Here is a 50028-nt window from a genome sequence, read left to right as displayed (position 1 = left end):
ATTTAATTTTATGGAGAAAGGGCAATCCCTTTTTACACAAACTTCTTGACACTCCCAATGTCTCATATGGAATCATAACCATTGCAGTTAAAGCTTCAATTAAAATGTAAGTAACTAGATAATACCAAAAATTAGCCTTCGGGATCCAAAGAAGAATATATAATAGCATCAATGGAATTCCTGCTAAAAGGAAAAAACGACGTCGACCAAATTTCTTTCCTAACCTTGTATTCCCAAAATGATCAGTAAAATATCCCATAATTGGACTAATAAATGCGTCACATACCCTAGCAATAGCTAAGATAGATCCACCTTCAATTGCTGTTAATCCACCAAAACTAGTGTAAAAGAACAACATCCATGTTGATACAACTGCAAGTGCGCCATTTCCAAAAACATCAGTGGCTCCATACCCAATAATATTACGTAATTTAACTTTTCTTTCTTGCATTATCTATTCCACCTCGTTATTACAATAAGTAACTAATTAATAGTTCGAATACAAAATAAGTAGTAATTTTATTTACTAAAATTAATAAAAAGCCTCCTTATAATTAAAAATCAATAATTTTATTTTTCCCTCCTTTTGAACATAAATACCATTATTTTCTTTTTGTAGCCGCTTTCAATTGTTATTATATCCTATATCAGCAAAAAAACAACACTTTTTTACTAAAAATAAAGAATATCGTCACACTTTTTTATCTCATATTTTAGTAAAATTTAAAACGATTTTTAAATGATTTATTTGTGATCAATTTAGGATTTATTCTGTTCAATAAGTATTTTTAAAATTAAATTATATGATCTTTTGAAGTGTTTATAGGAAAGGATTATATTTTTGTGAAAGGAAATTTTGTTCTGTTAAATAAAATAAGTGAATGTTTGTTATTTGCCTAAGAATTATATCTCTATGGATATTTCCAAAATAAATATCATTAAGCAAAAACAACATTTTATCATGAACTATTAGATTAATGTCGGTAAACTAGCTACTATTAAAAAGGAAAAACTAATTAAATCCAAATACAGCACATTGGCGTATACAAAAAATAGGCCCTGAGAAAGCTCAAACTTAAAGTACCTAAACTTTAAAGAAAGGACTTTTCTCATGACCTGAGAATCAAGATTATATAATTACCAAATATTATCAACTACAATTACTTATTAGACTGCTCAAAGCAAATTAAATTTCGAAAAATATAAAATTACTTTTTGGCTAGACTGCTTTCTCTAACAACCAATCTCGTTCCAATTGTGATCTTTCGTGGACTTCTTTTGAGCTTATTTTTACCAGCTGCGAATTCTTCTAACAGCATTAAACCAGTACGTCCCATCTCTTCGGTATCAACACAAATGCTGCTTAATGAAGGAGAAACGTACTTAGCAATCGAAGTATCATTGAAAGAAATTATGCTTACTTTTTTGGGAACTGCTATATTTGCTTCATTCAACGCCCTTAATGCTCCGACGGCAATTGAATCATTGGCAGCAAAGAACGCTTGCGGTAGATCATCTTTCAATTCAACTAATGCTTGCTTCATCATCTGATAACCAGATTCTACTGTAAATTTACCAACATAGACGTACTTAGAATGATACAAATTATAATTTGTAAGATAACTTTTGAACGCTACTAAGCGAGGATCAATTAAATTTTCAGCAAAATCCATTGTATGCTCTTCACCGGCCAGCATCCCAATTTTCTTTTGATTATTTTCAATAAAGTTGTTCAACAAATTAACGACCGAATTATAAAAATCAGTCACAACACAATTGTAACCAGAAGCTAGTGTATCGCAATCAACAAACACAATATTTGGGCTATAATTGTACATCCTGTCTTGCTGTTCTTTACTGAATTTTCCAATCGCTAAAATACCAGCAGTGTCCTTTAAATTATCGCTGACTTCGCTTTGGAAATAACGAACAATTTGATAGCCGGAATTTCTAGCTGCCTTCTCAATTCCTAATCTGATTGAATAATAATATAAATCATCTAATTCTTCTTTTTGTGAATACCATTCAATTAAAGCTAATTTTTTTTGCTTTTCTTTAGTTTTTCGATTATTTTTTTTATAGTTTACGTTCTTTGCAATTTTAAAAATTCTTTCTTTTGTTTCTTCACTGACTGATAAGGATTTATCATAATTAAGTACCCTTGAAACAGTTGCGGATGAAACTTTCGCCAATTCAGCAATTTCTTTAATTGTTGCCATTTCCGCTCCCCTTTCTTTAATATGCATTTTAATTTTACCACTAAACGAAAGAAAATTTGGTAAATATAACCACTTTATTTACTAAACAGCTTAAACGCTTGTTGTTTCTTGAGCATTGTGGTTAACTAGTACTTAGATTAGCTTAAAATTAAGGGGTATTTTTATGGCGCAACTGGTATATAAACGTATTATCACTGATTTAAAAAAAAGAATTTTCGCGGGTGAATTCCCTGCTCTCCGCTTGCCGGATGAGCGGAGTTTAAGCGAAACTTATCATGTCAGCCGTAGTTCAATCAAACGTGCATTAAGTCGAATGGCTAATGATGGGATTATTTTTAAAAAACGCGGCTCGGGCACTTTCATCAATCCACTCTATTTAAAAAACGAATCTGTTTTTAATTATGAGGAAAGTTCCAACTTGGGGGTTACTGATAATTTTAAGATGAATGGCAAACGCCCTCAAATTAAAGTATTAGAGTTTCAAGTTGTAAAACCTACCCCTGAATTACAACGCGACTTATTCTTGAAAAAAGATGACTTCGTCTACCGAATTGTGCGGCTGCGTTCTTTTGGACAACAACCCTTTATGATTGAAACCGGCTATATTCCAATTAAAATCGTTCCGGAACTATCACGAAAAATTATTTCTGGTTCAATTTTCAATTATCTGCAAACTGAACATAATTTAGCCGTTACCAAATCTTTTTTGTCAGTGTTTGCTGAACCTTCAACAACTGAAGATCAGCAATTGCTACAACTCAAAGCTACCGAACCGACAGGCATTATGGAAGGAATTTTCTTTTTAGATAATGGTACTCCTTTCGAATTTTCAACAATGCGTTTCCACTATAAATATTTGAAATTCAATTCTTTTGTCACAGTTAATTAAATTTCCTCTTAAATCAACTTTTTCTTGCAGATAGAAAAAGCTTTTTTATTTTTCTTTAAATTGGTACGTCCCAAAATAAAAATAAGTTGACTTTTTATGCCGATAAGTTATGATGGAAATGAAGAAAATTAATCCCTAGAACATTGCTAAGGAGGCAATTAATTATGACCCAAGATTATTCATCCCCAGAGTACTTAAAGAAGGTTGATGCTTTTTGGCGCGCTGCCAACTATATTTCTGTTGGTCAGCTTTATTTAAAAAACAATCCACTATTAAAACGTCCCTTGGTAGCTGATGATGTTAAAGTTAAACCTATTGGCCATTGGGGCACGATTGCTGGTCAAAACTTTATTTATGCACATTTAAATCGGGCCATCAATAAATATAATCTGAATATGTTTTACATTGAAGGTCCTGGTCATGGCGGTCAGGTGATGGTTTCTAATTCATACTTGGATGGCAGTTATACTGAGATTTATCCGCAAATTACCCAAGATGAACAAGGTATGCAAAAACTATTTAAGCAGTTCTCATTTCCGGGCGGGGTAGCCTCACATGCTGCTCCAGAGACCCCTGGTTCAATTCATGAAGGCGGTGAACTTGGTTATTCAATTTCACATGCAACTGGTGCTATTTTCGACAACCCTGATTTAATTGCAGCAACGGTGGTTGGTGATGGTGAAGCTGAAACAGGACCACTAGCAACTTCTTGGCAATCCAATAAATTCATTAATCCGATTAACGATGGGGCTGTTTTACCGATTTTAAACCTGAATGGTTTTAAAATTTCGAATCCAACAATTCTATCACGTGAAACAGACGAACAACTGCAAAAATATTTTGAAGGTTTGGGTTGGGAACCATTATTTGTTGAAGGTGACGATCCAGCTAAAATGCATCCCGTAATGGCTCAAGCAGTTGATCAAGCTATTGAAAAAATTAAGAGCATTCAAAAGAATGCTCGGGAAAATCAGGACAGCAGCTTGCCAATTTGGCCAATGATTATTCTGCGCGCTCCTAAGGGTTGGACTGGTCCAAAAGAATGGGACGGCAAACCGATCGAAAAATCCTTCCGTGCTCATCAGATTCCAATTCCAGTTGATGCCAATGATATGCAACATGCTGATGCTCTAACTGCTTGGCTGCAAAGCTATCATCCTGAAGAACTCTTTGATGAAAATGGAACTTTAAAACCAGAAATTGCGGCAGTCGCTCCACAAGGAGATCAACGAATGGCAGCTAATCCGCACACCAATCCTGGTAAATTAATTAAAGACTTGATTTTGCCGGATTATCGTAAATATGCAGTTGATACTGCGGTTCCCGGTAAAAATGAAGCTCAAGATATGACCGTTTTGGGAACTTATCTACGAGATACGTTTAAATTAAATGCAACTAACAAGAATTTCCGCCTCTTTGGCCCTGATGAAACTATGTCTAACCGTTTGGCTCCAATCTTTGAGTCTACAGAACGCCAATGGATGGAACAAATCAAAGAACCAAATGATGAGTTTTTAGCACCAGCGGGTCGAGTTATTGATTCACAATTATCTGAACATCAAGCTGAGGGTTGGTTAGAGGGATACGTTTTAACCGGACGTCATGGAATTTTTGCCAGTTATGAAGCATTCTTGCGAGTAGTTGATTCAATGCTGACTCAGCATTTCAAATGGTTACGCAAAGCTAAAGAACAGTCTTGGCGTTCAGACATTCCATCACTGAATATTATCTCGGCTTCAACTGTATTCCAGCAAGATCATAATGGTTATACCCATCAGGATCCCGGTATCTTGGGACACTTAGCCGATAAGAAACCAGAATATATTCGTGAATATCTACCAGCCGATGCCAATAGTTTGCTGGCAGTTATGGCTAAAACTTTAAATGACCGCGAAAAAATTAATTTAATCGTTGCTTCAAAACACCCGCGGCCACAGTTTTATTCAGCGGCTGAAGCACAAGAATTGGTTGACAATGGGCTTAAAATTATCGACTGGGCTTCAACCGACGATCATGCTGAACCGGATTTGGTTATTGCTGCTGCTGGAACTGAGCCTAATCTTGAGAGTTTAGCTGCTATTTCTATTTTGCATCAGGCAGCTCCTGAATTAAAAATTCGCTTTATTAATGTTGTTGATCTTCTGAAATTACGTAGTCAGCGACTTGATCCCCGCGGGTTAAGCGATGATGAATTTGACAGTTATTTTACAGTTGATAAACCAATTATCTTTGCTTTTCATGGTTATGAAGGTTTGATCCGCGACTTATTCTTTGATCGTCATAATCATAATTTATCAATTCATGGCTATCGTGAAAATGGTGATATCACTACTCCGTTTGACATGCGCGTCTTGAATCAATTAGATCGTTTCGATTTAGTCAAAGCAGCAATCAAGCTGTTACCAAATGCTGTTAAATACGGGCAACTAGTTGCTAAAATGGATGCTAAAATTGCGAAACATCGGCAATACATCCGCGACGAAGGAACCGATCTGCCTGAAGTAGAAAATTGGCATTGGGAAGCTCTAAAATAATCCTAAGTTACACGACAAATTTTTAAATTTACCTAATTACTCAAAGCGCTGATAATCTTCTAAATATTATCAGCGCTTTTTTATAAAAAATGATTGGCAAATTTTAGTAACTTTGTTTATTAAACATTTATCATCCTTTTACAAATTAAATTATGATTTTTTTATAATCCTACTTGTTTTTTAATGGTTGTTTGATTACAATTGAAGAATAAGCTTTAGAGAAAGACATGTGTTGAGAGATCATTTTTCAAGCGAGATCAGAGTTGGTGCAAGCTGATTAAAAATCCTTTCAAGATACTACTTTCGAGATGCATTTGGATTAGGGATTACTGAAATAAATGCCGGCTGCAGCCGTTATCGGAATTAAGTGTGATCAGTAACAAGTTTATAGCTGATCAAAAATGGGTGGTACCACGCTTATCAGCGCCCCTGGAATATTTTTCCAGGGGCTTTTTTTATTATTAAAATTAATCAAGGAGCTGCTTTATGAAGGAAAAAGAAAATCAAAATCTTAATCGTGATCTTTCATCACGCCAAATGCAGATGATCGCTCTGGGAGGAACAATCGGTGTTGGTCTATTTATGGGGTCAGCTTCAACGATCAAATGGACTGGGCCTTCAGTTTTACTGGATTATGCTTTAGCTGGTTTAATCCTCTATATTGTTATGCGCGCATTAGGTGAAATGCTGTACCTAGATCCTTCTACTGGATCTTTTGCTAAGTTCGGCAGTGAATATTTGCATCCCATTGTTGGTTATCTAACGGCTTGGAGCAATGTTTTTCAATACCTGGTTGTCGGTATCAGTGAAGTAATTGCGGTAGGACAATATTTAAATTATTGGTGGCCTAATCTGCCTGACTGGATCTCAGGAGCAGTGATTGTTATTACTCTTTGTATTGCTAACCTGGTTTCAGTTAAAGCCTATGGTGAATTAGAGTTCTGGTTTGCTTTAATCAAGGTCTTAACCATCATTTTTATGTTAATCTTAGGTGTCATGGTTATTTTACTGGGTCTTGGTAATCATTGGCAGCCGATTGGGTTCTCTAATCTTTGGTCACATGGTGGCTTCTTTACTGGTGGTTTTAAGGGGTTCATCTTCGCCTTATCGATTGTAATTGCCTCTTATCAAGGAATCGAAGTTATCGGTATTACCGCTGGTGAAGCCAAAAATCCACAGCCAACAATTATTAAATCCATTAAATCAATTGTCGGTCGAATTTTATTGTTTTATATCGGATCAATTTTTGTAATCGTAACAATCTATCCTTGGGATAAACTTGATCAAGTTGGATCTCCATTTGTTGAAACTTTCGCTCGCGTTGGAATTACAGCAGCTGCTGGAATTATTAATTTTGTCTTAGTTACGGCTGCCATGTCTGGTTGCAATTCAGGAATTTTCAGTTCTAGTCGCATGTTGTACAGTCTAGGGTTAAAACATGAGATCAGTGAAAAATTCACTAAACTTTCCAATCGTGGTGTCCCGGTACTGGCTGTTTTAACAATATCTATTGGTATTTTTATTGGAATGATTTTAAATGCAATTTTACCGCATTTAGTCAAGGGCAGTGCAAATATCTTTGTACTAGTCTATAGTTCCAGTGTACTGCCAGGAATGGTGCCTTGGTTTGTAATTCTTTTAAGTCATTTGAAATTCCGGCAGTTAAAACATGACCAGTTGCAAAATCATCCTTTTAAATTAGCTCTATCACCATTCAGCAATTATTTTGCATTATTGGGTTTATTTTTAACTTTGATTTTTATGTTCTTTAACCCGGAAACGCGAATCTCAGTTATCATTGGATTCATTTTCCTAGGCATTATGTCATTAATCTTTATAGTTAAACGACCGGATAAAAAACAATATTAAGATTCTTCATAAAACAATAGGACTGGATAAAACGTTAATTTTGTCCAGTCCTATTTATGTTTTAACTATATTTTTCAAAAAGGCTCGTCCTCAACTATTGCAGACTCTCCATACTTTTTGTGCTTATATACTGTAAACTTTTATCTATCAACTTTAAGTAGCATTTTCAAAAGACAGGCTATTTTAGTTGATTCCCAAGGATATTCATACCCAGCTTTAAAATGTCCATAAATTGCCGTTGAACTGTAAATAGGTTGCCTTAAATGAAGTGTTGAAATTATTTCACTAGGTGAAAAATCAAATATCCGGTTAATAAATTCATTTAATAACCCATATGAAATCTTTTCAGTTCCAAAAGTATCTAAATTAACATTCACAGGTTTTTCAATTCCAATAACATATGTTAAAGATATCAAACATCTTGCTGCTAATCCCGCAGCCACAATATTTTTAGCAACAAATCGTGCCATATATGCGGCTGAACGATCGACCTTGGTTGGATCTTTACCTGAAAAAGCACCACCTCCGTGAGGAAAACCACACCCATATGTGTCAACAAAAATTTTTCTGCCTGTCAGCCCAGTATCAGCCTCTGGCCCCCCTACAACAAATCTACCAGTCGGATTAATTAATATTTTAGTATTTCTTAAAAATTTTTCTGCTATATTTTCTCGAATTACTTTTTCAAACAAATCATTACGCAAACGTTCCTCTGAAATTAACGGATCATGCTGAACAGACAATGTAATACTGTCTAAACCAATCGGAATGTTGTTTTTATCATATATTACAACTACTTGGGTCTTCCCATCCGGTCTCAAGTATGAAAGCCTTTGGGTATGGCGGTATTGATCGATAATCTTGGCTAGTTTATTTGCCAAGTATATTGGCATTGGAATAAGATCCGGCGTTTCCGAAGTTGCATAGCCGTAGACAGTTCCTTGATCACCTGCTCCAATATGGCCACTTTCCTTTTTTACCCCCAAACTAATATCAGGTGACTGAGCATGAACATTTATTTCAATAGCACACTTTTTAGCATCAAAGCCCTTTTTAACATCATCATAACCGATGCTAAGCAACTTATTTCTTATCACTCTTTCATAATTAATCGTTTCTTTACTGCTAACCTCCCCAGAAACTAATAATAGATTTTTAGAAATCATGCATTCTAGCGCAACTTTAGCATTAGCATCTTTCTGCAAATAAGCATCCAATAAGCAATCTGATAATTGATCGCAAACCTTATCAGGATGCCCTTCCGTAACCGATTCAGCCGCAACTTTCTTCATCTTTATTACCCGCTTTCTCTTTTTCCAAAATAATATTCTTTTTATATTGAATGGGGGTCTCACCTTGTATTTTTTTAAAAACTTTTGAAAAATAACTTGGCTCACTAAAAGAAAGTTTAAAAGAAACATCAATTACTTTTTCATCATTAAAATAAAACTCCTTTTTGGCCTCCTCAACTTTCTTTATTTGTATATATTTATTGAAACTAAAACCAAATTCCTTAGAAATTGCTCTACTTAAATAACTAGCACTTATATTTGCTTGCTCCGCTACATTAGATAAAAATAAATCTGAATGGATTTGCGTATTTACGCATTCAAAAACATTCAAAAAAAATGGTTTTTTTCGAATTAATTGTTCTTGATAAAATAAATCTACTAAGTCAAAAATGAAAAACTCAACAACATAGGCAGTAAGTTCATAATCAGAAAAATTTAAAGTAAAATTTGATTCAAAGTCATTTTTAAGTTTTTCCGAATAACTGTCATTACTAAGTACTACTTTTCTAAGCATGCTTAATTGAGCTGACAAATTAGCTCTGGAAATTTGTTCAATATAATTGGTACAAATTATAAATAACTCAGAATACACTTCACTGTATGTTGAATTTAAGATTAGTTTTCTAAGCTTCAACGTAATTGGTTCAACAGTTAAATTTTGTGTGTGCTTAAGTTCAAAAATCACTTTATTTATAATTCGAAAAGAAAGTGGTAATAGCATAATTTTTTCAATTTTTCGTTTTTCTAACAATGAAACTAACCCCGTAGTAATTTCATTAGAAAAAACATAAATTTTTGTTTTGGGGCTCAATTGATTAATAATATTTATTTTTCGAAAAAAGGCATCATTTATTGTTGAACACTCTAAAAAAACACCTCTAAAGTATTCATTCTTCAACAAATCAGCAATTGACTTATTTTCAAATTTTTGAATAGTACATATTTCAAAATTGTGCTCAGAAACATTCCCCGCTACTTGAAAAAGAGCTTTTTCAAGTAAAGGATCTAATTTAAAAAAAATTATTTTATTACCCATTGACTCTAATCCCTTCTATAGCTAATGGAACTTTTATTACTACTTGAAATCCTTTCTGATAATTTGACTGAAGTTCGATATCATACTCTTTACCAAATAAGGAAATAAATCGTTTTCTAACAGAGTGAATGCTTAATTCATATTCATCCTTATCAGCTATCTCTGAATTGTTTTTAAAAAAGCGATCAAAATTTTGCGATGACATTCCAGAACCGTTGTCCTTAATTTGGATAAAATAATTTTTCTCATCTTCATAAATTAATATTTTTAATTGCCCTTTATAATTAATTTTACTAAATCCATGTAAAATAGAATTCTCAACAAAAACATAAATCGAAAAGTAGGGAATAAACTTATTTTTAAGGGAACAATTATACTTTATTTGGTAATCAAAACCATCTGAAGAAGATATTTGTTGAATTCTGAGATAATTTTTTATATTTTCAAGTTCTTTTTCGAGCTCAATAAAGCCACCATGAGTTTCAAAATTATAGCGCAACATTTTTGAAAATAAACAAGTCAATTCATTTGTTCTAGGTGCCCTCTCGATAATTGACAAGTTTCCTAAAGAGTTCATAACATTTGTAAGAAATTTATTTCTCAAAAAATCTGAACCATGGCTACTACTTACTGTTGTCTTTGTAACTTTTTCCTTAATTGATAAGTTTTTTATTTTCATTTCTAAATTATCATTTTCCTGTTCAGTTCGTTTTCGAAGAAGCTCCTCTACTTTTTTTTCGATCATCTCATCAATTATTAAACGAAACATATTAGCAACTAGCTTTAATCTTTCTAATTTAACAACTTTTACTTTTTTATACTCGGCATAAAGTTCTTCAGCTTTTTCAGAACTAATATTTTCAAAAGTAAACTTCATGACATTTTCCAGATCTTTTGCGCCAGTTGTCTCACACTTTACCTGTCCAATAAGAATCGCACCTAAATAGATACCATAAATATTAATTGGAACTGCACAATCCACCAGACCTGCTGGACACCGGTAAACATATGGCATATTTTTCATTGCCGCTTTTAATCCACCATAAGCATCCGAAAAAAAACAATTCGATCGGCAATCGTCCATCGTTCTTCTCAATTTACAAAAAGAAGTAAAACTCGTTTCTTGGGTTATTGGTGTCCCTTTAGCATCAACAGCTACAATAGAAATTCCCGAAATTTCTGCAATATTGTCCTGCATTTTTTGTAATGCATCAACATCAATGACATTTTGCATTCCAGTTTCACTCAAAACTTTTATTAACTTGGCCTTTTCTCGATGTTGTTCATTTAAATCATTAGTTGCCATAAATTATCCCTCCTAAGAAAATGTAAGCGCTTTCCTAAAAGGAATTATACCATCAGCTGATTTATTTGTTCAAACATTCACTAAATTATGGACAAGCTTATAAGTGTCTTTAGCAATAACCAGCTCTTCATCCGTTGGGATTACCAGTACTTTGACTTTAGAATTTTTTGAACTAATTAACTTATCATTGTCATCATTTTTTTGCTTATTTAATTTTACATTCAAGCATGTTAATTGTTCACAAATTTGCTGACGAACATAAGCTGAATGTTCACCGATTCCGGCTGTAAATACGATTCCGTCAATCCTTTTTAATTCTGACGTGTATGACAATATATACTCACTAATTTTCCTAACAAACATTTTTATCGCTATTTTAGAAAGTTCATTCCCATTTCTAGCACTATTTTGAACATCTCTAAAATCGTTTGAAATTCCTGATATGCCCAACAGTCCAGATTCTTTATTGATAATATGTTCAATTTTATTAACATCTAACAACAAATTTTTTTCTAAAAATGGGAAGATCATTGGATCGATTCCACCACTGCGAGTCCCCATCATAACCCCATCAGTTGGTGTAAATCCCATAGAAGTATCGAAGGACTTACCCTCCTTGATACAACAAATACTGGCTCCATTTCCAAGATGACAAGTAATAAAATTGGCCTCTTGAAAATCCAATTTTAAAAATTCTGCAGCTCTTTTAGCAACGTATTGATGGCTGGTTCCGTGAAAACCATATTTTCTAATTTTATACTTTTGATACAAACTATATGGTAAAGGATATAGATAGTTATAACTCGGAATCGTTTGGTGAAACGCTGTATCGAAAACTGCTACTTGAATACTTTGCGGAAGCACCTCCGAAAAAACTTTAATTCCCATTGCATTGACCGGATTATGAAGCGGAGCCAACTCTCCAAGTTGTTCAATTCTTGCAAATTCTTTCTTGTTTACAATAGTTGATCTATCAAAAAACTCCCCACCATGTGCTACTCTATGTCCTACCCCAACAATTTCATTCAATTCGTCTATAAAATTCTGCTTTAACAACTCAGTCAAAAGGCATCTAATAGCCTCTTCATGATTTTTTATTGCTAAGGTCTTAGTTTTATTATTAATTGAAAACTGAGCTTCTGGACTGCCAATACGTTCAATTATTCCACTTACGCAAACTTTCTCAGCCGGCATTTCATATAATTTGAATTTTAGTGATGAACTTCCAGAATTTATTGCCATTATTTTAAGATTATTCAATAAGTGTCACCCTCTTATTAAAACATTATTTTAAACAATTTTTACAAGAAAAACTGCTAGTAATCCACCTATAATCGGGCCTAAAATCGGTACCCAGCTATAATCCCAATTAGCAGATCCCTTGTTAGGAATTGGTAAGACTGCATACGCCAATCTTGGTCCAAAATCCCTTGCTGGATTAATAGCATATCCAGTCGTTGATCCTAAAGAAAAACCAATTGCAACGATCAGCAAACCTACAACTAACGGTTTTAGTCCTTCCGCAAAATTACCTAACGTAAGTAAACAAAGAATAAACGCAAAAGTAGCAACAACTTCACTGATAAAGTTAAACAACTTGTTATCGATTGCCGGTACAGTTGCAAAAATTGCAACTGTATTTCCTTGATCAGATTTTGTCTTCTTAAAATGTGGGTAAAAGTGAAGTGCTACTACACTGGCGCCCAAAAATGCCCCTACAATTTGAGCCAAGATATATCCAGGAACTATCTTCCAAGAAATTATTCCTCCGGCAGCAAAAGCAATTGTAACCGCCGGATTCAAATGACCTGGAGCTCCAAAGTAAGCTGCGGTATAAACACCTAACATGACAGCCAGTCCCCATCCTAAAGCAATCATGATCCAACCGGCTTTAGCAGAGGCCTTAGCATAAGCACCCTCAAGATTAACCGATGCTCCAACTCCAGCTCCAAATATCATCAGTACAAAAGTTCCTATAAATTCTCCTAAATATCCCATAAGTCATCCTCCTCGATTTCATCTTCTCCCTACTTGAAAATAAACAATTATAAAATTGATAATACGATCTTAACTAAATCGCCTTTAGTAGGAACTACCGGATTACCAGGATACGTAAAATCTTTTTCAGCATTTAGCACTATTCTATTTAAATCATTTGCAACTTTTTTACCACTAACATCACATTCTTTTAAAGAACGTGGACAATTTAATTTCTGTGCTAAATCCTCTACTTGTGAAATTAAAAATTTGACGCTGTCTTCAGCATTCATTCTTAGGGTTTCTTCAGGGAAGACCAATTTAGCAACAGCTGCATATTTACTTTCAACTTTTTGACTTTTAGAATTAAATTGCATTACCTTTGGCAGTAAAATCGCATTAGCCAGACCATGTGGAATATGAAATAAACTTCCTATTTGATGTGAAAGAGCGTGGCTGATCCCTAATCCTGCATTTTCAAATGCACAACCTCCAATACAAGAAGCTGCTTGCATATTAGCAAAATATACATCTTCTTTTTTTACGTAACAATTTTCCAAGTTATCAAAAACAAGCTTAATCGTTTTTTCAGCAAGAGCATCCGAAAAAAGTGATGCATTATTTGCTACTAAAGATTCCAATCCATGGGTTAAAACATCCATCCCACTATAAGCTATTACTTTAGGTGGACAACTCTTTACTAAATCTAAACAAAGAATTGCAGTATCTGGAAGCAGCAACTGATCTTCAACCGGATACTTTAACTGCTTCTCGGGATCAGAAATCACTGATATGCTGGTGACTTCAGATCCAGTTCCGCTCGTAGTTGGAAGTGCCCAAAAATAACTTTTTCCTAAATCAGGATATTTTTTTTGTGAAAAGAATCTGACAGCTTTAACAGTATCAATTGCCGAACCACCACCAATAGCAATTACTTGAGTAGGCGAAAAATTAACGTATGATTTAATACCAGCTATTATATTGCTGATCGGCGGTTCTGGTTTTATATCATCAAAAATACAAATATTATTATTTGCCTGCTTTAAACTATTAAATAAATTATCAACGACTGCATTTTTCAATAAAAATGGATCGCAGCCAATCCAGATTTTTTCATTTGACAATTTGTCTAAATTACTAAGGGCATTATTTCCACTTAAGATATGTGTTTTAATCTTAAAAGACTCCATGCTGACATCCTCCTATCTAATCGAAAAGCCACTAGTCAAGACGCATCTCCTTACCCGGGCAAAATTTTTAGCACTGGTTGTACCTTCTCCTGTAGGGGTAGCTATTGTATAAGTTGTCGGACCTTCTCCACCAAATCCAATTCCGGCATACGATGGACCATTTTTTACAAAAATAGAAGTCTGCATCTCTTTAGCAGCCTTGTTAAGCCGCGAAACATTTTGAGAATGCATAATTGCTGTATGGTGTAATCCATGTTCCAGTGTCAAACAGGTATCTAACGCCGCTGCAAAATCCTTTACTCGAATAAACGGAACTACAGGCATTAACATCTCTATTTTGGCAAATGGACTATTCTGATCAGCTTCAATCAAAATTAATCTAGGATTCCCAGTATAAGCAACACCAGCATCGTTTAAAATTTTTTCTGCAGACTTACCAACATATTTTTTATTAGGAGTTTGTTTTTCTGTAACGGTTAATTCAGTTAACTTCTTGACATCAGCTAAATCAGATACAACAAAAGCCGCATCTTTTTTCAGATTTTCTAATAATTTATCTGCAACTTCATTTACAACCACAATATTTTTTTCAGCAATACATGGTAAATTATTATCAAAAGCCGCACCATTAACGATATCTTGAGCTGCTTTTTCAATATCGGCTGTTTCGTCTACTAAAACTGGCGGATTCCCTGCTCCAGCACCTAAAACTTTTTTACCACTTCTCATTGCTTGACCCACAACACCTGGCCCTCCAGTAACAACCAGTAAATTGATATCTGGGTGAGTCATCATTTCTTGGGCTGCTTGAATAGATGGTGATTCAATCATTACCACCAAATTTTCTATTCCACTTGCCTTGCTAACTATTTTATTCAGCTTTTTTATTAACCAAATTGAACTTTCTTTTGCACCTGGATGCGGACTAAAGTAAATTGCGTTACCTGCCGCAAGCATTCCGATCGTATTATTAATGATTGTTTCTGTAGGATTTGTACTTGGAGTAATTGCACCGATGACCCCATACGGGCATAATTCATATAACGTCATCCCATTATCTCCGGTTATAACCTGACTGCTTACTTTCAGATCTTCTAATCCGGGTGTATTGGTGATAGCTAATCTGTTCTTTTCGATTTTATCGTTTAAATTTCCCATGTTTGTTTCTTCGTATCCGCGACGGGCAATTTCTTCTACCTCTGGCAGTAATTCGTCACGAATAGCTTTAACAATTTTTTTCCTCATTTTTAATGAAGTATGAAAATATTTATTCTGAGCAATCTTGGCTGCCTTAACTGCATCATCTACAGTTTTAAAAACACCATTTTCTCCCGCAGCAGCATAACTCGATTCTTCCGAACTTTTAATCCCATCGTCCAACTTATCATTTTTAATAATCTTAGCAATTATATCCTCAACATCTAATTCCATCTTTGATCATCCTTTCATCAAAATTATCAATTATCCCAACAATCGCTGCGTCAACTGGTATTTCTTTATTTAAAAAAGTTTGCCGAGCTGAACTTCCACACGAAACTAAAACATAGTCATCTACCCCTGAACCGACTAAATCAACTGCAACGATCAGATTGTCTAAAGAACTTGCATGAATCATTTTTAAAATCATTAATTTGGATCCAACTAAACTATCTTCTTTTTTGGTTGAAACAATATTCCCAACCACTTTCGCAATATACATTTTTTCACGTCCCAACTTGCCGCCTTAGCTGAATGACTTTTCATTTCCAATTGCAATCCCCAATGGCGTTACAAAACGAGGACTATGCGGTTGATAAACTTGACGATTGAGCATTTTGCTTAAAGTATCTGGAAATTTTTCAAAACAAGTTGCTCCTCCGACTAAAAATACAGGCACATTTTGCGGAATTTGGAATTTAGTCAAATATTGATCAATAATTGTTCCAATTTTTTCAACAACTGGTTGAATGATACTAAAAATTTCATTTTCCTTTACTTTTGATCTTTTTAATTTTTCAGCTGCTGTAATTGTTACATTATAGAAACCTGCGATCACCAAAGTCATTTGTGTGCCACCAGTAGCTTGATCTGCAGAAAAAACAACTTTTTTGTTCTTGATAATTGTTATTCCGGTTGTTCCTCCACCGACATCAACTACTATTCCATCAGAAATATCCAATAAACAAGCTGCTGCGACTGGTTCATCCAAAATTGCACTAACCTCTAGATTGGCAGCCTCGATAACATTACCAACAATTTTTTTATTATTTCCGACTGTTCCAGGTGGAATTGCCCCAGCCGCCGTGTTTAAATTAGTCTGTAAACATGCTTCCGCTCTTTCCTTCAATTTATTAGTTATCGAAATTGCACCCATAAAATCAACTACTAATCCATCCCGGACAACACTGGCTTCTTCATAGGCCGAAAATACTGGCACATTTTGTTCATTAACAACTACTAAAACGATCGAGGATGTTCCTAAATCAATTCCGGCTTTTAATTTTTTAAACTTAACATCTGCCGCTAGCTTTTCCTTATTTACAATTTCACTAATAACATCCAATTTTGAATTAGCTGCTGCAAGTTTTTGTTCTTCGATTTCATACATAGACTCACCCAATTATCAGCTGATTATTTTTCCGAATGATTTTCCAGAAATATTTCCAGCATTAGCCTCATCGGTATCGAGATGCATCTCCAATTTAAAATTCTTTCCCGGTCTTATTTCAACATTCTGAAAAACAATTGGTCTTTCAGCATTATCCACCGAGACACTTACTGTATCTCCTTTTTTTACCCCCAATAATGCTGCTTCTTTCTCAGACATATGGATATGTCTCTTGGCAACAATTACTCCATCGTTTAAATGTAATGATCCATATTCAGATTCCAAATCGATTCCAGGAGTGTTATCTAAATTACCAGATAATCTAATTGGAACTTTAATTCCCAGTTTTCGAGCATCTGTTAATGAAACCTCAACTTGTGAATGACTACGAAATGGTCCCAAGATGCGAACTCTTGCAATTTTTCCTCTTGGTCCTTTGATAGTAACCATCTGCTCTGATGCAAATTCCCCTGGTTGATTTAGTTCTTTTTTTACTTTTATTGCTTCATGCGGAAACAATTTTTTATAGTCGGTTTCCGTTAAATGAATATGATGATTTGAAATCCCGACAGGAATTTTTACAATTGTTTTTAAATTAGTTAAGACTTCGCGAACTGTTGCTTGAAAATCTTTATCATCCATTTTTTCCCCTTCTTACTTATTTATCTTTATCAGTTAAAATCTTTTCAATATCAGTATGTGGCCGCGGAATTACATGAACAGATTTTACTTCTCCTACATTTTTGGCGGCAGCTGCTCCAGCATCAGTTGCGGCTTTGACAGCGCCTACATCTCCTCTGACCAAAACTGTTACTAACCCAGCTCCAATTTGTTTATATCCAATTAAACGTACATTGGCAGCTTTTACCATTGCATCGGCTCCCTCTACAGCTGGCACAAAACCTTTAGTTTCTATCATTCCTAATGCATCATTCATTATAAATTCCTCCTTAAATTTCAATTATTTTTCTTTGGTTGATTATCAACTTTATTAACCGCAGTAGTTTCCTTCGTGCTACTATTTCTTTTTTGCAAACCTGTCCCATTATTTTTAGCTGGTAAAGATTTATTCGTTGTAATTGATTTCCTTTTACTTAAATTTGCATTCTTTCTGCTGGATCGAATATTGTTGCCAGCTTTATTTGCTGGTTGTTTGTTTTCAATTTTTGGTTGTTTTTCTTCTTCCGATTTATTCTGCTTTTTAGTTACATCTGTTGATTCTAAAAAGATACTAAGATCTTCATGAGGTCGAGGAATCACTTTTGCAGAAACAAATTGATTGCTTTCAACAGCACTCGTTTGTGCTGTACGAATGGAAGCTTGCACTGCGGCAACATTTCCTTCTACAAAAATTGTCATCCATCCCATTCCCCGGGTCATTTTGATTTTGACAATCTTAACATCGGCTGCTTTTACCATCACATCAGCAAATTCAATTGCGGCAACATATCCTTTTACTTCCAACATTCCCAGTGCATCATGCATATCTACACCTCCCATCTCATTTATAAATTATTTTTAAATTCTTTTCTGCTATTTTTTCTCTAGCCAATTCTGTCAAAATTGTAGCTGAATTCAAACTCACTGTTTTATTTGATGGGAGCTTTTCAATATCTGCCAAAGTTAAAACGGTCGTTTTTATTTCATACTGTAAATTTCTATTCAAATCTTTCCAATATATCTCCTGTAAACCAAACTCGTTTAGTGTTTTCATGTACGACGAGAAAAGTTCACTATATTTTTTATTTTTATTTGAAATTGGTCGTTTTCCATCTTTTAAAAGTAAAACCTTTCTTCCTAAGAAAAAGGTTTTACTGATCCAAAATGTAACTGTATCGTCAATGATCCCTAAAGCAGCCTTAGCAACATCATAAAATGGAAACGACGTTAACAATACTTTGTCTTCTTCATTTAAGTTCTTAGGAAAAGTTGCTTGATAGTTCTCACTTGTAAAGTTAATAATTTTTAAATCATACTGATCCCGTAAAAACGAAACATTATTAGTTTTAATTTCCTGGCTGATTTTTGTTTCATTTTTATCTGTTAAAATATACAATTGTGCTTTTTTTAATGCTTTTAAATTCGACTCTTTTTCATTTAATCTTGAAATAATTTGTTCTGTGATTTGAGAAATAATTGTATCAAGTTGCTTTTGATCCATATTTCAACTCACTTCCGTTTTTACTCATTCGGTAATAAAGATTCAGTATCCGTATGCGGTCGTGGAATTACATGGGTTGAAACTACTTCTCCAACATCTTTAGCTGCAGCAACTCCGGCATCGGTTGCCGCCTGAACCGCACCAACATCCCCTCTGACCAAGACCGATACAAGTCCAGAACCAATTTTTTTACTTCCAATTAACTGTACATTAGCCGCCTTTACCATTGCATCGGCAGCTACAACGGCACCAATAAATCCCTTAGTTTCAATCATTCCCAGTGCATCTGAATTCATTTTGAATCATCCTCCCCTAAATATATGGTTTTGTAGTAGAAACTGGTTTAGCACCCAATGTTCCTAATAATTTAAGTCCTAACTCACGAGCAGCAATTACTGCTTGTCTAACTGCTCCAGAATCCCCAGTTATTGTTAAAATAACTTCATTGGAGTGTGCTGTCCCACCATTACCTGGAGAAGCATAGCTAACTACTTCAACATTTGCTGCTTTAATAGCAGTATCTGCCAAAACTACTGCTATGGCTGCCGGGCCGGCACAAACTAATCCAAACGATTTACCTACCGGCGCTCCAAAAGCTTTTTCAATTGCATAACTAGCACGCGCTGTATACTGAAACTCTAGGTGTCCAGCCTCATTACTATAAACATCGCCGTTGGTTTGGTTCAAATTCTCTAATGCAACTTCAATTGCCCGTCTTGCATCAGATACATCTTCACTGCCAACAATAATTAATGAGCCGTGACCAGCACCTCCTTTAGTATCACGAGCCAATTCAACTGAAAGTACTTCTGTATTTGTAGCCTTAACTGCTTCATCGATCGCCATAATTTCAGGACCTGCTCCGGTTCTAGCTCCCAAAATTCCAATTGAACGATATTTTTTGTCAATCTTCATTTGTTCATGCAGCTGAGGATCAACATTAGCAATAACTAGTCCAATTGCATCACCAATACCTGTTCCTACAAATTCAGTTACATTACAGCTTTTATTTTTACAACTACTTTCACTTTTGCTCGTTTCCTTTTCATCCAAGCTTTTTTCAACTTGATTCATTACTGTATTGAATATTTTTTCATCCATTTTTAGATTCCCCTTTATTTATCCACCCAAAACACAGTTAAATCCGTGTTCTTCAACAATTTCTTTTAAAGGTAATAAATCGTCTTCTGATAAAGGAGCTATATCTCCCATCTCATATTTTCGTCCTAATTTTTTATATTTTTTTCTGCCAACAGTCATATATGGTAAAAGGTGCAAGGTATTTACATTATTAAGGTATTTACTAAATTCACAAATATAATTTATTTGTTTTTTAGAATAGTTAAAAGTTGGGATGACCGGTACGCGAACAACCACATTTTTGGCCAATTGGTTAATCAACAATGCATTTTTCAAAATTCTATGGTTGCTTACACCTGTTCCCCGCCGATGAACATCTTCTGGAATTGCTTTTATATCAAGCAAAACGTAGTCTAATTTTGGAATTATTCTGGTAATTGTCCTCTCTGAAATATACCCTTCTGTTTCCACCGCCGTAGTCCAACCATTCGCATTGCAGACCTTAATTAACTCTTCAACAAAATCTGGTTGAGTTAACGCCTCGCCTCCTGAAAAAGTAATTCCACCTCCTGAACGCCGATAAATTACTTCATCTTTTTTTATTTGTTTGTAAACATCAGCAACACTCATCATTGAGCCAAAATCTTTAGTCGGACGAGGATCTTGAGATTCTGGATTAAAGCACCACTTGCACCGCAGTGGACAGCCTTTTATAAAAACGATCGTCCTAATTCCCGGTCCATCATGAATTGAATAACGTTGAATATTGAACACACAAGCTTTTTTATCATAGTCAATATTTCCCATATAAATTACTTCCTAATTTTAAAAATTATCAAACTCAGTTCTTGCAATAATGTCGTCTTGGACTGACTTATCCAAAGCAATAAACTGTGCACTATAGCCTGCAACACGAACAATTAAATCCTTATGTTGTTCAGGATGTGCCTGGGCATCAAGTAAAGTTTGCCGATCAATAACATTAAATTGAACATGTCCGCCTTTTTTATCAAAGAATCCACGAATTAAAGCTGCAAATCTTCTCAATCCGCCATCTCCTGCAACCGCTGAAGGACTAAATTTCATATTATATAATGTCCCATTAGATGCTATAAAATGATCAAGTTTAGCAACTGAATTAGCTGCTGCAGTCGGGCCATTGGTATCCGTTCCTCTGGTTGGAGAAACCCCATCAGCAATCGTTTCCTTGTCATAACGACCATCTGGTGTTGCACCAATATAACTACCAAACAAAACATTGCCGGAAACCGGATAAAGTCCCGCATTAAATATGCCGCCACGTGGTGTCTTATAGTTTTCAAGTTCTTCACAATAAACTCTTGAACCGATTCTAGTAAGTTCGTCTACTTCGTTTAAATCGTTACCGTATTTATCCACATTCATAACTTGTTCATGAATTTTTGCGTAGACATTACTGTTATCATCAAGTGATTTAGTAGTATCATCATGATTTAATTTCAAATTATCTAAATCAAGACTTTCATCTTCACCCAGAACTTTTTTGACAGCTTGTGCAATTGCATCGTAGGCTTCATCTTTATCTGCTTTTGCAGCTGGAACAGCACTCTCACTTCTACCAAAATTGTGATCCATTGCTTCTTTTAGTTGCTTCATTGATAATGTTTTACTATCAAATACTAGTTTTTTCACAACCATTAAAGCATTGCCGATGTTTGCAGAACCTATTCCTTGAGGACCTGTAAAGTTATAATGTGCTCCACCATGGTCAATCGTTTCGCCTTTACTGATGCAATCATCTACTAAGGTTGAAACAAAAGCTAACTGCCCATATTTGCGGTGAGCATAATCAACTGCATTATCCGCTCTAACTAGCAATGAAACACAAAACTTCATTTGCTCAACATAGGCTTTTAGAAATTCGTCAAAAGATTTGAAATCCTTAAATTCCCCTGTTTTAGGTCCAAAATCTTTACCATTCAAACGACCATTATTCATTGCTATTTCTAATACTTTTGGCAAATTAAATAAGGCAGCATCACACCAACTATTTTCTTTACCTTGACTAGCTGGCTCAACACATCCAACAATTGCATAATTTCGTGCATCTTCAAGTGTTTCACCACGATTTACTTTGGCAGTAATAATTTCTTCATCGTTATAGAATGCTGGTTGTCCACCACCCAATCTTGAAAGTTCACATGCCTTCAATAAAAATGCATTAGGTGTTCCATTCCATACTCGAATCGATAAAGAAGGCATTGCCATCATTACATGAGCCATTGACTCGATTTCCATATATGAAATAGCATTAGTAGCGTCCTTGCCATCTTTAGTTTGACCACCACAATTAACGTTTTGCCATAATTGGTAACCCGCAAACGCTGTAGCCGTTACAATATCTCTCAGTTTATTCAAATCATTAAACTTCACAAACAAGCAATCAAGTAATTCTTGAGCCTCTTCTTGAGTCAGAGTATCGTCATTTTCATAGAAAGGAATCATATACTGGTCAAATCGACCTGGTGAAATTGAGTGACCTGAAGCTTCGATTTGAATAACTAATTGAATAAACCAAAATGATTGCAGTGCTTCATAAAAATTACGTGCTGGATATTCTGGAACGTGTGAACAAATTTCGGAAATCTTTAATAGTTCGGCTTTCCTTTTTGCATCATTTGAATATTCTGCCAATTCTTTTGCTTTTTGTGCATAGCGATTAGCAAAGTTCACTACTGCCTTTAAAGTAATTAAAGCTGCCCGATAAAATTGTTCTTTTTCGATCCAACTTGGATCAGTTTGATCTGCATTTTTTATGGCCGCAATTATTTCAGAAATAACTCCACGAATTCCTTTTTGCAAAATTTTTTCATAATTTACTGCTAAATGTCCTACACCGCCTTGATGATAATTTCCAACTGTAAACACTCCCGCATCGTAAGCCTTACGAGTATCTTCATCCATTAATGAAGAAGCATATTCACTAGTTGTTTTTCCTTCCCAGTATTTAAAAATATCTTTTAATTCTGTTTTTACTTCTTCAGAAATAGCAAACGGATCAGCTGATCTGGTTGAAACAGTATCAAACTCATCTTTAAGTCCTTGTGGCCCAAATTCTGGAAAAATTTGAGCTGAGCGCGAATCAATTGTGGCTGTTCCTACAATTAATTCATTATCGCGAATAACAACCGGCAATTCTGAAAGTATCTTCTCGAATCCTTTAGCATGTCTTAAAACAGTTGGAAGCGCTTCCGTTTTCTTGTATGATTCAGTAATCAATCTTGCTCTTTCAACTTCGATCCGCGGAGTTGTATCAAGAATTGCTGCCTTTAATTTTTTTATTCTTTCTGTTGGTTGCGAAAATCCCGGTTTTACGTTAATTTCTTTTTTCATTATGATTTTCCTTTCTTAATTATTAATAAACTTTAGTGATCTTCAAACTCTAAATGTTTCAACCAATATTTTGCTAAAGAATCATCTTCTTTAGGATCTGGAGCGCCACTAACACCCAAACCACCCACCAAACAATTATTTATTCGAATCGGAATTCCTCCACCAAAAGTCACGATCTTACCTTCACTGAAAGTTTCTAATTGAAATAAAGGTTCTCCAGGTTGACATTTTGAATATAAATTAATCGTCGATTCATTCATAGCGACTGCTGTATAGGCCTTTTTTTGCGATAAAGTTAGACTAACTAAAATAGCATTAGGCATCCGATAAAAATAATATAAATTACCCGCTTGATCTACAATTGAAAAAGAAACATCTAGTAATCTACGTGCAGCTTCATCTGCAGTTTTTAACACGGCACTAGTGATTCGGTTTAAATCAAAATAATTTTCTTTTTCGAAAGAAGCATCACCTGCCTTTTTTAATACCATATCTATCAAACTGTGATCATTTTTTTCCAAGTTATCACCTCTAAACTATTTCAAATTTCAATTGCATTATAAGCTCTTTTACTGACTGTTTAATTGTATTTTTTTTCCAGAAAACTATAACTTTTTTCATGGCAAATTATTTCATAATAATTTTTATTTTGCTGCAGAGCATATATTTACTAGTTTTTCGACAAAATATTCCTATGTAAATCAAAATAAATCAATCAAACTTAGAGATATAAGCTATGAAAGTGGTTACATGTTGGGAGGAATTAAAGTTGAGAAAGATAGTAAATGGTGATACCGCGGTAGCCTACGTTGCATACGCTTTTAGTGAAGCAGCTGTAATATATCCAATAACGCCTGCTTCATTAATGGCCGAAAAAACAGAACTTTGGTCTAATCTAAAAAAGAAAAATTTATTCAATCAAAATGTTGAAGTTGTTGAAATGCAATCAGAAGGTGGAGTGGCTGGTGTTGTCCATGGACTGGCAAAAACGGGCGTATTGTCTACCTCTTTTACATCTTCACAGGGATTGCTTCTTATGATTCCAACACTTTATAAATTAGCCGGTGAATTCTTACCTGTAGTTATTCATGTAGCCTCACGTGCCATTTCAACAGGAAATTTAAGCATTTACGGTGATCACAGTGATGTCATGGCGGTACGGCAAACTGGAGTTATAATTTTAGCAGCTAGTTCCGTTCAGGAAGCAGCTTTATTTGCTGGTGTTGCTCACTTGTTATCCGCCACAATGTCAATGCCGGTTATTAATTTTTTTGATGGCTTCAACACAAGTCATGAATTAAGAAACATTGAATTACCCTCATATAGTCAACTTAAAAAAATAGTTGACCCGATCGTTTATCAGAAAATTAGAACAAATAGTGTGCGAAATGATCATCCACGAGCTTATGGAATTTCAGAAACACCTGATATCTTTTTTCAACAACAAGAAACTACCAATCTTGATTATCAAGCTGTTCCTAAACAAGCAGCTAATTGTATTGAAGTATTAAATCCATTATTTAATACTAACTGTTCAGTAGTTGATTATTACGGAGATAAATTTGCAGAAACAATCATGATTGCTATGGGCTCAATCATTCCAACCATCCAACAAGTTATAGATGAAAGCAATAAAAACAACAAACACTGGGGAGTATTAAATATTCACTTGTATCGCCCTTTTCCTGCAAAAGCAATAATTGACAAAATTCCCTTTTCTGCCAAAAATATTATAATTTTAGATCGAACAAAGGAAAAAGGTTCGTTTAATGAACCGCTTGCTGAAGACATCCAATCAGTAATTCAATCAGCTAAACGAAATGTAAATATTTTAGCAGGAAGATATGGTTTAGGTTCCAAAGATGTAACTCCCAATCAAATTAGAGCTGGATTTTTTGAAGTTGAAAATTCCAAACCTAAAAAACATTTTTCATTAGGAATTATAGATGATGTTACAAAACTTTCATTGTCAAATATCGGTCAAAATGATTTAACTCCTCAAAAAGATTTTCAAGCTCAAATTTGGGGACGCGGTTCTGATGGCGCAACAAGTGGAAGTAGCATGACAGTTCAGATAATTGGTGAACAAACAGACTTAAATGTTCAAGGACAATTTAAATTTGATCCTCGTAAAGCCGGTGGAGTTACGGTTTCACATCTTAGATTTTCAAAACAAAAAATTCGATCGGCTTATGCAGTTAAAAGTTTCAATTTTTTATCATGTTATTGCGATAATTATATAAAAACATTCAAATTGTTTGATGGTCTTACTAAAAACGGCATATTTTTATTAAATACTAGCTATTCTCTAGAAAAAATCACTAAAATTCTTCCAAATGATTATAAATATTATTTCGCTAAAAACAAAATAAATTTTTATATAATAGACGCCAATAAGATTGCCCAAAAATTTAATCTCTTACCTCACATAAATTCGATAATGCAAACTTGCTTTTTATATTTGGCTAATCTGACAGATTTCCAAACTAGTTTAAATGCACTTTCCAGCAAATTTAATAAAAAATATAGCTCTTATAGTACACAACTGGTTAAGTCAAACATAAAAGCTATTAATGATTCAATTGCTGATTTGAAAAAAGTAAATATTCCAGCAACTTGGGGGAGAAAGGATAAACACAAAAGTGATGTACCCACGGATAGTTCATTTAAAGGTGAAATTCACTTAGTCATGACCAAACAGCTTGGAGAAAAAATAGCAGTAAAAACTATGCTCAAACATGGTTTAAAAGATGGTTCGTTTCCACTAGGTACCGCTAACTATGACAAGCCGGATATTGCTGCAAAAATTCCTATATGGCGTCCTGAATATTGTGTAAACTGCAATTTATGTGCAACTATTTGTCCACATGCAGCTATTAGACCATTTGTTTTCAAAGAAAACGAACCTGTACCGTTTAAAACCGTTCCTTTCAGAGGAAATGCCAAATTCAAATATCGACTCCAAGTATCTCCGTTGGATTGTACTGGTTGTACACTTTGTTATGATATGTGCCCTTTAAAAAATAAGGGAATTCAATTGGAAGAAAATTCGCAACATAAAAAAGTGGAGAACGAAAATTGGAATTACGCTATCAATCATCAAACCTTTGATTTTCCTGAATCCTCAAAAAAGAGTATTCGTTCTGTTCAATTAAAAAAACCTTTACTTGAATTTTCAGGAGCTTGTGCTGGTTGTGGCGAAACGCCTTATATAAAATTACTAACCCAACTTTTCCCTAAAAATTTAATGATTGCCAATGCAACCGGATGTTCTTCGATTTGGGGCGGAAGTGCACCATCGATTCCTTATACTACTGATAAGAGTGGCTACGGACCTATCTGGACAACTTCACTATTTGAAGATAATGCCGAATACGGATTCGGATTAGGCATCGGCGCTGAACTCATTAGAAATCAATTAAGTCAAAAAGTTAAAAAAATTGCTACAAATAAAATTTATAGTGAACATTTAAGAAACTCAGCTCAAAATTGGTTAAGTAAAAAAGAGACTCAAAGTGATCCTAAAGTCGTAAATTCATTAGTTAACAGTCTGGCAAATGAAGCACCATACTATCCAGAATTAGAAGAATTACTTGTCAATCAACACTTCTTAATGCGAAGAATTACATGGATCGTGGGTGGTGATGGTTGGGCATATGATATTGATTATGCCGGAATAGATCAGATTATATTCCAAAATAAAAATGTAAACATCTTAATTTTGGATAATGAAGGCTACTCAAATACCGGGGGGCAAAGCTCAAAATCCAGCCCTACAGCTGCCAGAACAAAATTTACAAATTTTGGAAACAAAAAAATAAAAAAAGATTTTGCATCTATTATGATGACTTATGATAATGTCTACGTTGCTCAAATCTGCCTTGCAGCTAATCCTGAACAGACCTTAAAAGCTTTTATTGAGGCTGCAGCTTATGAAGGGCCCTCGATTATAATTGCCTATAGTACATGCAAATTACATGGGATTTATCATAATACTGCTATTAAAGAACAAAAAAAGGCCGTAAAATGTGGATACTGGCCCCTCTTCAGAAGATTTCCAGCTTCAGGTACACAAAAAGAATTTTTAAAACTTGACTCTAGCAAACCTGATTGGAGTCTATTTCAAGAATTTCTAAAGGGGGAGCTTAGATACCATTTGGGTACACACAATTCTGCTGAGTTTTCAAAGCTTTTAGCTATAAATGAAGCCGAGGCTAAGAAAAGGTATCTTAGATACAGTGCCCTAACTGCTAAAAATCGCAAAAAGAGTTAAATATTTTATATGTCGAATCTAATAAAGCCCTAAAGCTAGTCAGTCTAACTAGTTTTAAGGCTTTATTATCTTTATAACCATTTTCACTACTTAAAGGTTCCAAGTGTTGTCAAAATAGTCAAAGCTGATTGATAATAATTATTTGCATTTAAAGATTGAATAAAAATGTATTTTTCTGACTGAACTAATTTTGAAAACTTCGCATTATGATTTGCTGCGAAAAAAATTGGAGCTCCAAAACTAGCTGACTGATAATGATTTAATCGTCGACCATTCAATCGATAACCGCCGGAAATATATTCTTGCTTCATAAAAAAATTCATCATTTTATTTAAAATTCGTTGACTGAGCCGATCTTTGCTTTGAGCTAAATTATACGGCAACCGACAAGCATTGTAATAATAATCTCCGTCGTACTTACTTGAAACAGTTCCTGCTTTAACCGCAACCGTTTGCTTCTTTTTAATCCAAGCAAAGTCTGGAATCAGTCCCGTTCGATGCTGTTTACTCAAACTTACTAGACTTTTCAGCATTGCTTGTTTAATAGTTACCCATGTTCGATTACCTGTTAATTTATAAAAAGCATCAAATTGAGCAGGTAAAACATCAGATGTACGTAACATTGTCTGATATCGACTATGTGCTGCCCAATTTCCAACCATCAATTCTTGTGTTTTAGAATTATAATCATATTTGAGGATATCAGCCAATAAAGTTTGTGCCTGTCGCTGATAAAAATTTGCCTTTTTAGGCCACTTCTTAGCTGCTTCAATTAATGAATAAGCAATATAAAGATCACCATCGGTAGCACTGTTTTGATATTTTCTAATGCGCTGACCCTTAGAATTCAATGTTTGTTTCCAAGACATTAAATTAGTTTTTCCGTCACGATTTGCTAGATAATAACGATCAAGTTGATCAAACTTTTTCTGATCAGCTTGACTGCTGGTAGCACCTTTTACTGCAATCAGCATCCCGTATCCTTGACCTTCTGACAAAACAGTTGTTTTTTTGCGGCTACTTTTGCTAGCAACATATGCGCTGTTTCCAGTTTGCCGAATAAACTTTGAATTCCATTGCGAAATAGTTGATTGGCGCAGATTTTTTGGTGTTTCCAAGCGAACTTTGAGCGTAATTCCTACCAGAATTGCCAATACCATTATAAAGAAAGCGTAAATAAACAGATTTTTTTTCATCTTCAGCCCCTTAATCATTAAATCGCTTAGTTTTCACCCAGTTGTTACCCTCACGATGAAAAATTCGATCAAGTGTCACTGAAGTTACTGCCGATAACGAAACAACAATAAATAATTGTGAGTAGGTAAAATAAGATGCCAAAGCTAACCAAATTTGTTTAGTTGTTGCCTGACCAAACTGAGTTGCCATCGCCAGACTGATCTGCAATAAAAACAAAAGGATCATCAGCATCCAATTAAAGAAAAGCAGCTGTGCGATATAAATATTGCTGGCAGCGAACATAAACGGCAACGTTAAATTCGGCCAGATTAATTGTAAAAACAGAAAAATTACATTGGCAATAAAAATTATATCCGACAAAATGATTGCTGCGTTAAACCAAAAAAAAGTACAGCTATAATAAAATGTTTCTAGTTTTACCCGCCAGTTACTGCGATCAAACAGATGCTTAAAATTAGCAATTACCACTTCATAATTTCCTTTTGCCCATCGTTTGCGCTGCAAATAATAAGACTTCAAGGTTTCCGGTTCTTGTTGAAAAGCTTCTGAGTTATAAGCCAGAGCAATTAAATTTCCACTTTGCATGATTTTAAAAGAAATATCCGTATCTTCTGTCAATGCTCCATTGCGCCAACCACCAATTTCTTTAACAAAATCAGTATTGATAATAAAATTAGTTCCCGGAATTCGGCCGATTTTAAATAAATGCCACATGCCGACGTGCTGAATCCGTTGAGTGACAACAATTTCTTGATTAATGCAACGTGTTAAAAAGTTTTGGTCAGCATTTCTAGTTTTATTTCTGCCAAAAACAGCCACATGTTGTTCCGTTTTTTCTAATGCCTTCGCAACTAAAAAGTACAGCGCATTCTTTTCAGGCATCGCATCCGCATCATAAACACCAATATATTCACCATGTGCTATTTTTAAAGCATCATTCAAAACACCAGCTTTACCGCCAGTTCCATGGCGATTAATTACTTTTATTTTTCGTTGTCGGTAATTACTTCTGGCCACCAATTTTTGCATAATCTGGTAAGTCTGATCCTCGCAATTGTCAGCATATAATAACAGTTCAACCTTGTCTGCTGGATAATTCATATTTAAAATTGCTTTGGCTGTTTGTTCAATAACTACAGCTTCATTGTGCGCTGGCACAACTAAAGTAATCAGCGGATATCTTGCCAGTTGCTTTATGTTCGCATGTGCATTACTATTTTTTAACCAAAAATGCGTTGCTGAGCTTAAAATGATTAATGCCATTGCTAATGACAGCCAAATTGAAACCAAAGTTATAATCATCAACAATTGATTAATCATTTTTTATCGACCGCCTTAAAGTTTTTATTAACTCGTTGAAAAATAATTAGGTAGCAAATAAATAGTATAACAATTGCCAATGCAAAAATCCCGCTGATAATTGACGCCAACATAAAAAAGAATGCCGTTAAATTCATTAAAATCCCCTTTTCATTATTGATACTCAACAATAATATCTGTTTCAAGCTGCCGAACTAATTTCTTTTCCAATTCTTCAAATGTAGCGAATTTTTTTAAATTTGCAAAATTCACGTTCACATAGCTGAATTTAAACTGTAAATCATGCGAAACATCTTGGTTATTAAATTTAATTTGCTCTAAAAATCTTTCTGTTGTTACTTGAAGTTCTTTTCTTAATTCACTAGATTCTTGAGGTGAGAAAATTAAAAAAACTCCCTGTTTCAAATAGTAGAGTGATTCATCAGGTAAACGATATTTTTTTAAATCATCCGCCACCGTACGCAAGACTTTTCGATATTCAGCCGGATTAAGCTGTCTGAATTGCTCACTATGCGCCCATTGAATGCAAGTAACATCAATCCCGACTGAGTCACTAGCCGAATCCTTTATAAAATTTAAATATTTTTTATAGTAACGGCTTGCATTAGCACTATTTTTCAATTTAGTAATCGAATTAACATGCTGTGTATAGGTAATAATATTGCTGCGATCAGATAGCGCAGAACCTCTCATACCAATAGCATATTTAATAATCGCTCCCAACCAACAGTACAAGGGAAAAGTAAATATTAGAATTATTCGTTCCACAACCGGTAGATATACAACTCCAAATAACATAACAAAAGCAACAGCAATTGTTCCAAAAATCGCTAACCAAGTTAAAATTAAATTAGGCAAGATAAAAGAACTTAAAAATCCTAAAAAGATTAAGCAAGACACTGGTATAGAAATATCAATTGTTATTTTTTGAGTAATATCTAATAAAATAATGATTGATATTACTAACAAAATCACAGCAAATTCTATTCTAAAAAAAGATGATTTTCTTTCCATTTTTACCCCCTGGATAACATTTTTAACGGTTAAAATACATGAATTAATTCTATAGTTGTTTTCAATAATTGTAAACATAATTTTGATTTTTTTCTTATTTTTCGAAATAAAATAATAATCTTACCCTTTAATATTGAAAATTAAAATATAAAATACGAATAATTTTAAAAATTGAGTACTATTATATTTAAATCAGTTAAAGATCATCTGTTCAATTCCACAAAAAAGTTGTTATTTAAATTAATACAATATCACAATTTGATTCCTACTTAAATTATTTTGTCTCGCTAACTAATCAACTTATGCAGCTCACCGAAAAATCATCTTTTACAGTGGTTATTTCAATAAGCATTAGCAAAACCACTTACTAACTTCCCGCAAAATCATAAGTCAGCATTCATGTTCACGTTAACAGAATGGTTGAATAAATTATGACAACATTCATGAACTTTGGTTTCATTACTAAAAGTTACTAAATGAGCTTATTAGTATTTAATTTGTTTTTATAAATTACAGTTTAAAAGTTATTATCATTTAAAACGCTTATTTCAAAAATAAAATGCCAATAACTAAGTAGAATATGGCCAAAAGCTGTTTTCATCTGAATAAGATTTCTAATTTATAAAGTTATTTAATTCACAAATTATCAAAAAAGTATTGACTGTATCCGTTATATCGGCTTACAATGTAAGCGTTGATAATATATTTTAACGTGTTCATAAATCAGTGCACTTTTATGACAATATAGCATTATTAGCTTCTTGTTTTTTTATACGTTATTTCACTTCTTACGTTTTGTTAGCGCATTCATTTATATTCGGGAGGAATTATTATGAATAACATTTCAGGACAGACTAATGCGACTCCAAAAAAGTCGATTGGAAAACAAATTATCGACCCAGAACTGAATAAGCATATTCCATTATCGCAAAAAATATCTTATGGTTTCGGAGATTTTGGAAACGGTTTTATGTTTGACTTGGGCCAGTCCTATCTGACTAACTTCTGGACTGATGCAGCTGGATTACCAGCTGCTGTCGTTGGAGGAATTTTTGGTTTTACCAAAATTTTTGATGCATTTATGGATCCAATTGCCGGTTCAGTTATTGATGGGCGCAAAAAAATTGGACCACGTGGCAAGTTCCGACCGGTAATGATGATTTCAGCAATTTTATTGGGTATCATGACAGTGGTAACGTTTACGATGCCTAGTGGTTTATCCATGACTCAAAAAATCGTATATGCTTATGCTGCTTATATGATTTGGGGATTAATTTATTCTTTTACTAATGATCCTTATGGCTCGTTAGCATCTGTCATGTCACGTAACAGTGATGATCGAAATTTTATGGCCATGACTCGACAGATTGGATCGGTTGGAGCTCAATTTATTGCAGGTGTCGGATTTATTCCATTGATGCTAATGTTTGGTAGCGATAAAACTGATACACGTGGTTATATGCTGGCCAGTGTTTGTTTTGCTATCGCAGGTATTTTAATGTTTGTCGTTTGTTACTTAGGAACACGCGAAAATGTTAACGTGCACCGTGATGCAAATGCCAAGCGTGAAGGCTTTAAAGACTATTTAAAAGTCGTATTTACTAATGGACCATTAGGAGCCGTAATTCTAATGCAGTTATTTACAATTTCTGCAATGAACACCAATAACCAAATGATGATTTATTATGCTAAATATAATTTAAACAACATCGGATTACAGCCGGTTATCAACGCCATTATGATGGGAACTTCAATTGTCGGCGTATTTATGATTCCAGTTTTAACAAAGCATTTCGGTCAGAAACCAGTTATGATGGTTAGCTTTATCGTTGGAGCCGTTGCCAATATTTTAAACTTCTTTATTCCAACAAATGTTGTAACATTTATCATTCTTGTAACAATTGGTTATACTGCTTTAGCTATTCCAAACGGAATAACTTGGGCCTTGGTTTCAAACTGTATCGACTATGGTGAGTGGCATACAGGAATGCGAAAAGAAGCGATTACTTATGCAGCTTTTAACTTTTCCCGTAAAATCGCTCAATCATTGGCTGCGTTAGTTACTGCTTCAGTTTTAGCTTTAACTGGTTACATTGCCAATGCCCACCAGTCAGCAGAAACATTGAAAGGCATCAAAGGAGCAATGACTCTTTACCCTGGAATCTGCTTAGTTGTAGCCGCTATCGTTATTGTTAAACTATACAAATTAAGTGACATCAAATATGCTATGATTGCTTCCGATTTACAAGAAGGCAAGTGGGAAAAAGGTAAAATTGGCGATCAAGACAATCAATAACCTGAAAATCTGATTGAATAATATTTCAATTAACTTTGCATTAAGCAAGCGAACTTAAGGAGAATGTCCTTAAGTTCGCTTGCTTTTTCCAAATCATACTATTGTCTTTTAGCTTCCTACAAGTAAAATCAAAAATGACTGAGACTCTCTCAAAGCCTTAGTCATTTTTGAGCAAATCATTATTAACTGCCTAAAACATTGATAAAATCAGATACCAAAACAAATCATTTCAAGTTTGCAACTAAATTCATTTTCATGGCTAAACAAAATTTGCTTTGACTTCTTATTTTTCAATAATTGCTTTTAGCCCATATACATTTTGAGCTAAAATTTGTTCAACTATCTAATAAAGTTGCAAACACACACTATCTTGCGTAAATAACTAAAACCCCATTTAGCAAAAATTTTACATAGCTTGGCTGGCAAATAAACATAAAAACCAGTTAGTTCAACAATCCCTAACGACGATTATCTAAAACCTAAATCTAAGGTAGCTATTACTACTACATACTAACTATTATTTTTTAGGCCAAACTTTTGCATAATCAATTCCAGAAAGTTGCTTAACAATATGCTTGGTATTGTCAGTTACTTCTTCCTTTTTCCCACCAGCTTTTAAGCGATTAATTTCATCGGTAATTACTTCATGGGTTTGTTTATTAAGTTTGAATGTCAAAGCAATCAGTAAAGCGATTAAAATTAATCCACCTTCGCCAAACACCAAAATGTTTACAATTGCATGCTGTGCTTCCAAAGGCTGATGACTAGCGCCCTTAACAAAACCATTAGCATCCAAAAACATCCCTACTAAGACTGTTGCCAATGCAGCTGTTGCATTTCTTAAAAATGTCATTACTGATGCGAATACACCAGCTCTATTTTTCCCGACTACCAATTCGTCAATATCTGGGATAAATGGATAAACACTCCATGGTGTAAATTCAAGCGTCGCTCTGCCTAATTGATATATGAAGGAAATTATGAACAATACTAAAATAATATGTGCCGGCATTACTTTAACTACTACATAATAAGCGATCAACATTGCAATCATTAATGAGTACGCAAATGTATACAACCAACGTGGCCCAAATTTTATCATTAAGAATCCGCCAATAACAGTCATCACAACTCCAATAATTGAAAGTGACAACATATTAGCAGCAACAGTTGCTGTCAATCCTAATACGTATACGCAAAAATAGGTAAAGACCGTGTTATAAACATCTTTGCCAGTAAACGAAAATAAATAAATTGCCAGATGTTTTCTGAAAGTTTTTATTTTGAAAGTTGAGATATAAGCTTTTATATCATCAAGTAAAACGTTCGAATTCTTACCAGTGTCATCACCGTCTGTATCAACTACTTCGTCAGCCGGACGTTCCCAAGTATTGTAAGCACTTAAAAACATTGCCAACATGAAAATTACAGCAAAAAGCAAACCATTAATAAAAAATGGAATTGGACTGTCTTGTCCCAAAACTTTAAAAAGCTGTCCGGGAATAAAAGTTGCTAAAAAGGTTGCACTAGCTGAGAAAAACATTCTGGCTGTTGATAATTTCGTTCTTTCATTGTAGTCGTTTGTCATTTCAGTTGGTAAGGTTTCAAACGGAATCATAACAGCAGTCGAAATTGCATCAAAAGCTACAAAGGTTAATAAATAATACCAGAATCCTAAACCGCTAATCCACATTAAAGCAAAACATAATAATAGTGGCGATCCGATAAACAAGAAGAAATGTCTCCGGCCATATTTTTTCCCTAACCTAGTTTTATAGAAATTATCTGTAAAGCCACCCATAAGAAGTCCTACGATAGCGGTTACAAATTTCCCAACTCCAACAATAATCGCTCCATCTGTCGCCGTCAAGTTACAATATGAGGTATAAAAGAACAGCATCCATGCCCCAATTATGGTTTGTCCTCCACCTCCTATAAAGTCTGTAACACCAAAAGAAAGGGCCGTTTTTAGTGTTATCTTTCTTTTCGTAAAAATACGATCCTGAAGTTTCTTGAGCATAAACTTATTCTCCTTCCAAAGTAAGTATTTAAAGTTAACATATTGGTATTAATTATGTTCCAGCCCTGGAACATACTAGTGTACTAATATATCAAATATAATTGTATGCGCTTCCTAGAAAATGTCAACTATTTTTTCCAAAGCTGAATAGTTCATTTACTAAAGCTTAATATGATACTTACTAAATTGAGCTGCCAATTTATTTTTAACAATTGATTTAGCCCCTTGGGGTTTTATTGACAATCATTAGAAAACGTATACAATAAAATTGATATATTAATACATCAAGAGAAGCTAGATATACAGGAGGACGCTTATGTCAACTAAAATTTGTTCTTTACAGACTCCAGACCATTTAAAAGTAAATTTAATCAGTTTTGCCTACAATATTACTTCCAATCCAAGGTTCAGCTGGTGGAATCACAGTCAAAATAACGGCAGCTACCAAACCGCCTTCCAAATTGTTATTAGCCACCGATTACGAGATATAAAAAATCAAACATACCTATTTGATAGTAACTGGATTTATTCAACCAATAACACGTCAATCGTATTAAATAACCTAAATGATAAGTTAATCCCTGGTGAATTATACTATTGGAAAGTTAGAATTAAAGATAACTTAGGTAATACCAGTGCATTTTCTGAACCCGAAAAATTTATCTGCCAAGCACCACTGAAAGAAGAACCGTTTCATGGTATTTGGTCCCCAGCCAGTGCCCATACAGGTAAAAGTTTACCTAATCTTGGGAATGTTGTTTTCTTTCGTAGCCCCAAAATCAAACTTGATTTAAAACAAATTGATAGCGCTATTATTACTGCCTTTTCCAGAGGAAGTGAACCCCAATTCATTCAAGGATTTGATATCTATATGAATGAAAAATCTGTTGGCGTTGGTTCCGCTCGCCCACAGCCTAATTACCATAATTATAATAAAACAGCCGTTTTTTATAATGATTATGATGTGACTGATTTCTTAAATATCGGAGATAACGTTATCTCTGTTATAGCTGGTGGAACTTCCAAGCGTCGTAGTTTGTGGTTGAAGTTAACGCTTTACTTACTTGATGGAACCAAAAAAGATGTTTGCATCACTGATAATACTTGGAAAGCCTTAGATGCAAGTAGTGCTTTTGGTGATTTTGGATCAAAAGCCAGAACTCTATATTTTGAAATGGTTCTTGAAAATATCGATATGCAATATTATCCCCAAAAATGGAATACCGTAACATTTGATGATTCTAAATGGACACCCGCTTGGATTAATCCGGATTTGATGCTAAATGAAGAAGAATTACTAGTTCCCTTTGACAGTGAAAACTCACTTAGAATTAAAATTGATGAACCCGCAAAAAAAATTACCAAACTTGCTGAACAAAACTATTTAATTGATTTGGGAAAAGAAATTATCGGTAGTTTAAAGGTAAATATTGTCAGCTCAAAAGATCAGCGTTTCAATGTTTTGCTGGGAGAACAAAAGTCTTCTGACGGACATGTTCGGCATCATTTAGCTTGTGGGCCCGACTATATTGAAAATTGGACTTTAGTTAAAGGGGTAAATCAATTCTCAACATTTCAAGTCAAAAACTTCAGATATATTGAATTAGTTGGATTCCAAGGGGAGCTTAATTTAAATAGCATATCTGCTTGGGCAATTCAACAACCCTTTAATGACGCTGAAAGCTGCTTTGAAAGTGATAATGATCTTTTAAATCGCGAATATGAATTGTCAAAATATACTATCAAAGCTACAAATCAAGATCTATTTGTTGATTCACAAGCCCGCGAAAGAAGACCTTATGAAGGAGATTTACTAGTAAATGCACAAACAAGTTACGCTGTATCATCCCACTACTCTCTTTCTAGGCACTCAATCGACTATTTGATCGATAACCCTACTTGGCCTGAGGACTATAAGCTTTTTATAGTCGAAATGGCTTGGCTTGATTATCTATACACTGGTGATTTTGAACTATTAAACAAAAGATATGACGATTTAAAAATAAAATTTAACCGCGGGAAAAATAGTGATAGTTTCGATGGAGCTTCAAATGATTTTAAAGGTAATTTGCGAAATACCAAGGGAGCTGATAATTTCGACAGCAAAGTTGGTTTGGTAACAAACAACGGTTTAATAGATTGGCCGATTCCTGAAAGAGATGGATTCATTGAGGGAACTTATAATACTCCGTTTAATGCCATTTATTATGGTACTTATTTGATCATGGGAAAGATAGCTCATCTGACCCATCATGAAAAAGACGAAAAATTCTTTATTGAACGCGCCCACAGCATTAAAAAACAGCTTATTAACCGCTTATATGATGAAAAAACCGGAACTTTCTTTGATTCACTAAATGCGGATTTAACTATTAATAAACACTCATCTCATCATTCATCTGCCTACGCACTATGCTATGGTGTCTATAAAAATCAGGACATGGCTGATAAACTTAGCAAATTCGTTGCTAATGATGGTAAATTTGTTGGAAGTATTTACTTTATCTACTTCATCTTAAAGGGCTTGATTGACTGCAATCATGCTGACCAGGCTATTACTTTGCTAACCAACCAAGAAAATACCAAGGATGCCAAAACTTTTGCAGCTATACTAGACAATCTGGAGGCAACTATTGCTCCCGAAGCTTGGAGTAATCATTATAAGCCTAACATGACACTGTCACATCCATGGGGAGCAACTCCTGGGTTGACGATCGTCCAAGGTATATTTGGAATTAATCCTCTTTCTGCCGGTTTTGATAAATTTGCAATCAAAGTTAGACCCGGTAAATTGCAAAAATTAAAAGTTACCACCCCATCTCCAAAGGGCTTAATAAAGATTGACTATTGTCATTTGACCCCTGAAAAAGTTGAATTAACGGTGACGATTCCGATGAACAGTCAAGCGGTTGTGGAAATCCCTAATCAAGCTAACCAGATTCTGCTTGATAAGCATCCTATCACCACAAACACATTTGAGCTTAAATCAGGGAAATATACAATTTCATATAACCAACCGCAACCGGTTTAATTTACCAGCAAGATTATTTTTGTGAATTTCCTTTACTACCTGTTTAAATGTTAATGTTAGCTTGGTTATTTTAGCACAAATCAAAGAAGTTCCTGCTCATATGAATTTGCAAAACATATGAGCAAGAACTTTTTTATTGTTGATTTTTTTCATTTTTAAGGCTCTATAATGCCCTTACTGCTCAAGAAATGTGTTACCTGTGCTTTGGTTGGCAATCCTTCATTATCGCCTAAATTTTCCATTTGAATTGCCCCAACTGCACTGCCGCGGCGTAAGCAATCCAGATCATTTAAACCTTCCAATTTTCCAGAAACAACTCCCGCTACAAAACCGTCGCCCGCACCTACACGATCAACAATTTGATCCGGTTTTAATTCAGGCATTCGCTCTTCGTAAATTCGCTGCTGGTCATCAACTCGTTTGCTGTATGAACCATTTTCTACCATATTGATAATGACCTGTTTAACATTCTTTTTCAGATAATAATCTGCCATTGCAGTAACGTCAGTTTCACCTGTCAAGATTTTGCCTTCTTTGATATTAGGCATTACAACGTCGCATAACTGGGCAATCTCATTCGTCCGTTCAATCATTAGTTCTTCAGAATCCCAAATTGTTGGGCGTAAATTAGGATCGAACGTAATTTGAATTTGATGTTCACGTGCACGTTTTATCAAATACAAAGTCGCTTGATAACCCTCTTCACTTAAACCAGCCAAAATTCCACCTAAATGCAATATTTTAATTCCGTTAAAATCAATTTTAGCTAGTTCTTCTAGTGAAATATGTGCAGCCGCACTGCCTTTCCGGTAATAATCAGTTGCTGGACGACCGTTAGCGGCTAAGCCTTTCAACATAAAGCCTGTTTTCCATTTTGGTGAAACTGCCAAATATTTTGTAGCAATCTGCTCCGCTTCCAGCCGCCGCTTAATTTGCTTGCCAAAAGTATCAGCACCAATTTGTGATATAAATGCCGTTTTATGTCCAAATCTAGCCGCCCCAATGGCAACATTCAAATCTGCTCCGGCGATTCGACTGCTATAGTGTTTAACATCTTCCAAAGCACCTGCTTCTTGGGCAATAAATAATCCCATCGGTTCACCAATTGTAAGTAACTCTATCATGTCCCGACCTGCTCCTTTCTTAAATCAGGCTAATTCAATTTCATATTGCATTAATTGATGTTTTCCCGGTTCCAAGTACCAACTAGCTTCCTTTGTAGACCAATCAACTGGTTCGCCTAAAACATCGGGCAACCCATTAAATGGTTCAATGCATAAAAACGGTAGGTCTTGATCTTCCTTAGTCCACAAACAAACATTTTTAAAGTCACCTAAAACTACCTTAACGGTATGCTCAGTTGCAGCTGAAGTTAAACTGATTGTTTCAATACCTGGATTCATAATAATTCGCAAACCCTTTTTGAATAAATCATGACTTAAGCTAATTGTCTGCGTTGCAGCAAAAATTTCCGTCTTACCAGTTCGATAAGGCGCTGGTGTTTTAACAATCTCAGCTGCTTGCAGCGGCAAATCAAAGTTGCCGGCAAATGTTAGTTGATAATCGTTGAATTCTCCGACCCCAGCAAGCGGTAAATTAAACGCAGGGTGAGAACCCAAAGAATACGGTAAAGTTTCATTAGCCTGATTGTTGATCATAAAACTAAGCACCAATCCTTTAGGCTGCAAAGTAAATGTCAGCTGTAATTCAAAATCAAAGGGGTACAATTTTTTTGTTGCCGAATTAGCTGCCAAACCAAGCGTAACTGCAGCAGCTGTCTGCGAAATAATTTTGAATTGCTGATTGCTGGCAAAACCATGTTGCGGCATTGAATACTTTTTCCCATGTAATTTATATTGATCATCATTTGAGCGCCCAATTGCTGGAAATAGTACTGGAGCATGTTTAGGCCATTCGGCACCATTCCAAAGATAATCAAAATCGGCTGCTTTATTAAACAAGTGCGTTAATTGAGCTCCTTGAGGATCAATTACTGCTTGAAAGTTTTTATTTTCGATCGTAATCATTTCTTTTTTCCCTCCAAACCATAGGCAAAATTAAACATATCAGCAGCAATGCTGGTTAACAGCTGCTGACCAACCAATTGTTCTTGCGTAGTACCAATCATATTAAAGACCAGCTGAGCATCCCCCTTAAAAGAGCTGAAAGCAACTTGATAATTAGGATAACGCCGAAAAGCGCCCGAAAAAATACACTCTTTTATTGGTGCTTGGTTAAATTGCAGTCGCTTTTCATCAACTATGCCTAAATTGGTATAAGAAATTGGTCGAATGTGATAATCAGCTTCAGCAATTTGTCTGAGTTCTGTGGGCGTCTGCTGCTGATACTTAGTTAATAACTCAGTGATCGAACTTAAAAATTGTTTAGACCTTTTAAGTTGCTGCATTTCCTGATGAACCTTCAGCAAGCTGGTTGCAAATGGTTCATTCGGGTCGATCGCAACTGTTAAATTATAGCGCGCCGTAAAGTTTGCCACTCTTAATTTTTGAGCTGCTGCTTGCCCAAGAAATTGCCGTAAATCAGTTGGACAAGCTAAAGATAACTGTGATTGGTCGCAATAATAAGCTAGGGTCCGTAAATACGCCGTTAAAAACAAGTCATTAACCGTTGCCGTTTGTAATTTAGCTGTTTGACGCATTTTGCTAAAAAACTCAGCTGGTATTTTGAAGTTATGCACCTCAAATTTGGCTGTTTCAGGCTCAAACTTACTTACCTCTGGGAAAAAGTAGTTTTCGTGGGGATGATCTGTTCTCAACGGCATTTTCTCTGAAGCAGTTCCGATAGCTGTAATTATCTCGTTTATATCCTGATCGTTTTGCACACCCTTAATAGCCGCTTCACCACGATTATAGCAATCTGCCAGTAAATAGATTAACTGTTTAAAACCACCGCCGTCCGATAAAATATGGCTTAAATAAATATATAGTACATCGCCTGTTTTCAGATGCTGATCATAAATTTTCAACTGCGGTTCCTTGAACAAGTCCCACTTCAACGCATCAGGATTTGTTTTATCATCAATTTCAACTAAAATTTGCTCAACGAGTCGTTCAGCAACCTGCCATGAATTATCGGCTAAATTATAAACTGACTTCAATTGTGGAACTGCTTGTGTTACTAATTTAATTGCCCTTTTTAACCGCGTTACATCTAATTTATCAGTAAAAATCAATTGCATTCGAACAATCGGATAAAGTTGTTTCATTCCGATCGTATGCAAAATATTCAGCGGTTCCCCAGCAATTCGCTTTTCCATAATGCTTCATCTCCATTTTCCTTTTAAAAACAACTAAAGAGGGTCAACTCAATAACCCTCTTTAGTCTCACTTGATTTACTTGAATTCATCATCAAAAAAATGGAACCAGTCGTGGGCATTATTATATGAAATATCTTCGACCATCTTGCCCAGCATTTCTTCATCATCCGGTACTTGGCCGCGTTCAACCATTTCACCAAGCCATTCACAAAGTACCCGCCGGAAATACTCATGCCGCGGATATGATAAAAAGCTTCGTGAATCAGTCAGCATACCAACAAAGTTTGGCAAACAACTTTCATTGGCAAAATCATCCAATTGTTCACGCATCTTAGTCCGGGTATCATTGAACCACCAGCCAGCACCTAGCTGCAATTTTTGCCGAATATCTTTTTGATAGCAGCCCATCATAGTGATCAATGGTAACCAGTCTTTTGAATTCAACGAATATAAGATCGTCCGTGGAATAGCATCTTCTTTTTCCATTGATTCAAACAATTCAGCTAAGCTGTCCATAATCGGGCGATCATTCATCCCATCATAACCAGTATCTGGTCCAACTTTTTCAAACATACCTGCATTCAAATCACGGAAAGCATGAATATGAAATTGCATTGTCCAATCCTTTGCATGATAGATTCGCATTAAAGCTTTAATTAACGCTGTCTGATACTGAGCAATTTCATGATCTGACAAAGCTTCATCAGCAAGTGCTTTAGCAACAATCTGGTCCAATTCAGTAGCAGTTGCATCCTCATAACTAACAGTATCTAATGCGTGATCAGCTAATTTACTGCCGTGCTTATCAAAGAAGTCGATCCGTTTTTGCAAAGCAGCCACAACATCAGTAAATGTTTTGATCGGCATATCAGCAACTTTTGCCAACTTTACAACATACCCACTATAAGTTTTCTTTTGAATATTCAAAATTTTATCAGGTCTAAAAGCCGGTAAAACTTTAAATGCTTTTTCTTCTTTTTGCAAAGCAATCTGATAGCGCAAATCATCAATTGGATCATCAGTCGTACAAACTACCCGCACATTGAAACGTTTGATTAATTCACGCCGTTTGAATTCCGGTTGTGCCAGCATTGCGTTACATTTGCGCCAAATTTCTGGAGCAGTCGTCGTGTTAAGCAAGGTGGTAATCCCAAAGAAACGCCGCAATTCAATATGGGTCCATTCATAAAGCGGATTACCAACCGAACGTTCCATTGTCTTAGCCCAAGCTAAAAACTTTTCATACGGATCGGCATCCCCAGTAATCAAACGTTCTGGAATTCCATTAGCCCGTTCCAAACGCCATTTGTAATGATCGCCGTAAGTTCCAGAAACCAGCCACGCCTCGGTTAAATTAGCAAAATTTTTGTTTTCATAAATTTCAACTGGATTTAAATGGCAATGATAGTCGATAATCGGCATTTTTTCCGCGTAGTTATGAAATAACTTCTTGGCAGTATCGGTTGTTAATAGAAAATCATCATTTAAAAACATAAAACAACACTCCTTTTTTATTTTTACTCGGTTACTCCAATTTTAAAAATAGCTAAGCCGTGAATATCGTATTTCTCATTATTCGTCTTCCGACCACTGGCAACATCAATAATATATTGAATAAATTCATCAGCCAGCTGATCCATCGACTCGTCCATTAGTTTTCCAGCATTGAAATCAATCCAACGCGGTTTTTTCGTTGCAATATATGAATTAGAAGATACTTTCACAGTTGGCACATAGGTTGCAAACGGTGTCCCACGTCCGGTGGTAAACAAAACCATCTGACAATCAGCCGAAGCTAACGCTGAAGATGAAACCAGATCATTTCCTGGCGCTTGTAACAGTGACAAACCATGACTCTTGATTTTTTGACCATATTGCAAAACATCATTAACTGGTGCAGTTCCTGATTTTTGTGTACAACCTAAAGACTTATCCTCTAAAGTTGAGATACCACCAGCTTTATTACCTGGTGAAGGATTTTCATAAATTGGTTGATTAAAGCTTTCAAAGTATGCTTTAAAATTATTGATCAGTGATACAATTTTTTCAAAAGTCGCTTCATCTTTAGCACGTGACATCAAAATCTTTTCGGCTCCGAACATCTCGGGAACCTCGGTCAAAACAGTTGAACCACCTTGATGGTTGATAAAATCTGATAAACGTCCCAATAACGGATTTCCAGTAACTCCTGACAAGCCATCAGAGCCACCGCATTTTAGGCCTATCTTTAATTCACTCAATGGCAGCTCTACACGGTGATCTTGTTCAGCAGCTGCATTTAATTCATTCAACATCTCAACTGCTGTACCGATCTCATCATCAACTTCCTGAGCTACTAAGAACTTGATGCGAGTAGGATCATAACCGCCGCGTTTCTTTAACTCTTCGATCATCCCATCCATTTGGTTATTTTCACAACCCAATCCGAAAATCAATACGCCACCGGCATTCGGATGCATTGCTGCATCTACCAAAATTTTACGTGTTTGTTCAAAATCGTCGCCTAATTGCGAACAGCCATATGGATGTTTCAGTACAACTACATTATCAAAAGCCCCATTATCTGGATAGTAGGCTTTAAATTGCTGAACAATCGCATCTAACAATGGATTAATACAGCCAACCGTTGGAATAATATATAAATCATTACGGATACCAACTTTGCCATTAGCACGTTTATACCCCATAAAAGTTCGCTGATCCTGTGGTAATTTCGCATACGGATTAGTATATTGCTTTGGCTCATAAGTATAGCTGAGCTCGCCAGATAAATTAGTAGCCAAATTATGCACATGAACATGCTCACCTTTTTTAATATCTTGCGTTGCATGCCCAATAGGAAAACCATATTTGCTAATGCTTTCACCTGCAGCAATGTCTTGTAAGGCAATTTTATGACCACGGGTAATATCTTCTGTAACTTGAATTTTTCCTTTGGGAGTTTCTAGAATAGTACCGGCTTTGATATCTTGCAGAGCAACTGCTACCATATCGTTAGCATTCAAAATGACAAATTGATTCATGCCTTTTCCTCCTCGTATTATTAGCTTTACTTGGCGTCAGCATTAATTTCCGCAACAATTGCTCGCGTGCCTTTTTCATCAATTTCGGTTAGATATTTGTTTACTAGATCTTCAAGTCCTGGAATCAAAGTCAAGTCTTCTCCCCAGAATTCAGAATTACTTAAAGCTTCATGAACATAATTTTCATCGGCCGTAATTTTTTTAAAGGCTGCTAATACTTCTGCTGTATCACTGGGTTCAAAATCAGCCTCGCCACGATAAATTTTCAAGTAAGCTGCCAGGGCCAATACAATGCGTTTTGGCAATTGCTGATTCTTAGCTACATAGCGCTTTAATGTTGGTAACAATCGAGCTGCAAATTTTGAAATACTATTTAAAGCAATTGCACTTAGTTGATGTTTAACATAAGGATTTTCAAATCTTTCTTTGATTCCTTCAGCGTAGTCCTCTAGTTCCTTTTTCGGCAAAGCAACTGTTGGAATAATTTCTTGATACATCTCATCATTAATAAACTTATAGAAATCCTTGTCTTTCATTACTTCACCAACTGTTTCAATTCCAGCTAACCGGGCAATCGGTGACATTGTCGTATGCGGACCATTCAAAATGGAAACTTTTCGATTCCGATAAGGTTGCATATCATTTGTAACTACAAAATTAATTCCCGCTTGCTTCAATGGCAAAACATCATTGATTGCTTGACTGCCCTCTAAAACAAAGATCAAAAACGGTTCGGTTTTAACCATCATTTGATCAAGATAGCCCCATTCTTTTTCTAAATCAGCTGCCCGATCACGCGGATATCCCGGAACAATCCGATCAACTAAAGTTGAATAGAATTTATTATCATTGTTAATCCAATCAACAAATTTCTGACCTAACTTCCAAAGATCAGCATATTGCAAAACAATTTTCTTTAACTGATCACCATTATGGTTAATTAATTCACAAGGAATAATATGAAAGCCCCGTTTGCCTAATTCAAACCGATGGTAAAGCAATGCCGTCAGTTTACCCGGATACGAATTTTGCGGTCGATCGCTTAATTTATCTGCTTGATCAAAAGCAATCCCGGCCTCAGTTGTATTAGAGAAAATAACTTCAATATTATCATCTTCAGCTAATTTCAAATACTCATCATAATCATCATATGGGCGAACTGTACCGTTAACGCTTTCAATAATTTCATGACTTTGATACTTTTTCCCATTTAGAACCCCTTCCAACAAAACGGTATACAAATCATCTTGCTGATCAAGATTCTTCGTCATTCCCTTTGGCAATGGTTGAACAATCTTGACTCCACCTTTGAAAAGTCCCTGCTTATTCATTTGCTGAATCTGCCAATCAATAAAAGCCCGTAAAAAATTTCCTTCCCCAAACTGAATTACTTTTGTTGGAAATTTATCCAATTTTCTAAAGCTATTATCTAAACGCTTCATATAAATCCCTCCATAATATTATGTTATCGTTAACATTCATTTCAAACCAAATACTATTTATTTAAAAAATCCAATTAACGTAAATCAGCTACTGAATCACGAATAATTAATTCAGTGGTAACAATTTTTTTTAGTGCTTGATCACTTTTAGAATTGCCTTCCATCAGATCTTTTAGCTGCTCTACTCCAATTCTGGTAATCTCGTCAACTGGTTTATAAATTGTCGTTAAACCTGGAACCATAAATTTAGCATAATCAGCGTTATCAAAACCCATTAAAGAAATGTCAGTTGGAACCTGCAACCCAAACTTTTGGCATGATTTAATTGCCCCGGCAGCTGTTTCATCATTTGAACAAAATACCAAACTTGGAAACTCGCTATTCATTAAGATCTTATTCATGGCATGAAAACCACTCTCACGTGAATAATTGCCATCAATAACTGCCTGTTCAACAACTTTTGCCTCAGGGTGCTTAGCAATTGCATCACGAAAACCCTGTTCGCGGTAATGAGTTGAGGTAAATTTAGGCGTTCCTTTGATCAAGCCGAATTTTTTGTGTCCTAGCCGAATCGCATACTCAATTGCTTGAAAAACACCATGATATTCATCTGGAACAACATTTGTTACCCCCGCTACTTTAGTTTTCCGATTAATTACAACTACCGGAACTCCATTATCACGCATATGTTGAATGTAAGAATCATCATTTTCACACTGGCTTATAAATAAAGCACCATCTGGTTTACCATTTCTTAACATTGCATTTTCATTTGGCATCAAATCAATTCCATTAATTGCCAATGTATAATCAGCTAATAATTTTTTTACTTGGCGAATTGACTCTGCCAAAAAGTTTGATGAAGTTCCCGATTGTAAGCGTGAAAAATAAATTCCGACCACATAAGCTTTATTTGAAACTAAGCCCTTAGCATTTATATCCGGTATATATCCCATTTCATCAGCCAACCTTTTTATTTTTAACTTTGTTTGCGGTTTGACCAAAGGACTGTCATTCAAAGCCCTTGAGACAGTTGTATGTGAAACACCAGCTGCTTTTGCAATTGTCTTAATTGTCGTTCGATCTAAATTTTCCTTTTTCATGCTTCTCTTCTCCTCATAGTTTCCCACTATGTTAAATGATTTCAATAATATTAATTTACCACAATTTAGGGGAAAAGAAGCAGAATTTAATACTATTATTAAGCGTTTCTGCGTAATTCAGTCAGCTTTGAAGTATACTTTTCGGCCATAGTAGTAACTGTTTCAAAATCATCTTGATCCGCTGCCCCGGTCAGATTGCTGCCGGTTCCAACAACAATTGCTCCGGCTTTAAACCAATCCTCCATATTATCAAGTGAAACACCACCAGTTGGCATGATGCTGACATCCGGAAGAGGACCATGAATCGCGTTAATCATTTTCGAACCGGTTACGCTGCCGGGAAATAATTTAATAATATCTACACCGTATGATAAAGCCGTTTGAACCTCAGTCACTGTCATGCACCCTGGTACATACGGTATTTGATATAAATTACAAATTTTGGCAACTTCAACATTGAAACTTGGACTAACGATGAATTCTGCTCCTGCCAGAATCGCAATTCGAGCCGAAGTTGCATCAAGAACTGTCCCAGCCCCAACGGCAACCTCACTATCGTGATACTTATTACTGAGCTCAGCAATTACCTTATCAATTTGTGGAACAGTAAAAGTCAGTTCAATTCCCTTGACCCCGCCTTTAATTACTGCTTCGGCAGTTTTAGCTGCTTTTTGTGGACTTTCGCCGCGAATAACCGCCACAATACCGGATGCAACAATTTTTTCAAGAATCGTAACTTTTTTCAACAAAAAACCATCTCCTTTATTGATTGCTATTTAAAAACCTACTTAATTGTTTCAAATCTGGATAACCGTCATTATCGCCTTCGGATGTTACCGCCATTGCACCGATCGCATTCCCATAACTGATTGCTTGCTGTAATGAACAGCTATTCAAGATTCCATGAATAAAGCCAACCGCAAAACCATCACCAGCTCCTACAGTGTCAACGACAGTATTAACTTTATAACCTGGTATAAATCCTGAACTTCCTTGCTTTGTCTGAAAATAAGCACCTTTAGCACCTAACTTGATCACAACGATTTGCGTTCGCTTTCTTTTCAGATAAAACTCAGCAATTGCTTTAGGATCGCGGCTGCCCATTAAAATCTCTGCTTCATTGATTCCCGGCATAACTACTGTAGCATTAGCTGCTAAATGATTAGTTGCCCGAATCATTGTTGATTGATTTTTCCACAACGCTGGTCGCAAATTAGGGTCAAAAGTAAGCATAATATTTCGATTATTAGCAAAATTTTCTAATTCTAAGAGCGCTTTCATGTTTTCTGAAGACAAAGCAGCAAAAATTCCAGTCACATGGATCACTTTCAAGTTACTAAAATCAATTTGACTTATCTTTGCAGCATCAAAATGCGAAGCGGCTGAACCAGCACGAAAATAAAAAGTATTCGGATCACCTGTTGAGACCTTATTTTTAAAATAAAAACCTGTTTTATACTTATCTGTCAAAGAAATATAATCAGTTTTTATCTTACTGCGTTGAATACTATCAATAATAAACTCACCAAATGGATCTCGGCCTAACATTGATACATAATGCACAATATTATTTAATTTACTCAAACCTAAACAAACATTCAACTCAGCTCCAGCAACATATTTCTTAAAACTTTCAGCTTCAACAAGCGATTGATCCTTATCTTCTGCTGCAAAAACAACTAAAGGCTCTCCAATCGACAAAAATTCTGGCATTACATTTTACCCCTCCTTTTGTTCACGTGAACAAAGCCTATCCAACGGTTAAATAATAACACTATATACTAGTTTTGTGTAGTGTTTTTTTGAAAAATTCAAAATTAATGATAACGTTAACTTGAAATCCACTCTAAAATAACATTTAGATTCAAGCTTGTTAAACAAAACATCTACCTAACATTAATCACCACTTTTTATTTTATATTTTAAATGTTCAATTTGGAAAATGTAATGTGATTTAAAGAGCAATATCTACTTTCAAGTATCTAAACTGAGCAAACAAACTTTACTCATTGACTATCTATTTTAGTTACAGGTTTGAAAACCACTCAGAAAATTTTATTAAAAAAAGCGAATATCCCCATTATCGGATACTCGCCCCTACACCTATTTGCTTAAATCTCTAAATTGGTTATACGAATAAAATTAATTATTCTATTAAATAATAAGCTTACTATTTAATCGTATTTTACCTAACCAGATAACCACCATCAACTGCTAAAATGTGACCGCTGACATAGTCGGAAGCTTTGCTGGCCAAGAAAACAGCTACTCCCATTAATTCATGTGGTTCTGCCCAATGACCTGCTGGAATCCGATCCAATATTTCTTGGTTACGAGCCTTGTCTGCGCGAATCGGAGCTGTATTGGCTGTTTTGATGTATCCTGGTGCAATCGCATTTACTTGAATATTATAAGCTCCCAGCTCACTGGCAAATGATTTGGTTAATCCGGCTACTCCATGCTTGGAAGCAGTATATGATGGGATAAACTTTCCACCTTGAAATGACAGCATCGATCCA

41 protein-coding genes and 1 other annotated feature are annotated in these 50028 nt (G+C 35.2%); of the genes, 6 read left to right on the top strand and 35 right to left on the bottom strand.

Annotated features, from left to right (window positions below):
* Positions 1 to 451: MFS transporter (locus FC89_RS07525; RefSeq protein WP_187329658.1), on the bottom strand; the 451-nt coding region annotated here is incomplete at its 3' end.
* Between the two features lie 757 nt (positions 452 to 1208).
* The gene (locus FC89_RS07520) at positions 1209 to 2219 is read right to left on the bottom strand and encodes a LacI family DNA-binding transcriptional regulator (protein ID WP_057871928.1); all 1011 of its coding nucleotides are present in this window, start codon (positions 2217 to 2219) and stop codon (positions 1209 to 1211) included.
* 163 nt (positions 2220 to 2382) lie between these two features.
* On the opposite strand from FC89_RS07520, the gene FC89_RS07515 reads away from it, so the two are divergent.
* From FC89_RS07515 to FC89_RS07505, 3 genes are all read left to right on the top strand, one after another.
* A complete protein-coding gene (locus FC89_RS07515) occupies positions 2383 to 3108 on the top strand; it encodes a GntR family transcriptional regulator (protein WP_057871927.1) in 726 nt (241 codons plus the stop codon).
* A gap of 164 nt (positions 3109 to 3272) precedes the next feature.
* The gene (locus FC89_RS07510; protein WP_057871926.1) at positions 3273 to 5642 is read left to right on the top strand and encodes a phosphoketolase family protein; all 2370 of its coding nucleotides are present in this window, start codon (positions 3273 to 3275) and stop codon (positions 5640 to 5642) included.
* Positions 5643 to 5849: 207 nt separating this feature from the next.
* Positions 5850 to 6076, top strand: a binding site (T-box leader).
* A 52-nt stretch (positions 6077 to 6128) separates the two neighbouring features.
* On the top strand, positions 6129 to 7511 hold the full coding sequence (locus FC89_RS07505) for an amino acid permease (RefSeq protein ID WP_057871925.1): 1383 nt from the start codon (positions 6129 to 6131) through the stop codon (positions 7509 to 7511).
* Between the two features lie 140 nt (positions 7512 to 7651).
* On the opposite strand, the gene metK is transcribed toward FC89_RS07505, so the two are convergent.
* The 18 genes from metK to FC89_RS07415 form a co-directional block, all read right to left on the bottom strand.
* On the bottom strand, positions 7652 to 8809 hold the full coding sequence (metK, locus tag FC89_RS07500) for a methionine adenosyltransferase (protein ID WP_415617377.1): 1158 nt from the start codon (positions 8807 to 8809) through the stop codon (positions 7652 to 7654).
* Positions 8784 to 9839 carry a helix-turn-helix domain-containing protein gene (locus tag FC89_RS07495; RefSeq protein ID WP_057871923.1) on the bottom strand — a complete coding sequence of 352 codons (1056 nt, stop codon included), beginning with the start codon at positions 9837 to 9839 and terminating at the stop codon, positions 8784 to 8786. Before FC89_RS07495 ends, metK begins: the two co-directional genes overlap by 26 nt.
* A complete protein-coding gene (locus FC89_RS07490) occupies positions 9832 to 11145 on the bottom strand; it encodes a PocR ligand-binding domain-containing protein (RefSeq protein ID WP_057871922.1) in 1314 nt (437 codons plus the stop codon). Before FC89_RS07490 ends, FC89_RS07495 begins: the two co-directional genes overlap by 8 nt.
* A gap of 69 nt (positions 11146 to 11214) precedes the next feature.
* A complete protein-coding gene (locus tag FC89_RS07485) occupies positions 11215 to 12405 on the bottom strand; it encodes an acetate/propionate family kinase (protein WP_275453134.1) in 1191 nt (396 codons plus the stop codon).
* Positions 12406 to 12435: 30 nt separating this feature from the next.
* On the bottom strand, positions 12436 to 13143 hold the full coding sequence (locus FC89_RS07480) for an MIP/aquaporin family protein (protein ID WP_057871921.1): 708 nt from the start codon (positions 13141 to 13143) through the stop codon (positions 12436 to 12438).
* Positions 13144 to 13190: 47 nt separating this feature from the next.
* Positions 13191 to 14312 carry an iron-containing alcohol dehydrogenase gene (locus tag FC89_RS07475; RefSeq protein WP_057871920.1) on the bottom strand — a complete coding sequence of 374 codons (1122 nt, stop codon included), beginning with the start codon at positions 14310 to 14312 and terminating at the stop codon, positions 13191 to 13193.
* 12 nt (positions 14313 to 14324) lie between these two features.
* Positions 14325 to 15743, bottom strand: a complete 1419-nt coding sequence (locus FC89_RS07470) for an aldehyde dehydrogenase family protein (protein WP_057871919.1) — start codon at positions 15741 to 15743, stop codon at positions 14325 to 14327.
* Complete coding sequence (locus FC89_RS07465) at positions 15727 to 16011, bottom strand: EutN/CcmL family microcompartment protein (protein WP_057871949.1); 285 nt, start codon at positions 16009 to 16011, stop codon at positions 15727 to 15729. Before FC89_RS07465 ends, FC89_RS07470 begins: the two co-directional genes overlap by 17 nt.
* Before the next feature lie 24 nt (positions 16012 to 16035).
* Positions 16036 to 16899: an ethanolamine utilization protein EutJ gene (eutJ, locus tag FC89_RS07460; protein WP_057871918.1), complete on the bottom strand. Its 864-nt coding sequence runs from the start codon at positions 16897 to 16899 to the stop codon at positions 16036 to 16038.
* Between the two features lie 15 nt (positions 16900 to 16914).
* Entirely contained in the window at positions 16915 to 17541 is a 627-nt protein-coding gene (pduL, locus tag FC89_RS07455) for a phosphate propanoyltransferase (protein ID WP_057871917.1), read from the bottom strand.
* A gap of 16 nt (positions 17542 to 17557) precedes the next feature.
* Positions 17558 to 17839 (bottom strand): BMC domain-containing protein, encoded by a 282-nt coding sequence (locus tag FC89_RS07450; RefSeq protein WP_275453135.1) that lies wholly within the window; start codon positions 17837 to 17839, stop codon positions 17558 to 17560.
* A gap of 17 nt (positions 17840 to 17856) precedes the next feature.
* Positions 17857 to 18384, bottom strand: coding sequence for a BMC domain-containing protein (locus tag FC89_RS07445; RefSeq protein ID WP_057871915.1), 528 nt, complete (start codon positions 18382 to 18384; stop codon positions 17857 to 17859).
* Positions 18385 to 18400: 16 nt separating this feature from the next.
* Positions 18401 to 19060 (bottom strand): hypothetical protein, encoded by a 660-nt coding sequence (locus FC89_RS07440; protein ID WP_057871914.1) that lies wholly within the window; start codon positions 19058 to 19060, stop codon positions 18401 to 18403.
* A gap of 20 nt (positions 19061 to 19080) precedes the next feature.
* Positions 19081 to 19356 (bottom strand): BMC domain-containing protein, encoded by a 276-nt coding sequence (locus tag FC89_RS07435; protein WP_057871913.1) that lies wholly within the window; start codon positions 19354 to 19356, stop codon positions 19081 to 19083.
* 16 nt (positions 19357 to 19372) lie between these two features.
* A complete protein-coding gene (gene pduB / locus FC89_RS07430; protein WP_057871912.1) occupies positions 19373 to 20161 on the bottom strand; it encodes a propanediol utilization microcompartment protein PduB in 789 nt (262 codons plus the stop codon).
* A gap of 18 nt (positions 20162 to 20179) precedes the next feature.
* The gene (locus FC89_RS07425; protein ID WP_057871911.1) at positions 20180 to 20947 is read right to left on the bottom strand and encodes a glycyl-radical enzyme activating protein; all 768 of its coding nucleotides are present in this window, start codon (positions 20945 to 20947) and stop codon (positions 20180 to 20182) included.
* An 18-nt stretch (positions 20948 to 20965) separates the two neighbouring features.
* On the bottom strand, positions 20966 to 23512 hold the full coding sequence (locus FC89_RS07420) for a glycyl radical protein (RefSeq protein WP_057871910.1): 2547 nt from the start codon (positions 23510 to 23512) through the stop codon (positions 20966 to 20968).
* Between the two features lie 32 nt (positions 23513 to 23544).
* On the bottom strand, positions 23545 to 24033 hold the full coding sequence (locus FC89_RS07415) for a GlcG/HbpS family heme-binding protein (RefSeq protein WP_057871909.1): 489 nt from the start codon (positions 24031 to 24033) through the stop codon (positions 23545 to 23547).
* Positions 24034 to 24281: 248 nt separating this feature from the next.
* On the opposite strand from FC89_RS07415, the gene nifJ reads away from it, so the two are divergent.
* The gene (nifJ, locus tag FC89_RS07410) at positions 24282 to 27785 is read left to right on the top strand and encodes a pyruvate:ferredoxin (flavodoxin) oxidoreductase (RefSeq protein WP_057871908.1); all 3504 of its coding nucleotides are present in this window, start codon (positions 24282 to 24284) and stop codon (positions 27783 to 27785) included.
* A gap of 86 nt (positions 27786 to 27871) precedes the next feature.
* Here nifJ and FC89_RS07405 read toward each other — a convergent pair whose 3' ends face one another.
* Genes FC89_RS07405 through FC89_RS07395 form a run of 4 tightly spaced genes read right to left on the bottom strand, consistent with a single transcriptional unit; the run spans position 27872 to position 31316 of the window.
* Positions 27872 to 28981 (bottom strand): glycosyl hydrolase family 8, encoded by a 1110-nt coding sequence (locus FC89_RS07405; protein ID WP_057871907.1) that lies wholly within the window; start codon positions 28979 to 28981, stop codon positions 27872 to 27874.
* A gap of 10 nt (positions 28982 to 28991) precedes the next feature.
* Positions 28992 to 30302, bottom strand: a complete 1311-nt coding sequence (locus FC89_RS07400) for a glycosyltransferase family 2 protein (RefSeq protein ID WP_057871906.1) — start codon at positions 30300 to 30302, stop codon at positions 28992 to 28994.
* Complete coding sequence (locus FC89_RS12745) at positions 30299 to 30439, bottom strand: hypothetical protein (protein ID WP_169790212.1); 141 nt, start codon at positions 30437 to 30439, stop codon at positions 30299 to 30301. Before FC89_RS12745 ends, FC89_RS07400 begins: the two co-directional genes overlap by 4 nt.
* Positions 30440 to 30455: 16 nt before the next feature.
* Positions 30456 to 31316: a hypothetical protein gene (locus tag FC89_RS07395; RefSeq protein WP_057871905.1), complete on the bottom strand. Its 861-nt coding sequence runs from the start codon at positions 31314 to 31316 to the stop codon at positions 30456 to 30458.
* Positions 31317 to 32148: 832 nt separating this feature from the next.
* On the opposite strand from FC89_RS07395, the gene FC89_RS07390 reads away from it, so the two are divergent.
* Complete coding sequence (locus tag FC89_RS07390; RefSeq protein ID WP_057871904.1) at positions 32149 to 33612, top strand: glycoside-pentoside-hexuronide (GPH):cation symporter; 1464 nt, start codon at positions 32149 to 32151, stop codon at positions 33610 to 33612.
* 517 nt (positions 33613 to 34129) lie between these two features.
* On the opposite strand, the gene FC89_RS07385 is transcribed toward FC89_RS07390, so the two are convergent.
* A complete protein-coding gene (locus tag FC89_RS07385; protein WP_057871903.1) occupies positions 34130 to 35632 on the bottom strand; it encodes an MFS transporter in 1503 nt (500 codons plus the stop codon).
* Positions 35633 to 35948: 316 nt separating this feature from the next.
* On the opposite strand from FC89_RS07385, the gene FC89_RS07380 reads away from it, so the two are divergent.
* The gene (locus FC89_RS07380; RefSeq protein WP_057871902.1) at positions 35949 to 38663 is read left to right on the top strand and encodes a family 78 glycoside hydrolase catalytic domain; all 2715 of its coding nucleotides are present in this window, start codon (positions 35949 to 35951) and stop codon (positions 38661 to 38663) included.
* Between the two features lie 155 nt (positions 38664 to 38818).
* Here the strand turns inward: FC89_RS07380 and FC89_RS07375 are convergent, their stop codons facing one another.
* The 10 genes from FC89_RS07375 to FC89_RS07330 all read right to left on the bottom strand — a co-directional run.
* Positions 38819 to 39787, bottom strand: coding sequence for a sugar kinase (locus FC89_RS07375; protein WP_057871901.1), 969 nt, complete (start codon positions 39785 to 39787; stop codon positions 38819 to 38821).
* Between the two features lie 24 nt (positions 39788 to 39811).
* Complete coding sequence (locus FC89_RS07370; RefSeq protein ID WP_057871900.1) at positions 39812 to 40690, bottom strand: aldose 1-epimerase family protein; 879 nt, start codon at positions 40688 to 40690, stop codon at positions 39812 to 39814.
* On the bottom strand, positions 40687 to 41940 hold the full coding sequence (locus FC89_RS07365; protein WP_057871899.1) for a hypothetical protein: 1254 nt from the start codon (positions 41938 to 41940) through the stop codon (positions 40687 to 40689). Before FC89_RS07365 ends, FC89_RS07370 begins: the two co-directional genes overlap by 4 nt.
* A 76-nt stretch (positions 41941 to 42016) precedes the next feature.
* Entirely contained in the window at positions 42017 to 43435 is a 1419-nt protein-coding gene (gene uxaC, locus FC89_RS07360) for a glucuronate isomerase (protein ID WP_057871898.1), read from the bottom strand.
* 23 nt (positions 43436 to 43458) lie between these two features.
* Positions 43459 to 44964 carry a UxaA family hydrolase gene (locus FC89_RS07355; RefSeq protein WP_057871897.1) on the bottom strand — a complete coding sequence of 502 codons (1506 nt, stop codon included), beginning with the start codon at positions 44962 to 44964 and terminating at the stop codon, positions 43459 to 43461.
* A gap of 26 nt (positions 44965 to 44990) precedes the next feature.
* Positions 44991 to 46406, bottom strand: a complete 1416-nt coding sequence (locus FC89_RS07350) for a tagaturonate reductase (protein WP_057871896.1) — start codon at positions 46404 to 46406, stop codon at positions 44991 to 44993.
* A gap of 74 nt (positions 46407 to 46480) precedes the next feature.
* Positions 46481 to 47509, bottom strand: a complete 1029-nt coding sequence (locus FC89_RS07345; RefSeq protein ID WP_057871895.1) for a LacI family DNA-binding transcriptional regulator — start codon at positions 47507 to 47509, stop codon at positions 46481 to 46483.
* A 98-nt stretch (positions 47510 to 47607) separates the two neighbouring features.
* Positions 47608 to 48255, bottom strand: a complete 648-nt coding sequence (locus FC89_RS07340) for a bifunctional 4-hydroxy-2-oxoglutarate aldolase/2-dehydro-3-deoxy-phosphogluconate aldolase (RefSeq protein WP_057871948.1) — start codon at positions 48253 to 48255, stop codon at positions 47608 to 47610.
* Positions 48256 to 48271: 16 nt separating this feature from the next.
* Positions 48272 to 49222, bottom strand: a complete 951-nt coding sequence (locus FC89_RS07335; RefSeq protein WP_057871894.1) for a sugar kinase — start codon at positions 49220 to 49222, stop codon at positions 48272 to 48274.
* Between the two features lie 472 nt (positions 49223 to 49694).
* Positions 49695 to 50028: SDR family oxidoreductase (locus FC89_RS07330; protein ID WP_157060686.1), on the bottom strand; the 334-nt coding region annotated here is incomplete at its 5' end.

Source organism: Liquorilactobacillus ghanensis DSM 18630, assembly GCF_001435235.1.
Taxonomy (GTDB): Bacteria; Bacillota; Bacilli; order Lactobacillales; family Lactobacillaceae; genus Liquorilactobacillus; species Liquorilactobacillus ghanensis.
Note: the sequence above shows the minus strand (reverse complement) of the source record. Positions and strands in the feature narration are given on the sequence as shown.

Excerpts from the sequence above, each read along its gene's own strand:
- FC89_RS07425 (WP_057871911.1), bottom strand. The coding sequence starts at position 20,947 with ATGGGAAATATTGACTATGATAAAAAAGCTTGTGTGTTCAATATTCAA.
- FC89_RS07405 (WP_057871907.1), bottom strand. The coding sequence starts at position 28,981 with ATGAAAAAAAATCTGTTTATTTACGCTTTCTTTATAATGGTATTGGCA.
- FC89_RS07490 (WP_057871922.1), bottom strand. The coding sequence starts at position 11,145 with ATGGCAACTAATGATTTAAATGAACAACATCGAGAAAAGGCCAAGTTA.
- pduL (WP_057871917.1), bottom strand. The coding sequence starts at position 17,541 with ATGGATGATAAAGATTTTCAAGCAACAGTTCGCGAAGTCTTAACTAAT.
- FC89_RS07495 (WP_057871923.1), bottom strand. The coding sequence starts at position 9,839 with ATGGGTAATAAAATAATTTTTTTTAAATTAGATCCTTTACTTGAAAAA.
- FC89_RS07480 (WP_057871921.1), bottom strand. The coding sequence starts at position 13,143 with ATGGGATATTTAGGAGAATTTATAGGAACTTTTGTACTGATGATATTT.
- FC89_RS07380 (WP_057871902.1), top strand. The coding sequence starts at position 35,949 with ATGTCAACTAAAATTTGTTCTTTACAGACTCCAGACCATTTAAAAGTA.
- FC89_RS07515 (WP_057871927.1), top strand. The coding sequence starts at position 2,383 with ATGGCGCAACTGGTATATAAACGTATTATCACTGATTTAAAAAAAAGA.
- FC89_RS07355 (WP_057871897.1), bottom strand. The coding sequence starts at position 44,964 with ATGAATCAATTTGTCATTTTGAATGCTAACGATATGGTAGCAGTTGCT.
- FC89_RS07395 (WP_057871905.1), bottom strand. The coding sequence starts at position 31,316 with ATGGAAAGAAAATCATCTTTTTTTAGAATAGAATTTGCTGTGATTTTG.
- FC89_RS07365 (WP_057871899.1), bottom strand. The coding sequence starts at position 41,940 with ATGGAAAAGCGAATTGCTGGGGAACCGCTGAATATTTTGCATACGATC.
- FC89_RS07345 (WP_057871895.1), bottom strand. The coding sequence starts at position 47,509 with ATGAAAAAGGAAAATTTAGATCGAACGACAATTAAGACAATTGCAAAA.
- FC89_RS07505 (WP_057871925.1), top strand. The coding sequence starts at position 6,129 with ATGAAGGAAAAAGAAAATCAAAATCTTAATCGTGATCTTTCATCACGC.
- eutJ (WP_057871918.1), bottom strand. The coding sequence starts at position 16,899 with ATGTATGAAATCGAAGAACAAAAACTTGCAGCAGCTAATTCAAAATTG.
- FC89_RS07470 (WP_057871919.1), bottom strand. The coding sequence starts at position 15,743 with ATGGAATTAGATGTTGAGGATATAATTGCTAAGATTATTAAAAATGAT.
- FC89_RS07475 (WP_057871920.1), bottom strand. The coding sequence starts at position 14,312 with ATGGAGTCTTTTAAGATTAAAACACATATCTTAAGTGGAAATAATGCC.
- FC89_RS07400 (WP_057871906.1), bottom strand. The coding sequence starts at position 30,302 with ATGATTAATCAATTGTTGATGATTATAACTTTGGTTTCAATTTGGCTG.
- pduB (WP_057871912.1), bottom strand. The coding sequence starts at position 20,161 with ATGGATGAAAAAATATTCAATACAGTAATGAATCAAGTTGAAAAAAGC.
- FC89_RS07335 (WP_057871894.1), bottom strand. The coding sequence starts at position 49,222 with ATGCCAGAATTTTTGTCGATTGGAGAGCCTTTAGTTGTTTTTGCAGCA.
- FC89_RS07445 (WP_057871915.1), bottom strand. The coding sequence starts at position 18,384 with ATGCATGATGCACTGGGAATGTTGGAAGTAAAAGGATATGTTGCCGCA.
- FC89_RS07520 (WP_057871928.1), bottom strand. The coding sequence starts at position 2,219 with ATGGCAACAATTAAAGAAATTGCTGAATTGGCGAAAGTTTCATCCGCA.
- FC89_RS07440 (WP_057871914.1), bottom strand. The coding sequence starts at position 19,060 with ATGGATCAAAAGCAACTTGATACAATTATTTCTCAAATCACAGAACAA.
- FC89_RS07390 (WP_057871904.1), top strand. The coding sequence starts at position 32,149 with ATGAATAACATTTCAGGACAGACTAATGCGACTCCAAAAAAGTCGATT.
- FC89_RS07350 (WP_057871896.1), bottom strand. The coding sequence starts at position 46,406 with ATGAAGCGTTTAGATAATAGCTTTAGAAAATTGGATAAATTTCCAACA.
- FC89_RS07465 (WP_057871949.1), bottom strand. The coding sequence starts at position 16,011 with ATGTATATTGCGAAAGTGGTTGGGAATATTGTTTCAACCAAAAAAGAA.
- FC89_RS07510 (WP_057871926.1), top strand. The coding sequence starts at position 3,273 with ATGACCCAAGATTATTCATCCCCAGAGTACTTAAAGAAGGTTGATGCT.
- FC89_RS07385 (WP_057871903.1), bottom strand. The coding sequence starts at position 35,632 with ATGCTCAAGAAACTTCAGGATCGTATTTTTACGAAAAGAAAGATAACA.
- FC89_RS07375 (WP_057871901.1), bottom strand. The coding sequence starts at position 39,787 with ATGATAGAGTTACTTACAATTGGTGAACCGATGGGATTATTTATTGCC.
- uxaC (WP_057871898.1), bottom strand. The coding sequence starts at position 43,435 with ATGTTTTTAAATGATGATTTTCTATTAACAACCGATACTGCCAAGAAG.
- FC89_RS07420 (WP_057871910.1), bottom strand. The coding sequence starts at position 23,512 with ATGAAAAAAGAAATTAACGTAAAACCGGGATTTTCGCAACCAACAGAA.
- FC89_RS07435 (WP_057871913.1), bottom strand. The coding sequence starts at position 19,356 with ATGAATTCAGATGCACTGGGAATGATTGAAACTAAGGGATTTATTGGT.
- FC89_RS12745 (WP_169790212.1), bottom strand. The coding sequence starts at position 30,439 with ATGAATTTAACGGCATTCTTTTTTATGTTGGCGTCAATTATCAGCGGG.
- FC89_RS07370 (WP_057871900.1), bottom strand. The coding sequence starts at position 40,690 with ATGATTACGATCGAAAATAAAAACTTTCAAGCAGTAATTGATCCTCAA.